Genomic DNA, 55,352 nt, shown 5'->3' on the forward strand with positions numbered 1-55,352 from the left:
GGGAGGCCGCCCGGACGCCTGTTCCCGTCCCGGACCTTCGCGCGCGCATCGCGCGGCGCAGGTCCGGGCGGGACACATGGCCCTGAAGTGACCCCGAGCCGGAGCGGACAGCCCTACACATGTTACTGATCGCACCCCGGGCCGAGGCCGCGACAGGCCGCCTCGTCGAGCGTTTCGCGCGCTACCTGGCCTTCGCGGGCGGCATCGTCCTCGTGCTCGTGGGGCTCATGGTCTGCGTCTCGATCGTCGGGCGGCAGTTCGACGGCATCGCCTTCTTCCGCCCGGTGCGCGGCGATTACGAACTGGTCGAGCTGGGCACGGTGGTCGCGGTCTTCGCCTTCCTGCCGTGGTGCCAGCTCAAGCGCGGGCATGTGGCCGTGGACGTCGTTGTGCAGGCGATGCCGGACCGCGCACGGGCCTTTTCGGGCTTCGTCGGCGACGCCCTGATCGCGGCTGTCGCCTTCGTCATGAGCTGGCGTCTATGGGCGGGGTTCGGCGAGAAGTTCCCCCATGGCAGCGACGCGGTCCGCGATGCGCTCGGCATGGGGCCGAGACCGTTCTTCCCAGAGCAGACCTACGAACTGGCGATCCCCACATGGATCCCCTACAGCCTCGCCTTCGCGGGCAGCGCGCTGTTCTTCGTGACCGCGCTCTATACCGCATGGCGGTCTCTGAACTGGACGCTCGAGGGCGCGGAGAGGATGCCGTGAGCGGGCTTGAGCTGGCGCTTTCCGCCTTCGGGCTGATGCTGGGCGCGATCTTCCTGCGCGTGCCGATCGGCGTGGCCATGGCGGTCACCGGCTTCGTGGGGACGTGGATCGTCCTCGGCCGTCCCAGCCCCGCGCTGAGCCAGCTGAAGTCCATGACCTACGACACGTTCAAGGACTACAGCCTCTCGATCGTGCCGCTCTTCCTGCTGATGGGACAATTCGCCACGAAATCGGGCATGTCGGGGGCGCTGTTCCAGGCGGCCTCGGACTGGCTCGGGCACCGCAAGGGCGGGGTGGCGATGGCCGCCGTCGGCGCCTGCGCGGGCTTCGGCGCGATCTGCGGCTCGTCGCTGGCCACGGCGTCCACGATGGGGCAGGTGGCCCTGCCCGAGATGCGCAAGCGCGGCTATTCCGACGCGCTGTCCACGGGCGTCCTCGCGGCCGGGGGCACGCTCGGCATCCTGATCCCGCCCTCGATCATCCTCGTGATCTACGCGATCCTCGCCGAGCAGAACATCGTGAAGATGTTCGTGGCCGCCATCCTGCCCGGCATCCTCGCCGCCCTGGGCTACATCCTCGCCGTCGCGATCTATGTCCGCGTGCGGCCGAACGCGGCCTCGGCGGCCGAGCGCGTGCCCTACCGCCAGAGGCTCAGGACGCTTGCGCGGATCTGGCCGGTCGTCGCGATCTTCGGCCTCGTCATGGGCGGGATCGCGGCCGACTGGGACTGGACGCAGGGCGGGGTGCAGGCGCTGTTCACGCCGACCGAGGGCGCTGCGGTGGGCGCCATCGCCACCGGGCTCTATGGGATGCTCACCGGGGGACTGAACTGGCGGGGGTTTCTCGACAGCGTTCTGGCCACCGCGCAGGCGACCGCGATGATCTTCTTCATCGTCTGGGGGGCGAAGCTGTTCAATTCGTTCCTCGCGCTGACGCGCGCGCCCGACCAGCTGGTGACGTGGATCGAGGCCTCGGGCTTCGCCCCGCTCGCAGTGCTCGCCATCATCCTTGCGACCTACCTCGTCTTCGGCTGCGTGATGGACTCGCTGTCCATGATCCTGCTAACGATCCCGATCTTCTTTCCGGTCATCATGTCGCTCGACTTCGTGATCTTCGGCTACGCGCTGGGCCCGGAAGAGGCGGCGATCTGGTTCGGCATCCTCGCGCTGATCGTGGTGGAGGTCGGGCTGATCACGCCGCCGGTCGGCATGAACCTGTTCATCATCAATTCCATGGCGCGCGACATCCCGATGGCGCGCACCTATGCCGGCGTCGCGCCCTTCGTCGCCTCGGACCTGATCCGGGTCGTGATCCTGGTTATGTTTCCGGGGATCACGCTGTGGCTCGTGGGGGTGCTGTTCGGCTAGCGCGCGGCACGGCGTGTTTCCGTTGACGGCGTGTGGCCGTGGGGCTAGGCAAAGCGCGTTGCCCGAGTGGCGGAATGGTAGACGCAGGGGATTCAAAATCCCCCGCCGCAAGGCTTGTCGGTTCGAGTCCGACCTCGGGTACCAACCGCATGACGAACCATTGCGTGACGAACCCAATGGTCTGGCGTCCATGGGACCCTTTCGCCATTTGGTCCGCCTCTTCACCCGCTCGCCGTTGCATGCCGCCTTGCGCAGGAGCCTTCCGATGGGGCGAGGCGGCCAATTCCATTGCCGACCGCCCGGCGATCTCTCGCGGCGTCCCGAATGAGCGATTGCGGCATGGACAAAGGTCGCCGTCGCCTTGCCCCGCCTGAGGTGGGTGCTTCCGTGTTGCGGGTCAGGCGCGTCCGTGCGGAGACCGCCGCCGCGCGACAAGACCCAGCCCGCACAGCACCGATCCAAGCAGGACGACGCTCGATGGCAGCGGCACGACCACGCCATCGGTCAGCCCGGACGTCACGGCCGTACTGCCGTCGTTCAGGACAAGGCTCGACCCGAAGAATGTCGGTCGGAAGGCGCCCGTGTCCTTCTCGCCGAAGATGAAGGCTGTCGTCGTGCTATCCGTGGCCTTGAGAAACTCCGCGATCGGCGGGTTTTCCGAAAAGTCGTAGACGCTATCCCTGAGGCTTATCCGCGTCGTGAAAGAGAGCAGGCGCGACGGGGTGCGGATATCCGCGACCGGAAGGGCGATATCGATATAGTAGCGGCCCGGATTGTTGAGATTGACCGTGCCGCCAATCAAGCTCGAACCCGAGCCCAAGAGAAATGTCTGGCTGCCATTCGCGTTTGTCAGCGTCAGCGTTCCGGCGGATGCGGACGCGTCGCTCCGTGAGAAGATCTCTCGAACCGGCTGACGACCGGTCGCCGACGTATCGACATCGAGCGAGAAGCTCCACGAGAGCACCATGCCGTCCTTGACGATTTCCTGCATCAGATCCGGGTTGTTCTGCGGCACGCCTGCGTCATAGGTCGCAGACCCGACGACAGATATCGTTGCTGCCACGGCGGCCTGTCCTGCGCCGAGACCGAGGGCCAGGCAGAACCCGAAGACACCAATTCCTTTCCTGGAGATCGAAACCATAAGCAATACCTCCTGATATGGCACAAAGCTTTTCGAACATGGGTGCAAATGTCAAACGCGGCGAAGAATGACGGGACGTTCTTCGTGCCGCATTGGCCTGCCATCTGAAAAGGCTCGGCTCCGACGCTTGAAATGCAGGCATGGTTCGGAGGCGATATCAGAGCCCTGATGCATGGTCACGCTGGCAAAAGACGTTCGGTTTTCCGTTTGCACGGAAATGCCGATGCCCTCTTGATACAAGGGCCTGGGGAAATTCGACGAGGCGGCGAATGGATCGCTCCGTGCCGGCCCCTGGCGCCACCCCTTCGGTGAACTGAAGCACCCTGCGTCCGGCTGCCGGCCTTGCGCGCCGCCCAGGATGGCCTCAGCGCACCCGACTTCGCTCAGGCGCCGCTGCGAAGTTCCTCCTGGGTCTTGCTGCAATGAGCTTCGGTCAGCCGGCAGGCCAAGTCCACGTCGCGCGCGAGCACCGCCTCGGCGATGGCGGCGTGCTCCGCCCCGAGATCCCGGCGGCTTCGTGTGATTCCGACCGAGGCCCGGCGGTATCGCTCGGCGACGGTCTGAAGTTTGTCGCGAACGTTCAGAAGCCAATGCGACCCGCAGGCCGAGACCATGGCGCGATGAAAGGCGGTGTTGGCCCGTTCCCAGTCGTCGCTGCCCGCCGCCATCTCGCGGTCGGCCTTCGCCATCAGGTAGCTGGCCGAGACGACCTCGGCCTCCCAGTCGTTGCCTCCGTTGAGGATGGACAGGCGCAGGGCCTCGCGCTCCACCGCGACGCGGGCGCGGGTCACGTCGGCGAACTCGTCCGGGTCCAGCGGCGCCACGGTGAAGCCGCGGTACCGCCGAGGCGCCCCTCGAGATCCGGCGCTTCCCCGTGTCCGTCTTCTGGCACCGCAGGAACGACAACGACCCCCGGACGCTCTGGCTGGCCCGGAACATCGGCGCGGCGATGTCCGACTGACGTCGGCGGCGCGGCTCGGCCCCCGCTTCAGCCTGCCGGGGTCTCCGCGATCAGGGCCGCGATCCGGGCGGCGTCGGGGAACGCCCCGGCCGCGCCGACGGCGCCGATCGTGTCGGCGGCCGCGCGGCTCGCGTGACGAAGCGCGGCCACGTCTATGCCGCTTCCCCGCAGGAGGGCCGAGCCCACGGCGACGCCCTCGAAGCAGTCGCCCGCGCCGGTCACGTCGACGACCTCGACCGTCTCGGCCGGAACGCGAACGACCCCGTCCTTCGAGCCCAGTAGCGACCCCTCGGCCCCGAGTGTCAGCACGACCTGCGACGCGCCGGCCCGCAGCAGCGCGTCGACAGCCTCCCGTGGGGGCAGCCCGGTGAGGCCGTGCGCCTCGGTCTGGTTGACGAAAAGCGCGTCGGCGAGCGGCACGAGTTCGCCGAGGGCCGCATCGAAGGGCGACGGGTTCAGCACGAGGAACAGACCGCGGCGCGCGCATTCGTGGCAGAGCGCCGCGGTCACGTCGACGGCGAGGTTGCCCTGCAGCAGCACCGCGTCCCCGGCGCGCGCCGTTTCCAGAACCGACAGGCATTCGGCCAGTGTCGCGCTTGCGGCGCAGGCGTTGGTCGTGACGATCACGTTGTCGCCGTTCGCCTGGGCGAAGACGATCGAGCGGTCGGTCGGCAGGTCCGCGCGCTCCAGCAGGGCCGTGCCGAGGGGTTCGCGCGATAGCGCCGCGCGGATCTCGCGTCCGTGCCAGTCGCAGCCCACCGCCGCGACCAGCGTCGTGGGCACGCCCGTGCGCGCCAGCGCGATCGCCTGGTTCGCGCCCTTGCCGCCGAGACCGGTGTGCCCGGCCGTTCCAAGCACCGAAGCGCCGGCCACGGGCAGGTCCCGCACGAGGAACACCTCGTCCATCGCCGCGTTGCCGAAGACGAAAGCCCGGCGCTGGCTTGCATTCCGTCCTGTCATTTCAGCGCCCCAGCCATTCGAAGTGCACACTTTCTGACCAAGGCGCGGATCGTGCCCGCTGCATTTGAGACCTGTCTTGACCCATGTGGTATCACGGTTTACTAAATGCGTTTAGTAAATGCGTTTACCGCAGTCCCTTTCGGTTGGGAAGAGGCGAATGCCGGCAAGTCTGAAGGATGTCGCGAAGGAAGCGGGGCTGTCGCCTGCGGCGGTGTCCCGGCATCTGAACGGCACCCTCGAGCTGCCCGAGGAGACGCGCGAGCGGATCGAGGATGCCGTGCGGCGGCTGGGATACCGCCCGAACCCCCATGCGCGGCGTCTGAGCCTCGGCCGTTCGGACACCATCACCCTGATCGTGCCCGACATCGCCAACCCCTTCTTCGCGACGCTCGCGGCCACGGTCGAGCGCGTGGCGTCGGAGCGGGGCATGATCGTCCAGCTTCACGCCACCTCGAACCTCGAGACGCGCGAGATCGCGGTCCTGGAACTTGCGGCGGACCACCGCTCGGACGGCGTCGTCTTCTGCACCAACCGCAGGCCCGGCCCCGACGTGGCCGAGGCGATCGCCGCCCTGCCGCGTGCGGTCATCGTGGACGAGGCTGTGCCGGGTGCTGCCGCGCCGCACATCTATGCCGACAACGCGCAGGGCGGATACCTGGCCGGGCGGCATCTCGCGCAGTGGGGTCATCGCCGGGTCGCCTACCTCGGCGGCGATCCCACGCTGATGTCCACCAAGCTGCGTTCCGAGGGGCTCGAGCGCGGCCTCCGCGAGGGCAGCGGCGAGGCCGAGGTCGGCGTGCGCATCCTCTCGGGCCGCCACGAGGTCCTTTCGGGCCGCGCCCTCGCGGCCGAGCTTCTGGATGCGGACGGCCCCGAGACGGCCATCTTCGTGGGCTCGGACGAACTGGCCATCGGCGTGATCGAGACGCTGCGCGCGCGCGGCGTCCGCATTCCCCACGACATGTCACTGGTAAGCTTCGACGGCGCGCGGGCGCTGCATCTCTACGACCCGCCGATCACGGCGGTGCGCCAGCCCGCCCGGAAGCTTGGAGAACGCGCGGTCGAGCTGCTGCTCGACGGCGACTGGGACGATCGGACCCTGCCGGACCTGGTCGAGTACCTACCGGTCGAGCTGATCGAGAGGGCGTCGGTCGCGGCGCCGAACGAAGCGAGAAAAGCAAGAAAAGCAAGAGCAGACCATACCACCCAACCCGACAGAGGAGATTGACGACATGACGACCATGACCAGGGGCGCGCTGCTTGCAGCCGCCGCAACCATCGGTCTCGCAGCTGGTTCCGCCGGCGCCGAGACCTTCGCGCTGGTGCAGATCAACCAGCAGGCGCTGTTCTTCAACCAGATGAACGAAGGCGCGACCGCCGCCGCCGAGGCGCAGGGCGACGAGCTGGTGATCTTCAACGCCAACAACGATCCCGCCGCCCAGAACAGCGCGATCGAGACCTACATCGCGCAGGGCGTGGACGGCATCGTCGTCGTCGCGATCGACGTGAACGGCATCATGCCGGCGGTGCAGCAGGCCGCCGACGCGGGCATTCCCGTCGTCGCGGTGGACGCCGTTCTGCCCGAAGGCCCGCAGGCCGCGCAGGTCGGCGTCGACAACATGGATGCCGGCGGCATGATCGGCGACTACTTCGTCGAGTACGTGCAGTCCGAGATGGACGGCACGGCGACGGTCGGCATCGTCGGCGCTCTGAACTCGGCGATCCAGAACATCCGCCAGGACGGCTTCGAGGCCAGCATCGAGGGCGTGGACGGCATCACCGTGGCGGGCGTGGTCGATGGCCAGAACGTGCAGGACATCGCGCTGTCGGCGGCCGAGAACCTGATCACGGCCAACCCTAACCTCGACGCGATCTACGCCACCGGCGAGCCCGCGCTTCTGGGCGCCATCGCCGCCGTCGAGAGCCAGGGCCGCCAGGGCGACATCCACGTCTTCGGCTGGGACCTGACCGCACAGGCGATCCGCGGCATCGACGAGGGTTACGTCGAGGCGGTGATCCAGCAGGACCCCGGCGAGATGGGCGCGACCGCGGTCCGCATCCTCGGCGACCTCGCCTCGGGCGGCAGCACCGAGGCGATCGTCTCGGTTCCGGTGACGATCGTCACCAGCGAGAACGTGGACGATTTCCGGAGCATCTTCGAATGACATCCGCGCAATCGCGAGACATGGCGATTGCCGGGCCGGAGGGCGTCATGCCCTCCGGTTCCGCCTCCGAGGCCAGGGGCGTCCCGCGCATCTCGCTGCGGGACATCCGCAAGACCTTCGGATCGATCGAGGCCCTGCGCGGCGTCGATCTCGACGTCTATCCGGGCGAATGCGTCGGGCTGATCGGCGACAACGCGGCGGGGAAATCCACGCTGACCAAGATCATATCGGGCACCTACGTCCCGGACGCGGGCACCATGCGCGTGGACGGCGAGGAGGTGCGGTTCTCCAACCCCTCCGACGCGCGCGCCCGCAACATCGAGATGGTGTTCCAGGATCTCAGCCTGTGCGACCACATCGACGTGATGGGCAATCTCTTTCTCGGGCGCGAGGTGTCGCGCTGGTCGTTCCTCGACCGCCGCACCATGCGCGAAAGGGCGCGGCAGATGCTCGACGATCTCGACATCCGCATCCCGCGCCTGAATGCGCGCGTCGAACAGCTTTCGGGCGGGCAGCGGCAGGCCATCGCCATCGCGCGCGCCGCCTCCTTCCAGCCCCGCGTCCTGATCATGGACGAGCCCACCTCGGCGCTGGCCGTGGCCGAGGTCGAGGCCGTCCTGCGGCTCATCAACGAGGTGAAGTCGCGCGGCGTCGCGGTGATCCTGATCACCCACCGCCTTCAGGACCTGTTCGAGGTCTGCGACCGCATCGCGGTGATGTACGAGGGCACCAAGGTGGCCGAACGCGGCATCGGCAACACGAGCCTCGAGGATCTCGTGAAGCTGATTGTCGGCAAGGGAGAGGCGATATGAGCGTCCAGTACACCGAGCGCGGGCAGGGTTCCGCGATCGCGGACTTCTTCACCGAGCACGCGCAGGTCCTGTCCATCGCGGGCTTCTTCCTCGTCTGCGTGGTGTTCTTCTCGGTCATGACGGAGGCGTTCCTGACGCCGGTGAATCTTCTGAACATCCTGCGGCAGGCCGCGCCGATCCTGGTGGTCGCCGTCGCCATGACCTTCGTCATCATCACCGCGGGCATCGACCTGTCGGTCGGCTCGCAGGTGGCGCTGATCAACGCGGTCGCGGCCATCGTGCTGTCGGCCGGATGGCTTCCCTGGCCGCTGGTGATCCTCGGCATGCTGGCGCTCGGCGCCTTCATCGGCCTGGTGCAGGGCTGGTTCGTGGCCTACCAGGGCATCCCCGCCTTCATCGTGACGCTGGCGGGCCTGTCGATCCTGCGCGGCCTCGCGCTTTACCTGACGCAGGGCTACTCGATCCCGATCCCCGACCTTCCGGGCTTCCTCGCGCTGGGGCGGGGGCAGGTCTCGGGCATACCGGTGCCCGTCTTCGTCGCCGTGGCGATCGCCGTTCTCGGCACCGTCGTCCTTGCGCGCACCGTCTACGGGCGCCGCGTGGTCGCGGTGGGATCGAACCCCGAGGCCGCGCGCCGCGCGGGGATGCCCGCGCGCGGGACGATCGCCTCGGTCTACGTCCTGACCGGAGTGGCGAGCGCGGTGGCGGGCCTTCTGATCGCCGCGCGCCTCGGCTCGGGGTCGTCGAACGCGGCGGTGGGTTTCGAGCTTCAGGTGATCGCGGCCGTGGTGCTGGGCGGCACGTCGCTGTTCGGCGGGCGCGGCTCGATCCTCGGCACGCTTCTGGGCGCGATGACCATCGCGGTGATCGGCAACGGCCTGATCCTGATGCACATCTCGCCGTTCTTCACCCAGATCGTCACCGGCACCATCATCCTTGTCGCGATCTGGCTCAACACGCGCATCTTCACCGCGAACTTCCGGTTCGGCGGCGGGCGCAGGAAAGGCTGATCATGGCGCAGATATCGGACAGGCCGCAGAACGCGATCGAGGAGATCTTCGGCCGGAAGAAGGCGCTGATCGGGATGATCCACTGCCCGGCGTTTCCGGGCGCGCCCCGCTACCGAGGCGCGCCGCGCGAAGAGATCCTGTCGTTCTGCCTGCGCGACGCCGAACGGCTGGTCGCAGGCGGGATGCACGGGCTGCTGGTCGAGAATCACGGCGACATTCCGTTCTCCAAGCCAGAGGACATCGGCCCCGAGACGGCGGCCTTCATGGCCGTCGTCGCCGACCGGATCGCGCGGGAGTTCGACCTGCCGATGGGGATCAACGTGCTGGCGAACGCGCCGATCCCTGCCTTCGCCGTCGCCGCCGCGTCGGGGGCGTCCTTCATCCGGGTGAACCAGTGGGCCAACGCCTACGTCGCCAACGAGGGGTTCATGGAGGGACGCGCGGCCGAGGCGCTGCGCTACCGCTCGAAGCTTCGGGCCGAGGGCATCCGCGTCTTCGCCGACAGCCACGTCAAGCACGGCAGCCACGCCATCGTGGCCGACCGCAGCGTGACCGAGTTGACCCGCGACCTCGCCTTCTTCGACGCCGACGCCGTGATCGCGACGGGCCAGCGCACGGGCGACAGCGCCGATCTCGGCGAGATCGAGACAGTGCGCGACGCGACGCATCTGCCCGTTCTGGTGGGCTCGGGCGTGACGCCCGGGAATGTGGTGCCGATCCTCGAGCGTGTGGACGCGGTCATCGTGGCCTCATCGCTGAAGGAAGGCGGCGTCTGGTGGAACTCCGTCGAGGCCGCGCGCGTGACAGCCTTCGTCGAGGCGGCGCGCCCGGTGCTGGACGGCCCATGACCGCGCTCTCCGACCTCATCCTTCGGGACAACGCCGAGGTCCTCGCGCGGATGCTCGCCCATCCCTTCGTCCGCGCCGTCGCCGAAGGTACCCTGCCCGCGAGCGCATATCACCGCTACCTCGTGCACGAGGGCGCCTTCGTCGAGACCGCCATCTCGATCTTCGCCTTCGCCACGGCCAAGGCGCCCGACCTCGAGGCGAAGCGGTGGCTGGTCGGGGTGCAGGACGCTCTGGTCAGAGACCAGATCCCCTATTTCGAACAGAGCTTCACCGAGCTCGGCGTCCAGACCGGCATCCCCGTCCCCGAGGCGGTGCGGGCCTTCGACAGTGGAATGCTCGACCTCGCGCGCGAGGGCGATTTCCTGCAGATCGTGACCGCCATGTTCGCCGCCGAATGGATGTACTGGACATGGTGCAGCGCGGCGGCGTCGCGCGAGATCGCCGATCCTCATGTCCGCCGGTGGGTGGACCTGCACGCGGACGATACCTTCGCCGCGCAGGCGCGCTGGCTCAAGGCCGCGATCGACCGCCATGGCGACCCTCGCGACCGCGAGCGCCTCGGCGCGGTCTTCGGGCGCGTGACCGAGCTGGAAATCGCGTTCCACGATGCGCCCCTCGCGGCGGACAAGGAGACATCCCATGCATAGGACCCCGTCGCCGACCGTTTCCGCCGTCGCCGGCCCCGTGGCGCGCGACAGCCTCGGCGTCACCCTGATGCACGAGCACATCCTGAACGATTGCACCTGCTGGTGGCGGGGCAGGGACCCCGATTTCGTCTCGCCGATCCGCGACCTGCCGGTCAGCGCCTCGATCCTGTCGCGGCTGAAGCACGACCCCTTCGCCTGCCGTGACAACTGCGCGCTCAACGACGAGAGCCTCGCGGTGGCAGAGCTGCTGCAATTCGCCGAGGAGGGCGGCCGGACCGTCGTGGACCCCACCTGCCGCGGCATCGGGCGCTCGCCCGAGGCGCTCAGGCGGATCTCCAAGGCCACCGGCCTCAATATCGTCATGGGATCGGGCTACTACCTGCAGTCCTCGCATCCCGCCGGGCTTGCCGCGATGACCGCCGAGGACGTCGCGCGGGAACTCGTGGCCGAGCATCGCGAAGGCGTCGGCCCCGAGGCCGTGCCCATCGGGCTGATCGGCGAGATCGGCGTCAGCGCGGATTTCACCCCGGAGGAGCGCAAGAGCCTTCGCGGCGCGTCGATGGCCGCGCTGGAGACCGGCCTGCCCCTGATGATCCACCTGCCGGGATGGGAGCGTCTGGCCCACGAGGTTCTCGACACCGTCGCGGGCGAGGGCCAGCCGCTCGACCGGGTGATCCTGTGCCACATGAACCCGTCATGGGACGATGGCGACTACCAGCGCGCGCTCGCCGACCGGGGCGCGTTCCTTGAATACGACATGATCGGCATGGACTACTGGTACGACGACCAGCAGGTTCAATGCCCCTCGGACGAGGATTGCGCGCGCGCCATCGCGGCGCTGGTCCGCGACGGATACCGCGACCGGCTGCTCCTGTCGCAGGACGTCTTCGTGAAGATGATGCTGACGCCCTTCGGCGGGAACGGCTATGCCCACGTGCAGCGCCATTTCCTTCCCCGCCTCCTGCGGCTCGGGCTCGGCGAGGGCGACCTCGAACGCCTGATGGTCGCCAACCCCGCCGCGGCGCTTTGCGCCTACACAACACCGGAGACCACGCCATGACCAAACTTCTTCTCGTCGGCGAAAGCTGGGTCAGCTCGGCCAGCCATTTCAAGGGCTTCGACCAGTTCGGCAGCGTCACCTTCCACACCGGCGCCGACCGCTTCGTGCAGGGAATGGAGCGCGCCGGGATCGACGTGACCTACATGAAGGCGCACGAGGCCGCCGAGGGCTTTCCCTACACCCGCGAGGCGCTCGAGGCCTACGACGTGGTGATGCTGTCGGACATCGGAGCCAACACGCTTCTGCTGCCGCCCGATGTCTGGCTGCGCGGCCAGCGCGTGCCGAACCGCCTGAAGCTGATCGAGGGCTGGGTGCAGGACGGGGGCGGCCTGATCATGATCGGCGGCTACATGACCTTCCAGGGCATCGACGGGCGCGGGCGCTGGCACCGCACGCCGGTGGAACGCGCGCTGCCGGTCGAATGCCTGCCCCATGACGACCGCGTGGAAATCCCCGAGGGCGCGACGCCCGAGGTCGTGCAGGCCGGACATCCGCTTCTCGCCGGGGTGCCGTCCGACTGGCCCTATCTCCTTGGGGTGAACGAGCTTTCGGCGCGGCCCGGCGCCGAGATCATCCTGCGCCTTCCCGGGGATCAGGGCGGCCTTCCGCTTCTGGTGTCGGGCACGCATGGCAAGGGCCGGACCCTCGCCTGGGCCTCCGACATGAGCGAGCACTGGCTGCCGAGGCCCTTCCTCGATTGGCCCGGATACGACGTGCTCTTCGAGAACATGGTGACATGGGCGGCAGGCCCGTCCTGAGGGCGGGGCGGGACTTCGTTGCGCGCCAAGCCGGAACGCGGAACGGGAGCAGGTTTCACGTCATAAGATTGACATAGGTCATAGTTTCTACTCGAAGCGCTGCCTAGCCTCCGATCGAGAGTGATCGCAGATTGGAGGAAACGATGAAGTCCTTGTTTGCAAGACCCGTCATCTCGGTGGCGGCGGTCTCTGCGATTGCCGTTGCGGCGTCGCTGGCGGCAGGCGTCGTCACCGCGCCCTATCCGTGGGGCGTTTCGGCAGCCTTCGCGCAGGAGGAGGGCGGGGGCGGCAGCGGCGGACGCGGAGCCGGAGGGCCAGGCGGAAGCGGGGGCGGCGGTCACGATGAGGGCGACGGCCATGATGAGGGCGGAAGCCACGAGGAGGGCGGCGGCGTCGGGTCCGGTGGCCGCGGCGGCGGCCATGACCCCGGCGGCGCGGGCGACGCGCCCGGACCGCAGGCGGGCGCCGCCGGTGGCGAGCAGGGCCACGGCGACGGCGAGCCGCGTGGCGGCAGCGGGCAGCCCTGGGCGCGGGACGCGCTTCTGCCGGCGTGGTCGGACATGGACCCCGAGACGTTCGAGTTGGGCCGCCTGAACGTCGCGAGATCGCCCGAGCAGGTTCTTGCGCGCGCCTATGGCGAGGCCGAGCTGGTGCTGGGCGGCATGTCGGGCTTCTACAACCTTTCGCTGGGCGAGATGCGGGACCTGCTCTCGGACCCGGTTCGGTTCGATCAGACCGCCTTCATCGACTCGCCGCTGCAGAACCTCGCGCTGTTCGAGGACGCCCTCGACGGGACGATCGACCTGCGCGATTTCGGGATCACCGCAAGCGCCGGGACCATCCTTGCGGTGACGCTAGGCATGGCGTCCGACAAGGAGATGGAGATCAGCCCGGAAACCGTCTACGCGCTGAGCGTGATCTTCGAGAAGCCCCTGACGCAGGCCTCGGCGGCATCGATCGCCGCAGCGGCGGACGCGATCCGCGCGGCCGTTTTGGCCGGACACGGTTGAACCTTGCGGGCGCCGGACGCCGGGTCCGCCCCGCCCGGCGGATCCGGCCCCGAGCCGCTCCCGCGCTCCGTCATGCCGCCCGCTGCCCGTCCGATGGACGAGTTTGCGGCAGAATTGGTCGCAAACCCCGCAAGATGGCGCGCCGCGCCGCGCTAGGATCCGCGCAGGCGACGCGGGGAGGCGGCCGCCATCAGCCCAAGCGGCGACAGGGGGGAAGGGTTCGCGGACATGAAAAGGTTTGGCCTCGACGCCACGGACCTTCGCATCCTCAGCGCCGTGCAGCAGCACGGCCAGCTGAGCAAGACGAGACTTGCGGAAATCGCCAACATTTCTCCGACGCCCTGCTGGGCGCGCCTCGACCGGCTGAAGGCCGCGGGCTTCATCCGGAGCTACCACGCCGAGATCGCCCTCGAGCGGATCTGCGACGCCACCCAGGTCGTGGTCACGGTCTCCCTGACGCATCACCGCAAGTCCGATTTCGCCCGCTTCGAAGCCTTCGTGCACGCCCATGACGAGTTCACCGAATGCGTCGCGACGGGTGGCGGAATGGACTACGTGCTGAAGGTGGTCAGCCCGAACCTTGCGTCCTTCCAGGCCCTCATGCAGGCAATGGTCGATGCCGAGCTCGGCGTCGACAGATACATGACCTACATCGCGACTCGGACGGTCAAGACGTCCCGCCCGAACCTCGCCCGGCTGGCCGCCTCGGCGGCGCGCTGAGGCCTCCCGACCGAACGGTCCGCGACCTGCCTGAAAAACAGTCCGTTCGGCCTGAGCCAGCCCATTTTTTGGTCCGACTTTTCGGGGCGCCCGGATCTACATCTCGGACGGATCCGTCATGCCGCCGCACATCCGGACGGACAGGGGATCAGGGAGGACACCATGCACGCAGACGACTTCGGCTTCGGCACTCAGATCCGGAAATCGCCCTATTTCGACGCCACCGTCCGCTGGGGCGCCAAGGCCTTTTCCGTCTACAACCACATGTATATCCCGCGCGACTTCGGCGATCCGGAACAGAACTTCTGGAACCTCGTGAACGACGCGATCCTGTGCGACGTCGGCGTCGAACGGCAGGTCGAGATCACCGGCCCGGACGCCGCGCGCTTCGTGCAGATGCTCACGCCCCGCGACCTCTCGAAGATGGCGGTCGGACAGTGCAAGTACGTCCTGATCACCAATGCCGCCGGCGGCATCCTGAACGATCCCATCCTGCTTCGGCTGGCCGAGAACCATTTCTGGATCTCGCTGGCCGACAGCGACATCCTGCTCTGGGCGCAGGGCGTGGCGGTGCATTCGGGCATGGACGTCATGATCACGGAACCCGACGTCTCGCCGCTTCAGCTGCAGGGGCCCAAGTCGGGCCAGATCATGCAGGCGCTCTTCGGCGACGAGATCATGGACCTTCGCTACTACTGGCTGCGCGAGGTCGATCTTGACGGCATCCCGCTGATCGTGTCGCGCACCGGCTGGTCGAGCGAACTTGGCTACGAGCTCTATCTTCGCGACGGCGCGCAGGGCGACGCCTTGTGGGAGCGCATCATGGCGACGGGCATGGCCTACGGCCTCAAGCCGGGCCACACCTCGTCGATCCGGCGCATCGAGGGCGGGATGCTGTCCTACCACGCCGACGCCGACATCGGCACGAACCCCTACGAGCTGGGGCTCGACCGGCTGGTGAACCTCGAGATGGAGGCCGATTTCATCGGCAAGGCCGCGCTCCGCCGCATCCGCGACGAGGGCGTGCACCGCAGGCAGGTCGGGCTGATCATCGACTGCGAGCCGCTCAAGGGTCCGAACACGAGCTTCTGGGCGATCAACCGGGACGGGACGAACGTGGGCAAGGTCACCTCCGCCGTCCATTCTCCCCGGCTCGGGCGGAACATCGCGCTTGCGATGGTGTCGGTCGAGGCCGCGCATCTGGGCGCGGAGCTCGAGGTCGTGACGCCATCGGGTCCGACCCGCGCGACCGTGGTGGAGCGCCCGTTCTACGACCCCAAGAAGCAGCTCGCCGTCGCCTGACGGCTCGTGCGCGCCCCGGACCGGAGACCCGACAAGATGTCCGACCTCGCCATCGAGCTGCACTGGCAGCGTGCCGAGCCCGCGTTGCAGTCGGGCAGGTATTCCAACGCCCATACCGTCCTGTTCAACCACCGCCACGACGTGACCGTGGACGCCGCCCCGGACTGGGGCGGCGATCCCGCCCACACCAACCCCGAGCAGGCCCTCGCGTCGGCCCTGTCGAGCTGCCACATGATGACCTTCCTCGCCCTTGCCGCGAAGGCGGGGTGGCCCGTCGCCGGCTACAGCGACCGCGCCGTCGCCCATCTCGGCAAGAACGGCCGCGGGCAGATGTCGGTGACGCGCATCGACCTGCACCCGGTGGTGCGCTTCGACGCGGGCTTCTCGCCCGATACCGGCGCGCTCGAAGCGATGCAGGACCGCGCGCACCGCTACTGCTTCATCGCCAACACGCTGGCCGAAAGCGTGGAGATCAACATCCTTTGATCCACGCGCCCCGCCGGGTGGGGCGGAGCCCCGGCGTCATGACGAGAGGAAATCCTCCAGGATCAGCCGGAAGATCTCGGGCTTCTCGACATGCGCGGCGTGCGAGGCGCCGGGGATGACGGCCAGCGACGCGTTGGGCAGGTTCGTCCACAGGTGCTGCACCTGCGCCCAGCGGTAGGAGCGGTCTTCATCCCCCCAGATGATCAGCGACGGCATGGTGAGCTGCGGCAGGGCGTCCCGCCCGTCCCATGCCGCCATCGCACTCAGCGCCGTCCGCGCCGCCGATGCGTCCGCCTGTGCGCCGATCGCGCAGAGCGCCTCGAACGCGGGATGCGCCTCGCCGTGGAGCAGCCATGTCGCGGCGATCCGGCGCGCGGTCAGGGCCACGCCGTCCTGCCGCAGCCGGTCGAGCGACACCTCGATCGGCTCGAACCGGTCCGGCATGGAGCCGAGCGCGCCCGTTCCGTAGAGCACGAGCCGCTCGAGGCGGTGCGGGACCCTGCGCGCCACCTCCTGCGAGATCATGCCCCCCATCGAGTGCCCGATCAGGATGCACCGCTCGATGCCTTGCGCGTCGAGTTCGGCGATCACGTGCTCGGCGAAACCCGCGATCGTGGCGGGCGCTGCGTGCGCGCTTGCGCGGCCGAAGCCGGGCAGGTCGACCGCGACGGTCCTGAACCGCTCCGAAAGTGCCGCCCGGAGATCGGACCATTGCGCCGATCCGCCGAGGTATCCGTGCACCATCACGACGGGAAGCGCAGCTTCCGCCGATGCCTCCGTCCCACGCGGAGGCGCGCCATCGGGTCCGGTCATCGCATCTGCTCGGGAAGCCAGAGCGCGATCTGCGGGAAGGCGACCAGCATGACGATCAGCAGGACCAGCGCGCCGATGAAGGGAAGGCATCCGCGGATGACCTGGCCGATGCTGACCTTGCCGCGGCTGATGCCCTGTATGACATAGAGGTTGAGCCCCACGGGCGGCGTCAGGACCGCGATCTCCATGGTCACGGTGTAGACGACCCCGAACCAGATCAGGTCGAACCCGGCCGCCGCCATCAGCGGGAAGATCGTGGGCAGGGTGATGAAGGTCATCGAGACTGGCTCGAGGAACATGCCGAGCACGATGTAGAACACCAGCACGATCGCAAGCACCGTATAGGGCGAGAGGTCGAAGCTGAGGAACAGTTCGGTGAATTCCTGAGGCACGCGGTAGTAGGTCAGCACGAAGCCGAACAGCGTGCCGGCCGACAGCAGGAGCCCGAGGTAGCCCATCGTTCGCATCGTGGAGAAAAGCGCGTCCTTGAAGCCGTCCCAGCGCAGGCCGCCGACGCCGAAGGCCAGCACGACCGTCAGGAGGGCGGCGACGGCCGCGGCCTCGGTCGGCGTGGCGATGCCGCCGTAGATCGCGACGGTGATGACGAGGCCGATCAGGGCGATCGGGCCGATCGTGGCCGCGATCTGGAACAGCGTCATGCGCGCCGCCTGCTCGCTGTCGGGGATGTCGTCGGGGTGCATGACGCCCCAGACCATTACCACGACCGAGAACAGCGTCGCCAGCATGAGGCCGGGCACCACGCCCGCGATGAAGAGGTCGCCGATGCTCTGGTCGGTGACGATGCCGTAGAACAGCAGGATCAGGCTGGGCGGAAGCAGGACCGACAGCGTGCCGCCCGCCGCAAGGACGCCCGCCGACAGCTCCTTGCCGTAGCCGAGGCGCAGCATCTCGGGCAGCGCGACGCCGCCGATGGTCAGCGAGCCCACCATGGACGAGCCCGATACGGCGCCGAAGCCCGCGCACGCGCCGATGGAGCCATAGGCGGCCGAGCCGCGCACGCGCACGCCCTGGTGCAGGAACTGGTAGAGCCGCGGGCCGATGTTCGATCGTCCGATCAGCTCTCCGAGGAACACGAAAAGCGGCACGGCCAGCAGGATGTAGTTGATCCACACCCCCCACAGCTTGAGCTGGGAGGACACGAGCGATGTCTGGAAGCTCTGGATCTGCCACAGGAAGGGCAGCGATGCCGCCGCCAGCGCGAAGGGGATCGGCAGTCCGATCGCGATCAGCAGGACCAGCAGTCCAAGGAGGCCGAGGCCGACTTCATACCATTCCATGGCTCACATCTCCCGCGCGGGGGTCATGATGACGCGCGCGAAGCGCAGTGCCGCGTAGATCGTGAAGACGATCAGCGACGTGGCGCCCGGCACCCAGAAGATCCACCGCGGCCAAAGAAGGATTTCCGACGAGGCGCCCGACGAGAAGGCGCGCAGCGTCGCGTTGCCGGCCGCGATCGCGAAGAACAGGCCGACGCCCAGCATCAGGGCGAGATTGAGGATCGCCACCGCCTTGCGGCCGGGGGCGGGAAGCCTGTCGGTCAGCATCGTGACCCGCGGGTAGGCGTCCTCGCGCAGGGCATAGGCGAGGCCCGCGAAGGCGACGGGGAACAGAAGCAGCGCCGTGGCTTCCGTGACCATCCTGTCGGGCGCGTTCAGGGCGTAGCGCGCGAAGACGCCGTAGCTGATCCACGTCATCTGCACGAGGATGATGCACGCGCCCGCCGCGGCGAGCCAGACCACGAGCCTTTCGGCAAGCTGGATGTATCGGTCGAGTTTCGTCACCGGGACCCCCGCAGGATTGCAGCCATCGGACATGGTGGAAGCGCCGCGGGCCGCGCGATGCGGGCCCGCGGTCTTTCAGGTCACTCGCCGGTCACGGGGCGTTCTGGGCGAAGAGATCGAGGATCTGCCCGGCAAGCTCGGGACCGCAGGCGGCCTCGACCTCGGCGTTCCAGGTCTGCTGCACGCTTTCCAGAAGGGCCGCGCGCTCCTCGACGGAGAGCGACACCGCCGCACCGCCGCCGGCCATCACGGCATTGCCCACACGCTGGTCGACCCAGGCCTCGTAGCGCGGCTTCAGCCATGCCTCGGTCTCGGCCGCGGCCTCCATCACGATGGCCTGCTCCTCGGGGGTCAGGCGGTCGTAGGCGCTCTGGCTCATCATGTAGTTGATGTTGCCGTAGAACAGGCTTCCGTTGACCATGTAGGGCATCACGTCCCAGAGCTGCCAGCTGGAGTAGGTGGCCACGCCCATGTTGATGCCGTCCACCACGCCGCGTTCGGCGGACTGGAAGACTTCGCTCGGCGCCACGAAGACCGGAGCGCCGCCCCAGGTCTCGATCATCATGCTGACCAGCGGACCGATCGAGCGCACCTGGCGGCCCTGCAGGTCGCCCAGATCCGCGATCGGCTCCTCGAACCACCATTCCTGGTCGTAGGAATAGTTGGAGTTGAATAGCGGCACGAGACCCACCTCGGCCGCCTCGGCGCGGATGAGATCGGCGTAGGCGGCGTCCATCTCAACCTGGTTCTCGAGGTCGATCATCGCCGGATAGAGCGAGGTGACCCGGTAGCAGGGCAGGCGCTCGTCGGCGGGGATCCAGCTGATGTCGGATACGCCGCCCTGCAGCGCGTCCACGCCCTCGGACCAGCCATGAAGCGTCGAGGACGGGAAGATCTGGATTTCCACGTTGCCGCCCGTGCGCTCGGCGACGAGGTCGGCGAAATACTGGAAGCCGTCGTGGCGGATGTCGATCTCGTTCACGTAGGTCGAGAGGCGGATCGTGGTCTCGGCGGCGGCCGGCAGGGCAAGGCCCGCCGCAAGCGCCGTGGTGGTAAGGGCCGTCGTGATCGTCTTCTTCATCTTGATCCCCGTTGAGTTGCTTGTGGGTCGACCGGTTCTGTCCGGGCGGGTTCTTGGCCTCGGGACATGGCGGAGGCTGATGGATCGACGGTAGGCAAGTTTCCGGCCTGCGCGCCAATGCTTATGTCTCAAGTAACTATTCCGATCTTGCATGACCCTTTCCCGGCGATAGACTGCCCCGAAAGGACGGGCGGGACGGCTATGGACATCAACTGGCTGATAGATTTCGTCTGTCTCGGCCGCACGCTGAACTTCTCGCGCGCCGCCGAGGAGCGGAACGTGACGCAATCGGCCTTCAGCCGCCGGATCAAGTCGCTCGAATCGTGGGTCGGCACGTCCTTGGTGGACCGCTCCAGCTACCCGGTGAAGCTCACGCCGGCCGGGCGGCAGTTCCTCGGAACGGCGCAGGTCACGCTCGCGCAGCTTACCGACGCACGCCAGTCGATCCGCGCCGCCGAGCACAGCAAGCTGCCCCAGCAGCGCATCGCCGCCCTTCACGCGATTTCGGTCAACTACCTGCAGCCGCGCCTATCCGAATTCGCGAAGGTCATGCCCGACATGCGTGTGCGCGTCGTCTCCGACACCATGGCGGCCTGCTGCCAGCTCCTGTCCGACGGCGGCTGCGAGTTCCTGCTCTACTATCGCCATCAGCACGTCGAGCCGATCCTCGACGAGACACGCTTCGCCCGGAAGGACATCTGCACCGAGGACCTCGTGCCGGTGGCGCAGCACGCCGCCGCGGTGCGCAACGGCTGGACCCTCGGCGGTCCGAGCGCGCGGCCCGTGCCCTATCTCAGCTACGACCCCGACACCTTTCTCGGCAGCGTCGTGGACCGCACGATCGGCGGCCGCGACACGGCGCTAGACATCCGCTACATGGACGCGCTCGCCGAGGCGCTCAAGCGGCAGGCGTTGGCGGGGGGCGGGGTTGCGTGGCTTCCCGCCTTCTCCATTGCCGAAGAACTGGCCGATGGCCGCCTCGTGCGGATGGGAGGGCCGACGTGGACCGCACGGCTTACGATCTCGCTGTTCTCCTCGCCCGAGCGGCTCGACCCGGTGGGGCGGGCGCTATGGGACGCCTTCTGACAGGGGGGTGCCCGCCGCGACGATGGCGTCCCAGCCGCGCCGGGCCCCCTCGCGGCCGCTCCCCGCGAGGCGGATCATCCTGATGTCGAGCGCAAGGTCGGGCCCGACGCCCTCGACCCGGACCAGCCGGCCGGCGCGCATGTCCTCCGCGGCCAGCGCACGCGGCAGCCACGCCACCGCAAGGCCCTCGACCGCGTAGCGGTAGGCCGCGAGGGTCAGGGAGGTCTCGGCGCGGCGGTGCAGGACCACGTCCTCGGGCAGCTCGCGCCAGAGGCCGGCCACCAGCGCCCCGAGGAACACGTCCGCGGGGTAGGCGACGACGGGAAGGCGGCCATCGGCGCGCCGCCCGAGCGCGGGATGGGCCAACGGTATCAGAATGTCGCTTCCGATGCTGCATTCCTCGAAGCCGCAGGCCTCGGGGCCCGCTCCGGGAACGGCGTGGCTGATGACGAGGTCGGCCTTCCCCGACAGCAGCATCACCAGGCATTCGTCCCGGTTGCCCGAGCGGATGCGGACGGGCTCCAGCCCCACGCCCGACAGTGTGCGCACAATGCCGGGCGAGACGGTCGCGCTGATCGCGTGCTGGCAGGCGAGCGTGATCGAACGGCTGCCCGTGGCGACCTCTGATGCCTCCTGAAGGAGGCTCGACTGCACCTGCAGGGCCGTGCGCAGGCTCCGCTCGAGGGCCTGCGCGCCGGGGCGGAGCGCCACGGGCTTGCGGCGCCGGTCGAAGAGCGAACCGCCCAGCTGCGCCTCGATGGCGTCGATGCGCCGGGTGAAGGCCGACTGGGTGATGTTGCGCGCTTCGGCCGCGCGCGCGAACGAGCCGCTGTCGATCACGGCGAGGATATCGGCGATCCAGTCATGCCGCATGGCACTCTCCCAACATGCAGAATCCGCAAGTCATGATGCAACATATCCATTCGCTGTCACAGATGCGCGGTGCTAACTGGAATATCATTCAAGAGAAGGACGCCGCCCCCATGAACCTCGCCCGCTTTCCGCGCCGCTTCCTCGCGCATCTTCCGACACCGCTGGAGCGGCTCGACCGCCTGAGCGCCGAGCTTGGCGGGCCGGACATCTGGATCAAGCGCGACGATTGCACGGGCCTTTCGACGGGCGGCAACAAGACGCGCAAGCTCGAGTTCCTGATGGCCGAGGCCGAGCTTCAGGGCGCGGACATGGTCATCACGCAGGGCGCGACGCAGTCGAACCACGCCCGCCAGACCGCCGCCTTCGCCGCGAAGCTCGGAATGGGCTGCCACCTCCTGCTGGAGGACAGGACCGGCTCGAACGACCCCAACTACATCGGCAACGGCAACGTCCTGCTCGACCATCTGCACGGCGCCACGACCGAGACGCGGCCGGGCGGCGCGGACATGAACGCCGAGATGGAGACGGTGGCCGAGCGGTTCCGCGCGGAAGGCCGAAAGGTCTACATCATCCCCGGCGGCGGATCGAACCCCACCGGCGCGCTCGGCTACGTCAACTGCGCCTTCGAGCTGGTGGGACAGCTCAACGACCGCGCCCTCGCCGTCGATCACATCGTCCATGCCACCGGCAGCGCTGGCACGCAGGCGGGCCTCGTGACCGGTCTGAAGGCGTGCAACGCGCAGATCCCGCTTCTGGGCATCGGCGTGCGAGCGCCGCGTCCGGTGCAGGAAGGCAACGTCTTCGCCCTTGCCGTCAGGACGGCGGAAAAGCTGGGTTGCCCTGACGTGGTCGCCCGCGAGGACGTGGTCGCCAACACCGACTACGTCGGCGCCGGCTACGGTATCCCGACGGAAAGCGGGCTGGAGGCGATCCGCATGTTCGCCCAGCTCGAGGGCATCCTGCTCGACCCGGTCTATTCGGCCAAGGGCGCGGCGGGCCTGATCGACCTCGTGCGCAAGGGGCATTTCGGAAAGGGCGAGCGCGTGGTGTTCCTGCACACCGGCGGATCGGTCGCGCTGTTCGGCTACGACCGGGCCCTCGCCGGGGCGTGACGGTGTCTCGCATCGCGGGCCTGCTGCCGGCCGGCCCCGGGTCGGACTGGCGGTCCCTGGGGCGCGGGCTCGTGCTGGCCGGAATGGTCGGCGCGGCGGCCAATTTCCTTGCCCAGAGCTACGGCGCGCCGGTCATGCTGTTCGCGCTGCTGATCGGCATGTCGCTTCATGCCGTGGCCGATCAGCCGACCTGCGCGCAGGGGGTGGGCTTCGCCTCGCAGACTCTCCTGCGGTGGGGCGTCGCGCTGATGGGCCTGAGGCTGAGCGTGCAGGACGTGTCGGTTCTGGGCTGGTTTCCGGTGCTCGCCGTCGCGGTCCTCGTGCTCGCGACGCTCGGCGCCGGGGTGTTCCTGTCCTACGTCTTCGGACGGAAGAAGGCGTTCGGGCTGCTCGCGGGCGGGTCCGTGGCGATCTGCGGCGCCTCGGCCGCGCTCGCCATCGCCAGCGTGCTGCCCCGGCGGGAGGGCCGCGAGGCGGACACGCTTCTGGTGATCACCGGGGTCACGGTCCTCTCGACGCTGGCCATGATCGCCTACCCGATCCTGTTCCGCGCCCTCGATTTCAACCCCGCCGAGACCGCGTTCCTGATCGGCGCGACGATCCACGACGTGGCCCAGGTCGCGGGCGCGGGCCATTCCATCAGCGACGAGGTGGGCGTTCTCGCGACCTTCGTGAAGATGCTGCGCGTGGCGCTGCTGCCGGCGGTCCTGCTGCTGGTCGCGCTGTCGTTCCGGGGGACGGGCGAGGGCCGGAAGGGCCTGCCGTGGTTCCTCGTGGTCTTCGTCGCGCTCGCGGTCCTCGGCAACGCGAACGTCCTGCCGGGCTGGCTCGTGGCGCAGCTCGTGACGCTGTCGCAGGCCTGCCTGATCGTCGCGATCGCGGCACTTGGCCTGCGCACGAACCTCGGGCGCATCCTCGATGTCGATCGGCGCTACGTCGCGATGCTGGTGCTGCTTACCCTGTTCCTGCTGGGTCTTGCGGTCTGCTTCGTCCTGCTCGTGCCCCTGGACGGGCAGGGGGCGCCGATGCCTGTGTCCTGACGAGGGCGGCGTCCGGCGCGCGCGCCCCTGCAACGCGGGCTTGACTGCGACCGCGCAACCATTCGATTGGGGGATGGCGCAAGTCGCGCCTTCCGGCGGCGCGCCGCACCGGCATGAAAGGAATTGGCGACGTGACCTTCGACCTCTTGATCCGTGGCGCGACGCTGCCCGATGGCAGGCTGGGGCAGGACATCGCGGTCCGGGATGGCCGGATCGTGGAGGTGGCCGCCGGCATCGCCGCGCAGGCCCGCGAGGTGATCGAGGCCGGGGGTAACCTTCTGACGCCGCCCTTCGTCGATCCGCATTTCCACATGGACGCCACGCTGTCGCTTGGCCTGCCGCGCATGAACGTGTCGGGCACGCTGCTCGAAGGCATCGCGCTCTGGGGGGAGTTGCGTCCGATGCTGACGCGCGAGGCCGTCGTCGAGCGCGCCATGCGCTACTGCGACCTCGCCGTGACCAAGGGGCTTCTGGCGGTCCGCAGCCATGTCGACGTCTCGGACCCGAAGCTCGTGACCGTCGAGGGCCTTCTGGAGGTCCGCGAGCGCGTCGCGCCCTATCTCGACCTGCAGCTCGTCGCCTTCCCGCAGGACGGCCTTTACCGCTCCCCCGAGGCCGAGGCGGCGCTGTCTCGCGCGCTCGACATGGGGGTGGATGTCGTGGGCGGCATCCCGCATTTCGAGCGCACGATGGAGGACGGCCGCGCCTCGGTCGAGGCGCTGTGCCGGATCGCGGCGGAGCGGGGGCTGCGCGTGGACATGCATTGCGACGAGACCGACGACCCGCTGTCCCGCCACGTCGAGACGCTGGCGGCGCAGACCGTGCGCTTCGGCCTTCAGGGCAGGGTGGCGGGCTCGCATCTCACCTCGATGCATTCGATGGACAACTACTACGTCTCGAAGCTTCTGCCAATGATGGCCGAAGCCGAGATGGCCGCGATCCCGAACCCGCTCATCAACATGATGCTGCAGGGGCGCCACGACACCTACCCGAAGCGGCGCGGCCTGACGCGTATCCCCGAGATGCTGGCCATGGGCATCCCGGTGGCGCTGGGACAGGATTGCGTGCTCGACCCGTGGTATTCGATGGGGTCGGGCGACCTTCTGGACGTCGCGCACATTGCCGTGCACGCCACCCAGATGGGCTCGGCCGCCGACAAGAGGACCCTGTTCGACGCGGTGACGACGGTGCCGGCGAAGGTCCTGGGGCTCGAGGGCTACGGGCTGGAGCCCGGATGCCATGCCGACATGGTGCTTCTTCAGGCCCGCGATCCGGCCGAGGCGATCCGCCTGAGGCCGAACCGGCTGAAGGTCATCCGGCGCGGCAAGGTCATCTCCGAGACCCCTCCCGAGCGGTCGCGCCTCGCACTCGATGGCCGGCCCGAGACCGTCGATCCCGCCGACTACGCGCCCAAGGCTGCGTCCTGAACCATGAACGCGCTCAACGAAGATGCATTTCACGCTTCCTTGCGTGGAAAATGTGCAGTTAGCATGGGCGCACGGCCGGGGCCGCTCGACTTCGCCGGCATTGCAGAGAAGGTGTGGCCGTCACGATCGGCCGGCAACGATTCGGCCGCCAACGAGGAGACACCGCCATGAGCCGCTTCCACATCAACCGCCGCCGCCTTCTGACGACCGGCGCCGCCATCGGGGCGACCACGCTCGCCGCTCCGTCGATCCTTCGCGCACAGTCCGGCCCGGTGAAGGTCGCAGGCATCCATGCGTCCCCGGTGGAGAACGCCTGGAACTCGATCCTTCATGCCGCGATGGTCGCCGCCGACGCCGAGGGCGCGATCGAATACACCTTCTCCGAGGGCGTTTCGGGCACCGACTACCCGCGCGCCATGCGCGAGTTCGCCGAGGCCGGCAACGTCCTGATCGTGGGCGAATCCTACGCCGTCGAACGCGAGGCCCGCACGGTCGCCGCCGACTACCCCGAGACGTCCTTCCTCATGGGCTCTTCCGGGGATGCGGCGGGCGACAACTTCGGCGTCTTCGGCACCTGGAACTGGGAAGCGGCCTACCTTGCGGGGATGCTCGCGGGCGCGATGACCGAGACGGGCATCGTCGGCTCGGTCGGCGCGATCCCGATCCCCGAGGTCAACATGCTGATCAATGGCTTCGCCGACGGCGTGAAGGCGGTCAATCCCGACGCCGAGCACATCGTCAGCTTCATCGGCACCTTCTTCGACCCGCCGCAGGCGCGCGAGGCGGGGCTTGCCCAGATCGACGCGGGCGCGGACATCCTCTTCGGCGAACGGATCGGCACCGCCGACGCGGCGCAGGAGCGGGGCATCCCCGCGATCGGCTCGCTCATCGACTATACGCCGCGCTACCCCTCCACGGTCTTCGCGAACGCGCTGTGGTTCTTCCGTCCGCTCATGGACGCCGCCCTCGCCGATGCGGTGGCCGGCAACCCCACCGGGCGGAACTACACGCCGCTCAGCCTCATGGCCGATGGCGGGAACGACATCTCCTACGTCGAGGGCGTGGCGCCGGCCGAGGCGGTCGCGCGGATGGAAGAGGTGCGCGCAGCCATTAAGGCGGGCGAATTCGAGGTTCCGCGCAACTTCGACGAGCCCGCCTGATGCCGCAAGGCCAGGCGATGGATCCCGCCCCCTGCGGGGGGCGGGCGTGACGCGCGTCCTCGAGCTGGACGGCATCACCAAGCGCTTCGGCTCCACGCTCGCCAACGACGACGTCTCGCTCCACCTGGAGCGGGGCGAGGTCGTGGCGCTTCTGGGAGAGAACGGCGCGGGGAAGACGACGCTCATGTCGATCCTGTTCGGCCACTACACGGCCGATGCGGGCGAGGTGCGCGTCGAGGGGCGGGCCCTGCCGCCCGGCAAGTCGCGCGCCGCCATCCACGCGGGCGTGGGCATGGTCCACCAGCACTTCGCGCTGGCCGCGAACCTCAGCGTTCTGGACAACGTGATGACCGGGACAGAGCCGCTGTGGAAGCCGCGGTCGGACCGCGCGGCGGCGCGGCGGCGGCTGGCGGGCCTGTCCGAGAGGTTCGGCCTGCCCGTCGATCCCGACGCCCGCGTCGCGGACCTGTCGGTGGGCGAACGCCAGCGGGTCGAGATCCTCAAGGCGCTCTACAACGAGGCGCGCATCCTCATCCTCGACGAGCCCACGGCCGTCCTGACGACGCAGCAGGCCGACCGCCTGTTCGCGACCCTGCGCGAGATGGCCGCCAAGGGGCTGTCGATCATCTTCATCTCCCACAAGCTGCACGAGGTGATGTCGGCCTCCGACCGGGTCGTCGTGCTGCGCGGCGGACGGGTCGTGGCCGAACGCGCGACGCGCGAGACCACGAAGGACGAGCTGGCCGAACTGATGGTCGGCCGCGCGGTGGAGCGTCCCGAACGGCCGCCGGCGCGTCCGGGCGCCGTGCTTCTGGAGGCCGAGGACCTGCACCTTTCGGGGCGCGGGGGCGCGCCGCTCAACGGCGTCGATTTCCGCCTTCGCGCGGGCGAGACGCTGGGCATCATCGGCGTCTCCGGCAACGGACAGACGACCCTCGCGGGCGTCGTGTCGGGCCTTTACCCGCCCGACCGCGGGACCCTGCGGATCAAGGGTGCGCCGCTTGGACGGCACGACGTGCCCCACGTCATCGCCGCCGGCATCGGGCGCATCCCCGAGGACCGGCACGCGGAGGGCGTGCTGGGCGACATGACGACCTGGGAGAACGTGGTGCTCGAACGGCTGTGGTCGCCCGAGTTCTCGCGGCGCGGGATCGTGCGGCGCGCGGCGGCGCGCGCGGCGGCGGCCCGCCTGCTGGAGGACTACGACGTGCGCGGCGCGCATGTGGACGGCCGCGTGCGCCTGTTGTCGGGGGGCAACATGCAGAAGCTCATCCTCGGCCGCGTCCTCGAGGCCGGGCCCTCCATCCTGATCGCCGCGCAGCCGAGCCGCGGACTGGACGAAGGGGCGATCGCGGGCGTCCATCGCCGCCTGATCGAGGCGCGCGCGCGGGGGGCGGGGGTCCTTCTCATCTCGGAAGACCTCGACGAGGTGATCGCGCTGTCCGACAGGATCCGCGCGATCGTCGGGGGCAGGCTGTCGCCCGCGATCCCGGCCGAGCGCGCCGACGCGCGGCTTCTGGGGCTCATGATGGCGGGCGACTGGGACACCGCGCGCGCCATCGAACGCAACGCGGAGGCAGCCGATGCGCCTTGAACGCCGGGAGAGTTCCTCTGCCGCCCTCACGATCCTCGCGCCGCTCGGGGCGATCCTCGCGGCCCTCGTCGTGGCGGGCGTGCTCATCGCCATCGCGGGCGCCAACGCCTTCGAGGCCTACGGCCTGATCCTCAGGGGCGCCTTCGGCTCGCGGCTGGGGATCACCGAGACGCTGACGCGCGCGACACCGCTCATCCTGACGGGCCTCGCCGCCGCCGTCGCGTTCCGCGCGCGGCTCTGGAACATCGGTGGCGAGGGACAGTTCTACGTCGGAGCGCTGGCCGTCACCGCCTTCGGGCTGCTTCCCGGCCTTGCGGGCGCGCCCGCGCCGGTGGCCATCCTCGCCTGCCTCGTCACCGGGGCGCTGGCGGGCGTGGCGCTGCTTCTGGTTCCCGTGGCGCTGAAGCTGCGCTTCGGCGTGGACGAGGTGGTGACGACGCTTCTGCTGAATTTCGTGGCCATTCTCTTCGTCTCGATGATGATCGAGGGACCGCTGAAAGATCCGCTCGCCTTCGGCTGGCCGCAGTCGGTTCCGGTGCCCGACGCCGCGCTCCTGCCGCAGCTGGTCGAGCGTTCGCGCCTCCACGCGGGGCTGCCGGTCGCGCTGGCGCTGGCCGTTGCCGTCTGGTGGATCCAGTCGCGCACCGTGTTCGGGATGCGCTCGCGGGCAACGGGCCTCAACGCGCGCGCGGCCGCCTTCGCGGGTGTGCCGCTGGGCCGGACCCTGGCGCTGGTGGCGTGCCTTTCGGGCGGGCTTGCGGGGCTTGCGGGCGCAGTCGAGGTGATGGGGGTGAAGGGCTACGTCACCACGGACCTGTCGCCGAACTACGGCTATTCGGGGATCGTCATCGCCATGCTCGCCAACCTCAATCCCGTCGGCGTGATCGGCGCGGCGCTGTTTTCGGCGGTGATGTTCGTCGGCGCCGATTCCATGAGCCGCGCGCTCGGCATTCCGTCCTACATCGCCGACGTCACCGTGGCGCTTTCGCTTCTGACGATGCTCGTGGCGATCTTCCTCACGCAATACCGGGTGCGGCGATGAACGTGGTCCTCGACATCCTGTCCTCGGTAGGCATGTGGGAGGCGGTGCTGCGCATCGCGACCCCCTTCATCCTCGGCACGCTGGGCGTTCTTCTGTGCGAGCGGGTGGGCGTCCTGAACCTCGGGATAGAGGGGATCATGACCTTCGGCGCGATGATCGGGTGGCTCACGGTCTATTCGGGCGCCGACCTGTGGACGGGGCTTGCGGCTGCGGCGGTCTGCGGGGCGATGTTCGGCCTGCTCCATGCCGCGATGACCGTGCCTCTCGGGCTCAGCCAGCATGTCACGGGCCTCGGCATCACGCTTTTCGCGTCGAGCTTCTCCTATTACGTCTTCCGCCTCGCGGTTCCCACGGCGACCTCGCCCCCGACGGTCGAGCCCTTCCGCCCGATCGCCGTGCCGGGGCTTTCGGAGATCCCGTTCCTCGGCCCGGTCCTGTTCAACCAGACGGCCCCAACCTACCTCGCGCTGGTCCTCGTGGCGGTTCTGGCATGGGTGCTCTACCGGACGCCGCTGGGCCTCGCCATCCGCATGACGGGCGAGAACCCCCATGCCGTGGACGCGCAGGGGATCGACCCTGTCTGGCTGCGCATCGGCACGATCATGGCCGGGTCGGCGCTGATGGGGCTGGCAGGCGCGTTCCTGACCCTCGCGGCCTTCAATTCCTTCTTTCCCACGATGGTGCAGGGCAGGGGGTGGATCTGCATAGCGCTGGTCGTCTTCGCGCTGTGGCGACCGGGGCGGGCGCTGCTCGGCGCTGTCCTGTTCGCGTTCTTCGACGCCTTCCAGCTGCGCCTGCAGACCGTCGTGGACGGCGTGCCCTACCAGCTGTTCCTGATGCTGCCCTACGTCCTGTCGATGCTGGCACTGGTCGTGATGGCGCGAAAGGCGCGGGTGCCGCAGGCACTGATGCAGCCCTATCGCCGCGGCGAACGCTGAGGCGTCCGCCCGCGGGGGCCTTCCTCCGTTGCCCGGACCGGGCGCGCGTTACGGTGCGGCGGACCGCTCGGGCGCGGGCCATCCCTCCGAGCGCACCGCGAACTGCACGTGGCGCATGAACGCGCGCGCCTGTTTCGACAGGGGCCGCACCGTCGAGACCGCGAAGGAGGCCCGGTAGGCGAACTCGGGCGCGAAGGGGCGGATCGCAAGGTCCGGGTCGTGCAGGCGCAGGAGCGGGAAGGGGCAGATCACCGCCACGCCGACGCCGTGCCGGGCCAGCGTGATGGCGCTGACGCCGGTCGCGACCTCCGCCACGGTGCGGGGCCTGACGCCCGCCCGCGCGAAGACCTGGTCGAGCCGGGTGCGCACCATGTGCCGCCGCATCAGCGCGATGTGGTCCTCGTCGTGCAGGATCTCGGGCGTGATCACCTCGTGGCGGGCAAGCGGATGGTCGCGCGCCATCACCGCGACGGCGAGCGTCCGGTGGAACGGGATCAGCTCCATCGCGGAATGGGTCAGCTCGGCCAGCGTGAAGCCGAGGTCGATCGTGTCGTCCACCAACAGGCTGACCAGCCCGTTCGAGGTGCACGTCTCGAGCGAGATCATCTGGCCCGGGTTCTGCTTCATGAAGCTCGCCATCGCCCGGGCGAGGAACCGGTGCCCCAGCGTCGGAGGCGCGGCAAGCCTGAGCGGCTGGCTGGCCGGGTCGGAGGGGTCGGTGCCGTCAAGGAAGGTCAGCGCGTCGAAAAGCCGGTCGAGCCGGTCGTTCAGGCGCACCGCCTCGGCGGTGGGGCGAAGCCGGCCGCCCCGACGCTCGAACAGGGTGACGCCCACGTTGCTCTCGAGTTGCGCGAGAAGCCGGCTGACCGCCGGTTGCGAAATGCCCAGCCGGTGCGCCGCCGCCGTCACCGTGCCCGAGGTGATGATGGCGCGCAGCACCTCGTATTCGCGGATGGATGCCCTTGGCCGCATCGCGTTCCTCCCATGCCGGACCGGCCCCATGCAGAATCCTTATAGGTCCATAACACCAGGACATGCTGTTTCCAATTTCCGCGTCGCGGGCATCGGCTACGGTACCCGGCGTCATGGGAGCAAGCGCTGCCGGGTGCCGCCGCGGGCGGCCAACCCGGCGCGCCAACAGAGGAGACCACCAGTCATGTCCAGCCCCGTTTTCCGCGGCCTGGCCGTCGTGGCGCTTGCCGCGATCCCGGCCCTTCCGCTTGCGGCACAGGACCTGCGGATCGGCCTTGCGTCCGAGCCGTCGTCCGCCGACCCGCATTTCCACAATCTCGGCCCGAACAACCAGCTGCGCCGCAACATCTTCGAATCGCTCGTCGGCACCGACGAGGCGCAGCAGCTGACCCCGCTTCTCGCGACAAGCTGGGAGCCGGTCGGCGAGACGACGTGGCAGTTCAACCTGCGCACGGACGTCACCTTCTCCGACGGCTCGCCCTTCGACGCCTACGACGTGGTCTACACCGTCTGCCGCATCCCCGGCGTGCCGGATTCGCCCTCGCTCTTCACCACCTACACGGGCGGCATCACCGACATGGAGGTGCCCGATCCTCATACGCTGATCGTCCACAGCGCCGAGCCTTACCCGCTGATGCCGACCGAGTTCTCGACCTTCGGCATCATCTCGGCGCGCGCCAACGGCGTGGACGGCGCGGCCATCGACTTCAGCCCCGAGGGCTGCGGCGACCTGCCCGTGCCGGCGACGCAAGCCTTCAACGACGGCTCCGCCGCCATCGGCACCGGCCCCTTCCTGCTGGAAAGCTTCCGCCGCGGCGAGGGCATCGAGCTGGTGCGCAACCCCGGCTACTGGGGCGAGGCCGCCCCGTGGGAGCGGGTGACGATGCTTCCGCTCACCTCCGAGGGGCCGCGGGTCGCGGCGCTGATCGCGGGCGACGTGGACTTCGTGGAGAACCCGCCGCTCCAGGACCTCGAGCGCCTGCGCGCCGATGACGACCTGCGCGTCGTGCAGGGCATCTCCAACCGCGTGATCTATATCCACCTCGACCACGCGCAGGTGCCCTCGCCGATGATCACCGGCACCGACGGCGCCAACCCGCTTCAGGACATCCGGGTGCGCGAGGCGCTGACCATCGCGGTCAACCGCGACGCCATCGTCGAGCGGATCATGGGCGGCGTGGCGGTGTCGGCGGGCGAGCTGCTGCCGCCGGGCATGTTCGGCGCCCACGAGGAGGGCGACCTGCCGCCGCGGGCCTACGACGCCGAGCGGGCGCAGGCGCTTCTGGCCGAGGCGGGCTATCCCGAGGGCTTCGGCATCACCATCGGCACGCCGAACGACCGCTACATCAACGACGCTCAGGTGGCCCAGGCCGTGGCGCAGATGTGGGCGCGGATCGGCTTGGACACAGGAATCGACGCCTCGACCGCCTCGACGTTCTTCTCGCGGCGCAACGCGTTCGAGTTCTCGGCCTACCTCGCGGGCTGGGGCGCCGGCACGGGCGAGATGTCCTCGCCGCTCCGGGCGCTTCTGGCGACCCGCAATGCCGATCTCGGCCTTGGCGGGACCAACCGCGGGCAGTACTCCAACCCCGACATGGACGCCGTCCTGCTCGAGGCGCTGCGCACGGTCGACGACGCCGAGCGCGAGGCCCTGCTGCGGCAGGCGTCGCGGATGGCGATGGACGACTACGCGATCATCCCGCTGCACTACGAGGTCACGCCCTGGGCGATGCGCGCCGCCATCGACTACACGCCGCGCGCCGACCAGTACACGCTGCCCTACCTGATCCGTCCGGCGGGCTGAGGCACCGTCACCAAAGGCCGCGCGGGGGTTCTTCCCGCGCGGCATCCCCCGCCACTGAACCTTCGGGACGCCTCCGCGATGCTCGTCTTCCTGCTCCGGCGCCTTGCGCAATCGGTCTTCGTGCTGATCGCCATGATGGTCGTCGTGTTCTTCGGCGTCTACATGATCGGCAACCCGGTCGACATCCTGATCTCGCCCGACGCGACGCCCGCCGAGATCGACGAGACGATGGCGCGCTTCGGCTTCGATCAGCCCGTCTTCATCCAGTTCCTCAAGTTCGTGGGAAATGCACTGCAAGGCGATCTGGGGCGCAGTTTCGTGCATGGCGAACCGGCCGTGCAGCTGATCCTGTCCTACATGCCCGCGACGCTTGAGCTTGCGGCGCTGGGGCTGGTCTTCTCGGTCCTGATCGGCGTGCCGCTGGGCGTCTATGCCGGCTACAAGGCCGACCGCTGGCAGGGCAGGGCGATCATGACCGGCTCGATCTTCGGCTTCTCGCTGCCCAATTTCTGGGTCGGGATGCTGCTGATCCTGATCTTCGCGGTCGAGCTGCAATGGCTGCCATCCACCGGGCGCGGCGAGACCGTCGAGGTGCTGGGACTGCGGCTGTCGATCTTCACCGCCGACGGGTTGCAGCACATGCTGCTGCCGGCGCTGACGCTGGCGCTCTACAAGGCGTCGCTCGTCACGCGGCTGGCGCGCGCCGGCACGCAGGAGGCGCTGATGCAGGACTACGTCAAGTTCGCCCGCGCCAAGGGCCTGTCGGAGACCCGCATCCTCGTGGTGCACGTCCTGAAAAACATCATGATCCCGATCATTACCGTGCTCGGCCTCGAGCTTGGCTCGATGATCGCCTTCGCCGTCGTCACCGAGACGGTCTTCGCATGGCCGGGCATGGGCAAGCTCCTGATCGACTCGATCCTGACGCTCGACCGGCCGGTAATCGTCTCGTACCTGATGCTCACTGTCATCATCTTCATCGTGATCAACCTCATGGTGGACGTGATCTACACGCTCCTCGATCCGCGGGTCCGGGTGAAGGGAGGTGCGGCATGAGCGCGCCCGAGACCACCTTGCCCGAGAGCAGCCTGGCCGCGCCGCCCGCCGTGCCCGCCGGCGACCGCTGGCGTCGGGTCAACCTCGGCGCGGGCGTCGGCGTCGCCGCGGCGCTTGCGGTCCTCCTGACGGCCGAGGGGGGCGTTCTGCTGCCGGCGCGCGTGGTGCTGCTTGCGGGCCTTGTCGTGCTGGCCGCCGGCCTCCTGCGGGGACGGGCGCGCAAGTTCTTCTCGGGTCCCTCCGCCTATGTCGCGACGGCGAGCCTGGTTCTGCTTGCGGTGCTCGCGATCTTCGCCACCGAGATCTCGCCGCAGAACCCATACGACCTGCGCCAGCTCGACATCCTCGACGGGCGCCAGCCGCCGGGATCGACCAATTTCGACGGGTCCATGACCTATCACCTCGGCACCGACGAGCAGGGCCGCGACATCCTGTCGGGCATCCTCTACGGGCTGCGCGTGTCGCTGTCGGTCTCGATCTTCGCCACGCTGGCCGCGATGGCCATCGGCGTGGTGGTGGGGATCTATGCCGCCTGGGCCGGGGGGCGCACCGACGCGGTCCTGATGCGGATCGTGGACTTCCAGCTGTCGTTCCCCTCGATCCTCGTCGCGCTGATGCTGATGGCGGCCTTCGGGCGCGGCCTCGACAAGATCGTGATCGCGCTCGTCATCGTGCAATGGGCCTACTACGCCCGGACGGTGCGCGGCACCGCGCTGTCGGAGGCGCGCAAGGAATACATCGACGCCGCCCGAGGTCTCGGGCTGCCCGCGCGGCGCATCGTCTTCGGGCATCTCCTGCCCAACTGCATCCCGCCGCTGATCGTCATCTCGACCGTGCAGGTCGCCAACACCATCGTCCTGGAAAGCTCGCTTTCCTTCCTCGGCGTGGGCGTGCCGATCACCCAGCCCTCGCTGGGGCTGCTGATCGCGAACGGCTACGGCTACATGCTGTCGGGCCAGTACTGGATGAGCATGTATCCCGGCATCGCGCTGCTGGCCATCGTCGCCTCCATCAACATGGTCGGCGACAGGCTGCGCGATACCCTCAACCCGAGGCTCACCCGATGACCGTTCTCGATGTGCGCGACCTGCAGACCCATTTCTTCACCGATGCGGGCGTCGTGAAGGCGGTGGACGGCGTAAGCTTCTCGCTGGGCGAGGGTGAGGTGCTCGGCCTCGTCGGCGAAAGCGGTTCGGGCAAGTCGGTCACGGGCTTCTCGGTCCTGCGCCTCGTCGATCCGCCCGGACGTGTGGTGGGCGGCCAGATCCTGTTCCGCGGGCAGGACCTCGCGCAGCTTTCGGGCCGCGAGATGCGCGGCCTGCGCGGCAACCGGATCGCGATGATCTTCCAGGACCCGATGATGACGCTGAACCCCGTCCTGCGCATCGAGACCCAGATGGTCGAGGCCGTGCGCGCGCATGAGCGCGTCAGCCACGCCGCCGCCCGCGATCGGGCGGTGCAGGCGCTGGCGAAGGTCGGCATCCCCTCGCCGGAAGAGCGGCTGGAGGCCTATCCCCACCAGTTCTCGGGCGGGATGCGCCAGCGCGTCGCCATCGCCATCGCGCTTCTGAACGGCCCGGACCTGATCGTGGCCGACGAGCCCACGACCGCGCTCGACGTCACGATCCAGAGCCAGATCCTCGCCGAGGTGCAGGAGCTCGCCCGCGAGACCGGCACGGCGCTGATCTGGATCACCCATGACCTTGCCGTGGTGGCGGGGCTCGCCGACCGGATCTCGGTCATGTATGCGGGCCGGATCGTCGAAAGCGGGCCGACCGACGCGGTGCTGGCCGCGCCCGGCCACCCCTACACCGAGGGGCTACTGGGCTCGATCCCCGGCCACGGGCGGCGGGGCGAGCGGCTGGCGCAGATCCCCGGCATGGCGCCCAACATGGCGCGCCTGCCCGAAGGCTGCGCCTTCGCGCCGCGCTGTCCGCGCGCGGCCGAAACCTGCCGCGCGGCCGCGCCCGCCATCACCGATGCCGGACCGGGCCGCACGCTGCGGTGCCACAACCCGATCCTCTCGACGGAGGGCGCGGCATGAACGCGATGCTGGACCTTCACGGCGTCACGCGCCGCTTCGAGAAGAAGCTCGACGGTGTCGAGCGCCTCGCCCGTCGCCTCGGCGCCGACCTGCGCGAGACCTGCGTGAACGCCGTCGACGGGGCGAGCTTCGCCGTCACCCGCGGCGAGGTCGTAGGCCTTGTGGGCGAAAGCGGCTGCGGCAAGTCCACGCTGGGGCGCATGGTGGCGGGGCTCCTGCCGGTGTCGGAGGGCGAGATCCGCTTCGAGGGCGTCGACGTCACCGATGCCGCGAGCCCGCAGGCGCGCGACAAGCGGCTGCGCATCCAGATGATCTTCCAGGACCCGATGTCGTCCCTGAACCCGCGCATGAAGGTGGTCGACATCGTGGGCGAGGCTGCGGTCCATCACGGCCTGACCACGCGGCGCGAGGTGGCGGGCTACGTCGACGCGCTGCTCGAGAAGGTGGGCCTCGACCGCGCCTTCGCGCAGCGCTACCCGCACCAGATGTCGGGCGGCCAGCGCCAGCGCATCGGCATCGCCCGCGCGCTCGCGGTGCAGCCCGAGTTCCTGATCTGCGACGAGAGCATCGCGGCCCTCGACGTGTCGATCCAGGCGCAGGTGATCAACCTCTTTCAGGACCTGCGCCGCGACCTCGACCTGACCTACCTGTTCATCAGCCACGACCTCGGCGTGGTCGAGCACATCGCCGACCGCGTGGTGGTGATGTATCTCGGCCGCATCGTCGAGATCGCGCCGACCGACGCGCTGTTCGACGGCCCCCGCCATCCCTACACGCAGGCGCTTCTCGACCAGGTGCCACGGCTGGGGGCAGGGCGGCAGGCCTTCCGCACCGTGAAGGGCGAGATCCCGTCGCCCCTGAACCCGCCTGCGGGCTGCCATTTCCACCCGCGCTGCCCGATGGCGGGACCCCGATGCAAGCGCGAGGTGCCCCGAACCATTGCCGACGGCGCGCGCAGCACCGCCTGCCATCTGCATGACGGGGGCGTCGCATGACCGAGACCGTTCCGGGCGTCCTCAGCGTCCGCGGCGCCGACACCCAGTCGCTGCCGCTGGTGTTCGACAGCCCCCATTCCGGCACCGACTACCCGGCCGATTTCGACCATTCCGCCGACCCCGCGCAACTGCGCCACGCCGAAGACACCCACGTCGCCGACCTCTGGTCGGGGGCGGTGGCGGCGGGCGCCGTCCTGCTCGAGGCCCATTTCCCGCGCTCCTACGTCGATGCCAACCGCGCGCCCGACGACATGGACCCCGCCCAGATCGACGGGCCCTATCCCGGCCCGCTGAACCCTTCGGTGAAAAGCGGCCTCGGCATCGGCCTGTGCTGGACCCGTGTGCCGCCGGGGGGAGAGCCGCTTTATGCCCGCCGCCTGACCGGGGACGAGATCGCGGCCCGCGTCGCGCGCTACCACCGGCCATACCAGGACAGGCTGAGGGCACTTCTCGACGCCAGCCACGCGCGCTGGGGCGCGGTCTGGCACGTCGACTGCCACTCGATGCAGGAGGTCGCCTCGGCGATGTCGACGCAGGAGCGCGGCACGCCGCGTCCCGATTTCGTCCTGGGCGACCGCGACGGCACGTCCTGCGAGCCCGGGCTGACCGAGACCGTCCGCGCCTTCCTCGTGGCGCGGGGCCACACCGTCGCGGTGAACGATCCCTACAAGGGGATGGAACTGATCCGCGCCAACGGCGATCCGGCCGCCGGGCGCCACTCGATGCAGATCGAGGTCAACCGCAAGCTTTACATGGACGAGGCGACGCGCGTTCCGAACGCAGGCTACGAGCCGCTCAAGGCCTGTTTCTCGGCGCTCGCGCTGCATCTGTCCGACCACGTCGCCAGCAGGCTCGAAAGGACCACGGCAGAATGACGAAGGACCGCAAGGGATCGGCCACAGGCCTGCCCAACCCCTTTCCCGTCGAGCTGACCCCGCCCGACATCACGCCCTACGCGGCCGGAAACGGCGGCATCCCCTATGTGTGGACCTTCGACAGCGGCAGACCCGGCCCCCATGTCGCCGTCACCGCCATCGTGCACGGCAACGAGCCTTGCGGCGCCTTGGCGCTCGACTGGCTGATGCGGCGCGAGGTTCGGCCCGTGCAGGGGCGGCTGTCGCTTGCGTTCATGAACATCGCAGCGCACGAGGCCTTCGACCCCGAGGTGCCGGACGCCTCGCGCTGGATCGACGAGGATTTCAACCGCCTCTGGGCGCCTGCGACGCTGGACGACCCCGACCGCAAGGTGACGGAGGAACTGCGCCGCGCGCGCGAAGTGCGCCCGTGGCTCGAAACCGTCGATGTCCTGCTCGACATCCACTCGATGCAGAGCAAGGCGCAGGCCCTGACCATCGCGGGGCTGCAGCCCAAGGGGCGCGCGCTCGCCCGCACCGTCGGCTATCCCCACCTCGTCATCAACGACCATGGTCACGCCGAGGGGATGCGGATGCGCGACCATGGCGGCTTCTCCGATCCGGCCTCGCCCCGCAACGCGATGCTGGTGGAGTGCGGCCAGCACTGGGAGGCCGCCGCCGAAGGCGTGGCGATGGAGACCGCGATCCGCTTCCTGCGCGCGACGGGCGCCACCGCGCCGGACTTCGCCGAGGACTGGATGGCCGACCGCCCCGCACCCCCGGCGATGCAGTTCTTCCAGGTCTCGCGCGCGGTCACGATCGAGACCGACGAGTTCCGCTTCGCGCAGGACTGGAGCGGCCTCGAGGCCCTGCCGGAGGGCACGCTGATCGGCCATGACGGCGAGACCGAGATCCGAGCGCCGCACCCCGTGACCGTCCTGATCATGCCCTCGCGCCGCCTCTGGCGCGGCAAGACGGCCGTGCGGCTGGCCGAGCCGGTCGCAGGTTGAAGGTCGCGGTCCGTCCCGGTTCCGGGTACGGGCCATGCCGTCGCCAGGCGGCGCGGCGCCCTGGCCGTGAGGCGTTGTGCCCGGCGCGACCGTGCGCCGGGTGACCTGAGCCCCGTTTCCGCCCCAGGATTTGGATAGGGTCCGTCCCGACGAAGGAGATGGACGGATCAAGAGATCGAGGTTCAGCGAGGAGCGGATCATTGCGATGCTGAAGGATCAGGCGGCGGGCGCTGCGTCCTCCTGCGTCTGCCGCAAGCACGGTGTCAGCTCGGCCACTCGAACGGCCCTTGTCAGGCCTTCATGTCCTGGGGAAGGCGCTCGGTCCACAGGCGCAACTCGTCGAGGAAGCCGAGCGCCGTGCGGCCGGTCTCGGTGATCTCGTAGACCACCGAGACCGGCGCGGTGTCGCGAACCTCGCGCCGGACGAGCCCATGGCCCTCCAGCTGACGCAGGCGCTCGGTGATCATCTTCTTCGAGGCGCCCCCGATCATGCGCGCGAGGTCGTTGAAGCGAACCGGCCCGTCCTTCAGGTGCCACAGGATCGATCCGGTCCACTTGCCCCCGATGATCCGCATGCCCCGTTCGATGGCGCAGGGCTCGACGCAGGCGTCGCGCGCGCTCCGGCGGCCCCGCGCATCCTCTTCGATCGTTGCGTCCATGATCATCGCCCTTCCGCGCCGTGAAACAGGTTACGAAAAGTATACTGGCTGTCATTCGATCCTTCAAGGCGCACCTCCCGGTCATCACCGCCCGTGACTGGGGCGCAGAGAAGGAAAAGACACGATGAGCAAGATCCACATCCTGAATGGCGCACAGCCCTATGCGTTCGCCCCCGGCGGGTTGAACGCGACCTTCGCCGCGCGCGCGAGGGAAAGGCTCGAGGCCCGGGGCCACGAGGTTCGCCTGACCACGATCGCGGAGGGCTACGATGTCGAGGCCGAGATCGAGAGCCACCGCTGGGCCGATACGGTGATCCTCCAGTTCCCGGTGAACTGGATGGGCGTGCCGTGGTCGTTCAAGAGATACATGGACGAGGTCTATACCGCCGGGATGGACGGCCGCCTCTGCGCCGGTGACGGCCGCACCACGGATGCGCCCAAGGCGAATTACGGCATGGGCGGCGCGCTCGTGGGCACGCGCTACATGATCTCGGCCACGTTCAACGCCCCGGCCGAGGCGTTCGACGATCCTTCCGAGCCGTTCTTCGAGGGGATGTCGATGGACGACCTCCTGCGGCCCGTGCATCTCAATGCGAAGTTCTTCGGGATGACGCCCTTGCCGAGCTTCGGCGCCTTCGACGTGATGAAGAACGCCGAGGTGGCGTCCGACCTCGCCCGCCTCGACGCCCGTCTGGCCATTGTCTTCGAGGAGAACGCACATGCCGCGGCCTGACATCGTCCTTTTCACCGCGAACACGATGAACGGGTGGAAGCCACTGATCTTCCTGCACGAGGCGGACATCGAATACGACCTCGTGCCGATCGACTTCGGCAAGAAGGAGCAGAAGGCACCCAACTACCTGAAGCTCAACCCGAATGGCCGCATCCCGACGATCGTCGACCGGGGCAACGACGATTTCGCCGTCTTCGAAAGCGGCGCGATCCTGTGGTATCTGGCCGAGAAATACGACCGCTTCCTCAGCCACGAACCGAAGGAGCGGTCGGAGACCCTCCAGTGGCTGATGTTCCAGATGGGCGGCATCGGCCCGATGATGGGACAGGCGATGTTCTTCCAGCGTATCGCGAAACCCAACGGCGACGAGGTGCCCTATGCCATCGACCGCTACGTGGCCGAGAGCCGCCGCCTGCTCGAGGTTCTGGACACCCGGCTCGCAGGACGCGACTGGCTCGTGGGCGACGCCATGTCGGTCGCCGACATCGCAACCTACCCGTGGGCCCGCAGCCATTTCTGGGCCACGGTCAGCGTCGAGGGCTTGCCGCACTTGCAGGCGTGGTTCGAGCGCCTCGACGCAATGCCGCGCGTGCAGGAGGCCCTGCAACTGCCGGAACCACGCCCCTCGGCCTTCGGCCAGGGCGACACCGACGCGGCCGCGGCTGAGAACGCCGCTCGTTTCCGGTAGCCTCGGCCTTTGGGCGTCTGCTCGGCGAAAAGACCCAGTGTAGTGACCACTCTCTCAAGAAGCGGTCCGCTTTCCTTGAGTGTAGATGTTTTCGTGGCGCTCAACAGGCCGCTTCTGTCGTACTAGATCAGATCGAGATATCCGCGCCTGGACGGTGCACACGCCAAGAAGAGTAGCGGTTGCCATGGAAACGACGAGAATGGAAAGCCCTCTCAACGACAGTGCAAAAGAGGTGCGCGCGATGGTCCACGTCTTCGATATGCAATTGGGAAAAGTGCAAATCCCCGTGGAGATGCCGGACTGGGATGAGCGCTACATGAACCCGGCCAGGGGCGAAGAGGGGGTCCAAGCCGTCCATGCCTGGCGCGATGGCGATCGGAAATCAGTGCCCGAGGAGTTGCCGAGGGTGCTCGTCGCGGACAAGCCGCGCAAGATCTGGCCGGACGCGTTCGAGGGCTGGCACGGCATTTTCGTTGTATCCGAGCGCGCCAAGGACGTGATCGAGCGGTTCGATCCCGGCCTGCATCAGTTCTTCGCGGTTCCTCTGCGCACGAAACGCGGTATCGAGATCGAAGGACCGTGGTTCATCATGAACGTAACCGTGCGGCAGGATTCCATCGTCGTCGAGAAGTCCCGGGTCCAGAGGAGTACGAGCAGGCCGGACAAGCTCAATTCGTTCTGGGTGAATTCAACGACAAAAGACGTCGTCGTCGATACCTCCCGCCTCTCCCCCAATATCCATTTTTGGCGAGAAGCGCGGTTTGAGGGCAGTCTCCTTGGCTCGTCGGACTTCGTCGCAGCGCTCAAGGACGCTGGGATCAAGTTTTTCCCATCCTACGCCGCGACCGACCTCAGCACCCTTGAGGAGGGCTAAGGCATGGCCGGCGACACCCGGGCCCGCAGCGTGCTGTCCAGTGCGGCATGCTGCTAACTCGGGTCATACATCGCGAAATGGTCGGTCTTCGGTAGACCGTCCCATCCGACGCGGCCGCTGGGCAGAACTTGCCCCGGATACTCCATCAGGAGTTTCGAAATGCAGTCAATCTTACTCACCCATGTGGCGCCACCGGGGGAACCCACCGACCTTCTCGACGCCGCGCTCGATCGCTTGGGATCTTACCTCGATTGCGAGCAAGAGACCCTGGGTCGCGTGCTCGCGATGTCAGGCCGCCACTATGCGCGGGAGGCTCTAAGAGACCTCGGCCAGCTGCATCTACCGCCGGACTCGACTGCGGAAGATCTGCGAGATCTTCTGGAGGTGGCGCAGGTCTGCCTGGAATATCTCCTTGAGACCGTGAGTGGGATCCCAAGCCGCTGCAGGCTTGCGACGGCATATGGGATTCCAGGGCCCGACGCTTTCGATCGGCATGTGGTCTGGTCGGGTGCTCGACTCGAAGACATCCTCTCGACCATCCGACACGCGCTGGCAGCATCATGAATCGCAGGGGCGCGCCGGCCAGAAGGTTGGTGCGCCTCCTGAAGGCGAATACAAACGAATGATCCGCCCAGATTCATTGCCGAGGGCATCGAGGAGGAGTTCCCGGTTTGATCGTGGCAGGTATCGGCCCAGAGCTGCCGTTCGCCTTGGCTTACGCCAATGTCTGTTACGCAGGGAGCGAGATCGCACGTTCCAAGGCCATACCTTCCAATGATGGGACTGCTTCTCGCGTCAAAATCACCTCTGCTCCAGCTTATCAGACAAGACGTGTTGGACCGTCGCGGATGGGCGCGCTTGACTTCGGGCTGGTCCATATTGAGAGGCGCATCCCGCGCAAAAGTCCCAAAAGAGACCGCAGCGAAGATACCATCTGAAAACCATACCGAAGTCTGCGCGTCGGCAGATTTCGCCGCCGGTCTTAGCCGTAGCGGCGATCACGCCCGGGCTGGTCCAGACGCTCCAAGATCACTCCTGTGACATGCTCGGCATCCTCGCCAACGCTCAGAAACCGCCCAGAGCCCCACGTATTCAGCCAGCCAAGCCCCAGGAAGTAGACGCCCGGGTCCTCGCAGACACCGCGACGATGTACCGGGCGCCCCGTGGGATCGAGGCAGTCGAGCTGCAGCCAGCTGTAGTCTGGCCGGAACCCGATACACCACAGGACAGAGGTAATGCCCTCCTGAGCAGCGTCGATCTCGGTGATCTCGGTCTCGGGTCGCCAGACCTTCTCAAAAGGCGGCTCCACTGGCGCGTCGATGCCTTCACGCGCGATGTAGGCGTCGATCATCTCGCGGATGCCGACATAGCTTTTGTCGGCATCATCCAGGTTTTTCTCCAGATCGGGCGCAAAGGAAATCCGCGCGCCGTCCATGCCAGTGACCGAGCCGTAGAGTGGCAATCCGTCTTTTGCAAAGCGGCGCAGGTCGATCTCATGCCCGCCATCGCGCCCCGACATGTAGTGATTGGTCTTGGCCTCAGTCGCCTTGGGATCGGGCGTCTGATCGATGGTGATGTCGTAATAGCCCATCGCGTGCAGCCAGTCGGTCGCGTCGCGCCCCCGGTACAGGCGCGGGCTGCGCGGCGCTGGGCCAACGGCGAGTGACACATCCCGGCCTGCAATGTGCAGGTCCTCCATCAGCTGCACACCGGATTGGCCCGTGCCAACGACGAGGCAGCGGCCCTCTGGAATATCATCAGGGCCAGTGTAGTCGCGGGTATGAAGCTGGGTGATCGACGGATCGAGACCGGCCGCAAAGGACGGCGTGATGGGGCGATCATAGCCGCCCGAGGCCACGATGACGTGATCGGCCGACCAAAGCCCGTCATCAGTATCCACTTCAATGCGCCCGGCTGCGTCGCGCGCCACGCGGGTTACAGTCACACCCTCGCGCAGAGGTGCATCGAAACTCTCCGCGAAGGCCTCCACATAGTCCACAATTTCGTCCTTGAGCATGAAGCCGTCCGGATCGTCGCCAGAATAATGGAAGCCGGGCAAGCGACATTGCCAGTTCGGCGTGACGAGGCAGAAACTGTCCCAGCGCTGGTGTTTCCAGGCGTGAAAGCGTGTGTTCCGCTCCAGCACCACGTGCTCGACGCCCGCTTGGCACAGATGCCACGAGGCCGACATCCCGGCCTGGCCTGCGCCGATGATGACGACTGGCAGATCGATGCGGGCCTCGGGCGCCGCTGTCATGTCATGGATAGGCATGTGATCGTCTCCTCGGGGGAAAAGGCGGCGGCGCGGGATTTGATCTGCGCAGCTTGTGCATCGGCGGAGCTGCAGCGGAAGCCGAATTTGGCCTCGACGCGTTGTGCGGCCCGATCGAGGCCATGAAGGGCGCGGTCCATGAAGTCCGCCAATTGATAAGACTCGCCAGGTTTCAGGTGTTCGCGGATCGCCGTCGAAGGCGAATAGCAGGTGTCCTCCGACCCGTCGGGCCAGCGCAGGCGGAAGGTCACTTCAGGCATCGATCGGATCCTTTGCGGTGGGGGCGAGGCCCAGATAGGGCTTTGCCGCATGGTCCCAGAGCGGGGCGCGCGCAGCTCCGTCGCACAAGGTGACCGCGCTGCCGAATGTGATGCGACCGATCTCGGCGGAGGCGATGTCACGTGCAGCGAATCGCGCGCAGATCGCGGGCGCATCTTCGGGTTTGGCGGCCAGCAGAAAGCCGAAGCTGGGAAAGGTGCGCATCCAGCGCGCGAGATCCGTGTGTTCGGGACGCGGGATCGCGGCGACATCGACCTCTATCCCGCAGCCCGAGCATTCGGCCAGCATCAGGGCCGTGCCCGCGATGCCGCCCTGGCTGATATCCTTGCCCGCGTGGACAAGCCCTACCTCGGCAAGCTCTGGCAACAGTTCGAGATCGCCGCGCAAGCGCTCAGCCGGCGCACCGAGGAACGTCGCGAAATTGTCGCTCTCGCCGGGATAGCGCCCGCGCAGATCGACCGCCGCGATCAGCACGTCGCCCGGCGTGGCGTCGAAGCTGGTGATCAGGGCCTTTGCGCGGCCCTGCATGGTCGCGGCGAGTTGCGCGCGGTCCGTGCGCAGATTGGAATGGCCCCCGACGATGGGCACGCCATAAGTCGCGCTGGCCTCGGCCATACCGCGCAGGATCTCGGCGGCCTGTTCCGGGCCCTGCGCCCAGAGTGCATTGGTCAGCGCCGAGGCGCGTCCGCCCATCGCCGCGATGTCCGACAGGTTCACCATGACGGCGCACCAGCCTGCGAACCAGGGCGCATCCGCTACGAACTCGTTCATAAAGCCCTCTGTCGCGACCAGCTGCCAGCCGTCGCTGTCCGGCAGCGCGGCGGCATCGTCGCCGGGGCGGCCTGGACTGTTCTGGCTCAGACCCAGCGCGCCGCAGACGACGTCGATGTCGCGCTTGCCGGTGACGTTGGGATGCGCGGCCAGATCTGCGGCAAGAGCAGCAACGTCGATCATGCGGCCCGCCGCCGCGTCAATGCCATCCAGCCGCGCGTCGGGTCCTCAATCGCGGGATAGGCCGACAGGTCGGCGCGCATCTTCATATGCGGGTGGCCATGCAGATCCTGCGCGCCAAGCCCCTCCCAATCGAGCTTTTCAAAGAGCGGCACGTTCTGCATCTGCACATAGGCGAGGAACAGCTTGGCTCCGCGCGCATGGGCGGTGCCGACAGCCAGTCGGATCAGCTCGGTGCCGAGCCGCCCGACGCGCCGGTAGCCCGGGGCCACCGCAAGGCGCGAGCCCCACCAGACATCCGGATCGACTTCGTGGATACGCACCGTGCCCACGACCTCGTCGGCCTCGGACGCGATGGTAGAGATAGCCACCAGCGGCAGCGCGATCTTGTCGATCTCGTCGCGGTCGTGATCGGCGAAGATACCCTGTTCGGACACGAAGGTGCGGTGCCTGAGCGACGCCGCGCCGCCGATTTCCCAAGGCTGCGTCGCCTGGCGGATCAGGAATTCAGGTGCGACGAAGGCCTGGGGCTTTTCGATGATCATGCGAGCGCTTTCTCTTTCGGCGCGAATTTCTCGAAGGCGGAGAGCGCGGAACATGCGCCGCAGCGTCCGCAACCGGCCTTGATATCCTCTGCGCTCATTCCGGCCTTGCGGATCATTGCGGCCAAGGGCGGCAGGACGTTGTGCATGAACGCCGGGGTCGGCGCAGCATGGCTTTCCAGCGGCGTGCCCGAGACCGGAACGAACGGCACCACGAACGGATAGACGCCCATCGCCGTCAGCCGCTCGGACATCTCCAGGATCGCGTCCGGCGTATCGCCCAGACCCGCGAGGATATAGGTCGAGACCTGGCCCCAGCCGAAGACGTCGACGGCGGCGGCGAAACTGTCGAAATATTTCTCCAGCGGGACCTGCGCTTTGCCGGGCATGATTTCGGCGCGCAGCTCGGGCGTGACGACCTCGAGATGCATGCCGAGGCTGTCGATCCCGGCATCCTTCATGCGCCGGTGCCAGGCATCGTCTTCGGGCGGCTCGCACTGTGCCTGCAGCGGCAGGTCGACGGCGGCGCGGATCGCCTCGGCGCTATCTGTGAGCACCTGCGCGCCGCGGTCCTTGCCCGCAGGGGTTCCGGTGGTCATGACCATGTGCTTCACGCCATCGAGTTTGACGGCAGCCGCCGCAACCTCGGCCAGCTGTGCGGGGGTCTTGTGCGCGATGGTCCGCCCAGCCGCGAGGCTTTGGCCGATGGCGCAGAATTTACAGGTCTTTTTGCGGCTCTCGTAACGGATGCAGGTCTGCAGCACGGTCGTGGCCAGAACGTCTTTCGCATGAAGCTGTGCGATATGGCCGTAGGGGATGCCATCCGCAGTGGCGAGGTCCAGGAAGCTCGGGCGTTTTGGGAAACTGATCTCGGCGAAAAACGCACCATCCCGCGTGACGCGCGCGCGGCCCTCGGCATCGGGCGCGTCGACGATATAGGGGCTGTCGAAGGCGGCATGGGTGTGGATAGGAATCATCACGGTCAGCCCGTCGATGGTGACCGCCTTGTGGTCGGTAGGGCCCGCACCGCCACGGCGGCTGTCTGCGCCTGCGCTCGGGTCGATCATCCGCATGCCGCGGGTTTGCAGGTCGGTGATGACAGAGCCGGTATCTGGCATTGGGTCAGTCCTCCAGCGGGATGGATGGGAAGGGCACCTCGGGGGCAGTCATGTGGCGTGTCGCCATGGGCGACGGGTCGTGGCGCAGCGCCAAAAGCTCGGGCCGAGCATAATGGCCGACGGAATCCATCATGCGCTTGCGCTTGGTCACCAGCGCCATGTCGAGGTCGGCATAAAGTATGCCTTCGCCCTCGGTCAGGGGCGGTACAGCATGGCGGCCTTCGGGTGTGATGATGCAGGTCATGCACCCGCCGCGCAGGCCCTTTTGCAGGGCGACATCGTCGGTGACGGAGGCAATCTGATCCTCGGTCAGCCATCCGGTGGCGTTTACGACAAAGCAGCCAGCCTCCAGCGCGTGATGGCGCATGGTGACCTCGATCTGTTCTGCGAAAATCGGGCCGACAAGACTTCCGGGGAATTGCGCGGCGTGGATTTCCTCGTGCTGTGTCATCAGCGCATAGCGGGCAAGCGGGTTGTAATGCTCCCAGCAGGCCAGCGCGCCGAGACGACCGACACGCGTGTCGACCACCTTCAGGCCGGAGCCGTCTCCCTGCCCCCAGACCATTCGTTCATGGTAGGTCGGCGTGATCTTGCGCCGTTTTAGCCTCAGCGTGCCATCGGCGTCGAAGATCAGTTGCGCATTGTAGAGCGAACCGTGATCCCGCTCATTGATGCCCAGAACGGCGACGACGCCGTGATGGGCGCAGCGTTGCGCCACGCGGCTCGTCTCGTCCGAGGGAACGGTTACCGCCTGCTCGTATAGCGCAAGGTGCGGTTTGCCTTGCTGGACGGGCGGCAGCACGAACGAGAAATATGGATAGTAGGGTACGAAGGTTTCAGGAAAGACGACAAGATCGGCGCCGTTGCCCGCGGCCTCGTCGATGGCGTCGAGAACCCGTGCGAGGGTCTTGTCACGACTGGTCAGATCGGGTGCGATCTGGACGGCGGCCGCCTTGACGATACGGGACATTAAACCTCCGGGGATTGGGGCCGGGGCCTGTGGCGGCCCCGGCGGGCAGCGATCAGAGCGTCCAGGTATCGACGATAACGGCATTGTCGCGCACATGGATCAGCTTGAGATCGAGCACGTCCTGCGGCGCTATCGGAATGATCCCCTCCAGCAGCGACGGCTCGCCATGGCCGTAGAGCGCCTGCAGCGCGAAGCGGCAGGCATAGACCTTGCCGCCTTCGGACATGAACTTCTTGAGGTTGTCGGCGAAGTTCTGGTGGCCCGGAAAGGCCGCATCGCCGAGTGTCGGGAAACCGCGCTGGATGCCGAGAGTGACACCGGGGCCATATAGCAGGATCGAGGTCTCATAGCCCTTCCGGTTGAGACGAATCGCGTTGAGGATATTCACCAGGCCGATCGAGCCCTCGAAGGCGACGGTGTGGAAGGTCACGAGCGCCTTTTGACCTTCCTCAGCCTGAACGTCCTCGAAGACCTTGTCTTCGTAATCGACGAAGAAATCTCCGTCCTTGTGTTTTTCCATGGTGACTGCAGGCATGCGCTTCCTCCGACTGCTGTTGGGCTGAGATTTGTTCGTTAAATCAGCTTGCGGAGCGCGCCAAATGCAATCAAATATAAGTCTAATTATGCATACATTTTTGCCTGTAAGTCAGATATCGACGCTCATAAACTGCCGCGAAAAAATGATTCAGGCGTGAAATTCGGCAATTTTTAAAGCTTCCACCATAGTTCGAGGGGAATCTTCCATACAAAGTGCTTCAATTTGCCGCGAATCAATCATAGCATGTGGTCATGCATGACTGGTCTCCCATCCTGCGCCGCGGCGGCGCCGCGCGTTACCTGCAACTGGCCGATGCGATCGCCGAAGGGATCGCCGACGGCACGCTGTCGCGCGGAGACAGGCTGCCGCCACAGCGGCGCCTGGCAGAGCGGCTGGGCATCGACTTCACCACCGTCTCACGCGGCTATGCCGAAGCGCAGCGGCGCGGCCTGATCGACAGTCATGTGGGGCGTGGGACTTTCGTGGCTCAATCACCCGCGGATACGCGGCATCGCGAACTGCGCAGGCGGGCCGATATCGACCTGACCATGAACTTACCGCCCGAGCCCGACGATCCGGTGCTGCTCGCGCGGATGCGGGATGGCCTGCAGACTGTCTCGGCCAACCTCATTGATCTTCTGCGCTACCAATCGGCAACCGGTGGGCAGATCGACAAGGAAGCCGCGTCCTCATGGTTGTCGCTCCGCGGTCTTGTGCCTTCGCTGGACCGCATCGCGGTCACGCCGGGCGCGCATCCGACCATTCTGGCGATCCTGACCGGGCTGGCACGTACGGGGGACACGTTACTCTGCGAGGACGTGACCTATCCAGGGTTTCGCGGGATTGCTGGCCGGCTCGGTCTGCGGCTTGTGGGGCTGCCGGGCGATGCCGAGGGCATCGATCCGGACGCGCTTGATGCCGCGATCGTCCAGAATGGTCCCAAGGCGCTTTATCTCAACCCGACGCTGCAGAACCCCACGACGCGCACGATCTCGCTGGCGCGGCGGGAGCAAATCGCGGAGGTCCTGATCGCGCACAAGCTGCCGTTGATCGAGGACGACGCCTATGGCTTCATTCCGCCGCATCCGCCTGCGCCGCTCGCGAGTTTCGCTCCGGATCTGGTTTGGCACATCGGGGGCCTCGCCAAATGCATCGGCGCTGGCCTGCGCCTGGCCTACACAGTCGCGCCCAACAGCTTGGCGGCGCGCGAGTTGGCACACCAGTTACGCCTGGTCTCGGTAATGCCGTCGCCGCTGATGATGGCGTTGGCCACGCGCTGGATCACCGACGGCACCGCCGACCAGATACGCCGCTTTATCCGGGAGGAGACGCTGGCGCGGCAGGCCATCGCATCGCAGGTGCTGGCCCAATCGGAATACGAATCCGAGCCCCACGCCTTCAATATCTGGCTTCGCCTGCGCGAGGGGATCAGCCGAGCGGATGTCATTGGCCGAATGGCGGGCACCGGTGTCGGGATCATGCCGTCCGATGCCTTCACCGTCAGCGGAGCGCCGTCGGAGAGTTTGCGTGTGTGCTTGGGTGGTCAGATTTCGCGCACCGAGCTTCGGGATGCTTTGGGACTGCTGGCTTACTTGACCACGAATAGGTTCTGAATCGCGATACCCACCCTGTTGGCACGATATCCTCTGAAAGATGGGCTCAAATGCCGATCAGGTGCATGCGAGCCCTTAAAAATCTGATGGAGTCGGGCTGTCCCGTCGAATATTAGGAACGTCAGTCAACAAGTGATAGACCACTTTTTGGCCGACGCTCATTGGCGAAAGCTATTCTCCAAAATGTCGAGTGTGGCTTCTCGCAGAGCGCCACCTGTTCCCTGGCCTTGGCGCGGATCTGAAACAAGCCTTAGTGGCAAATCTATCCGGCCCTAACTTTTGGGCAGATGAGGCAAGGGGGCGGTTCAACAGGCCCACGCGCGGAGATCAAGACATGGTATTTTTCCGCTTAACAGACCTTATTAAAAAATGCTGAGGAGGTCCGGTTCCCGCCCAAGTAACCAAGGACGCGTACGGCCCGAAGCAGTCATCTGTGGTTTCTGCCGCGAATGAAAGCTCCCCGCCCTTACTGGCCAATCGCGCAGTGTTGCCGCGTCTGTTTCGATACAGTCAGAGACCGGGCCGCTCGCCCGGTTTTGATTCCAGTAAGCGCCGACGAACGGATTCTGAGGGCGGAAGCCGACCATCAGGAAACCAGTCGCAGGCCGGCCTTTTCGGCCTTGGTGCTGGCGGTCGAGGCGCGGCCCGCGAAGGGTGACACGATCATCGATAGGTCGACGCGGACATCGTTCATGCGTTTGAGCATCGTCTCAAGAAGAAGCCCCTGGCCGTAGGATCGCGCGCCTTCATCTCCGAACTCGTGCCCCATGATGGCGCAGCGGATGGCGTCCGACTTGTCGCCGTTCATGAGATCGCTGTTGAAGGTCGTTCGGAAGGCATGGAAGTCGAGACCGGGCCAGTACACGCCGTGGGTCATGCGATAGTACCCGAACTTCTTGCTGAAGATCTCGGAGAACTTGCCCTTGGCGCAGCCGCGCTTGAGGTGGGGGAACAGGCGCGACTGGCCCTCCTGCCTGCGGAGATCGACCAGCTTGAGGAGTCCCAGGTCGATCAGGAGCGGATGTATCGGAACCTTGCGCTGCGAGGTGGTCGTCTTCACGAAATTGCCATCCCAGGCCTTGATGTCGAGGAAGGGGATGCCGCCGTCGCTCTGGAAATCTCCCGGGCCGGCCTGCAGGATCTCCTCTGCGCGCGGTCCCATCGTGCGTGCGATGAGCGGCGCCCAGAACAGGGGATCCCCGACCTCCTCCGTCTGCCCTTGGAACACCGGTGTCCGGAACAACTCGTAGATGCGATCGTCCCAGACGGTCCGGGCACGATCGGGTTCCGTCGTCTTCATGCGTTTCAGCTTCTTGTTCGACACCTTGCAGATGTCGAAGGTGTTCGTGTCGGCGAGCCTGAGCGCGACGAGCATGCTGCCCACGGCCTTGATCATCCGCCGGTCCTTCACGATCGTGTCGGCCCGAAACCGCGGCGCGCCCGGGCACGTGGCGGCGGCCTCCCGATCCGCCTCCGTCGCGGTCCGATCCTTGGCGATCTGACTGATCCGTTCGGCGCGGTCGAGTTCCTCCTCGAGTTCGCAGCGCTCAACGAGATCGACGAAGGTGACGGTCGGAGCCCAGGTCTCGGTGCCCTTGCTGTGCTTGTTGGGGACGCTGGGCAGGACGGCCAGCGCGTCGAGAACCGCGTTCTCGTCAACCTCCTCGAACGGGCCGTCGCCGACGAATTCCGGCCAGAACCTCCTGGCGAACTTCAGCTTGCTGCCCGAGTCCTTCATCCATTTCTTCCCGGCAGCCTCATCGATTTCCTGCTTGTTTCCGAAGTCGTCTCCGAGCCCGAGCGCCTTGAGTTCGGCCATCAGATCGATCGCCTCCGTGACCGAGATCCCGCGGGGTTTCGCGGACAGGATCGCCTGGATCCGCGGAGAGAGCTTGTCCATCGGGAGCGTGTTGAGAAGCGGGGGGCGGGCAAGGGCACGCCGCCGAGCCTGCTCCGACAGGGGATCATCGATCTCATCGCCCGGCGCTCCGGCGGTGGTGTCCGACAGACGCGCTGCCGATTCCGGGGGCTGATCTGGCGTGTGTGGCGCGCCCGCTGTTTCCGGGGTGATGGAGGATGTCGCGGCGCCGGGGACGCTTATCGAGGTTCGGGCCGGAGCATGGGCCGGGGGAGGGGCGTCGCAGATCTCCATGGCGAGGGCGGTGGTCACGGCCGGGGGTGTCGCGACCGCGACCACGCGTTCGGGAGCCGCCGTGAGCCCTGCTGTGACGGTCTTGGCGGTCTGTGCCCGCACCGACTGGAAGACGGGGCTCGGCCCATCGTAAACGCCGAGTTCGGCGCGCTCGCGGGCGACGCTGAGATCGAGGAGCAGACGGACGGCCTCGAAGGCAAGGCGGTTCCAGTCCTCGGTATCCTCCTCCAGATGCAGGCCCAGGAGCTGTGCGACTGCGCGCAGGGGCGCGCGGGCTTCCTCGCGATCGCCCGTGGCCAGGGCGCGACGCAGAACCGCCTGGGCCGCCTGTTCGCAGGCGGCCGTGGCGCGCGCGGCATCTTCGGACCGCGGCGGCGCAGAGGCCCGTATCCGCGCATGCGCAGCGATCTGGAATCGGGCAAGCGCTTCGAGGATCCAGATCTGCTCCGCGCTGAGATGGTCCATCTGCCACTCCGTCATTCCGGCGAAGGCGATGTCGCTGAGCGCCGACAGACGGCGGGCGAGGTCCTTCGCGTCGGCCGGGACGTGGGTGCGCAGGCTCAGGAGCAGAAATCTTTTCTGGGACGGGACGTCGGATCCGGTCCGCAGCGGCAGGCGCCGGCGGAAGAAGAAGCCTGCGCGGCGGCGTTCGAGATGGGGGATGCGGGCGACGGCGGTCATGGTTCGGGCTCCTCGACGGATGCGACGAGCGGACCGGTCTGCGACTCCAGAGCCCCCGGGTGTGCCCCAGGCTGTGCCCCATTTTGTGCCCCAACGAGCACGATCTGCGGCCAGCCTCAGACTCTGTCCGAGAACTTCCCAATGATATCAGGTCTTTGTCGGGATTTTGGCTCCGGCGGTAGGGATCGAACCTACGACCAATTGATTAACAGTCAACTGCTCTACCGCTGAGCTACGCCGGAACTGCGCGCCATGTAGCAAGAGGGTTTTTCGCTGTCCAGAGGGTGCGGGGCAAAAAACCGGGCGGGTTGCGTCAGCGCAGGGAAAAGCGCGCCCCTGAGTGGAGGGGGCCTTTGGTCGAGGTCGCGTTTTTCTCATTCAGATCAATCAGGTGTGCCAGAACGTTGCGGGCCGCGGCTGGCAGGAGGGCGGGGTCGACGTCGGTGTAGATCGCCCGGGCAAGCTCCTCTGCGGTGCAGGGGCCATTCGCGGCGAGGACGTCGAGGATCAGCGCCTCGCGCGCGCGGCGGTGGGCGAGAAGCTCGGCCACGCGCGCGGCGGGGTCGCGGACCGGGGCGCCGTGGCCGGGATAGTGGATGCGGTCGTCTCGGCGCGACAGCGCCTCCAGCGTGGCCATGAACGCCGTCATGTCGCCGTCGGGCGGAGAGACGAGCGAGGTGGACCAGCCCATCACCGTGTCGCCGGGAAAGAGCGCGCCGCGCCACGCGAAGGACAGGTGGTTGGCCATGTGTCCGGGCGTGGCCAGCACCTCGATCCGGCCCCAGCCGCCCTCCAGCCTCTCGCCCTCGGCGATGCGCCGGTCGGGCGTGAAGTCGCGGTCCACGCCCTCGCCGCCGCCGACGCCGCCCGACGCCGCGAGCGCGGCCATGACGGGGCTGCGCCCGAACTCCGAGGGGCCCGCCGCCAGAACCGGCGCGCCCGTCGCCTCGGCCAGCGGACGCGCGAGGGGGGAATGGTCGAGATGGGAATGGGTCACGAGAATCGCGCCCACCCTCTCGCCGGGCCCGAGCGATGCCAGGATCGCGCGCAGGTGCCCCGCATCGGGCGGCCCGGGGTCGATCACGGCGACCTCGCCCCGGCCGAGGATGTAGGTGTTCGTTCCGTGCAGGGTCATGGGCGAGGGATTGGGCGCAAGCACGCAGCGCAGGTCCGGCTCGGGCTGCGCCGTGGTCACACCCGCGCCGTCGCCTCTTTCCATCCCCCTGCGCCCCCGATTAGATGCGGCCATGATCGTGTTTTCCTGGCTCAAGCGTCTGGCACCCCGCGGCATCTACGCCCGCGCGGCGCTGATCCTGATCCTGCCGGTCCTCGTGGTGCAGCTTGTCGTGTCCTCGGTGTTCATTCAACGCCATTACGAGAACGTCACGGAGCAGATGGCGCTGGCGCTGAGCTACGACCTGAACCTCATCCTCGACCGTTTCGCGCGGGAAGGGGCGCAGGCGGGCCTGTCCACCGCCGATGCGCTGGAGGTCGAGGTGCAGATCCCCTCGCGCGCCGAGACGGGGCAGGCGTCCGACAGGCGGGCCTTCTACGACCTCTCGGGCACCGTGATGACCGAGATCTTCCGCGACCGCCTGCCGGACGTGCGCGCCGTCGATCTGCTCGAGAACCACCGCCTCGCCATCATATCGGTCGGGGCGGGCGCGGGGCGTCCGGCGATGGACCTGACGGTCAGCCGCCAGCGGGTCTCGGCCTCGAACCCGCACCAGCTTCTGGTGATCATGGTGTCGACGGGCATCCTGATGACGGGGCTCGCCTACCTTTTCTTGCGCAACCAGCTGCGCCCGATCCGCCGGCTTGCCGCCGCCGCCGAGGCCTTCGGCAAGGGCCGCATGGTGCCCTACCATCCCGGCGGCGCCAACGAGGTGAGGAGCGCGGGACGCGCGTTTCTCGACATGCGGGCCCGGATCGAAAGCCAGATCGAGCAGCGCACCATGATGCTGTCGGGCGTCAGCCACGACCTGCGCACGCCGCTGACGCGGATGCGGCTGGGCCTCTCGATGCTGGACGGCGGTCCCGACATCGCCGACATCGAGCGCGACGTGGACGAGATGGAGGGGCTTCTGGACACGTTCCTCGACTTCGCCCGCGGCGAGGCGCTGGACGACCCGTCCGAAAGCGATCCCGCGGCCCTCGCCCAGGAAGTCGTGGAGGCCGCGCGCCGCGGCGGCGGCGAGATCGAGTATGACGGGCCGGACGAAGCGGTGCCGGTGCAGATGCGTCCCAAGGCGGTGCAGCGGGCGCTGTCCAACCTCGTGTCGAACGCGCTGCGCTACGGTCGGAGGGCGGTCGTCTCGGTCACGCTTCTCGACAGCGCGCTGCGGTTCAGCGTCGAGGATGACGGGCCCGGCATACCGCCCGAAAGCCGAGGCGACGCCGTGCTGCCGTTCCTGCGCCTAGACACGGCGCGCAACCAGGACAGGGGAAGCGGCGTGGGGCTGGGCCTTGCCATCGCGAATGACATCGCGCGCCGGCATGGCGGCACGCTGCGCCTTGGCGAAAGCGCGCGGCTGGGCGGGCTTCGCGTCGATCTGGTGCTGCCGCGGTGAGGGACGGGCGCGGGCAGGGGAGGGCCGCAGGAACGGGCCGCAGGAACGCGCT

The 55,352-nt window shown here is 67.8% G+C and carries 53 protein-coding genes, 2 tRNA genes and 1 pseudogene; 36 read left to right on the plus strand and 20 right to left on the minus strand.

Going from position 1 to position 55,352, the window contains the following annotated elements:
* Window positions 1-119 precede the first annotated feature (119 nt).
* The 3 genes from P6F26_RS03425 (at window position 120) to P6F26_RS03435 (ending at window position 2,221) form a co-directional block, all read left to right on the plus strand.
* Window positions 120-710 (plus strand): TRAP transporter small permease, encoded by a 591-nt coding sequence (locus P6F26_RS03425; RefSeq protein ID WP_278027247.1) that lies wholly within the window; start codon window positions 120-122, stop codon window positions 708-710.
* Window positions 707-2,077, plus strand: coding sequence for a TRAP transporter large permease (locus P6F26_RS03430; RefSeq protein WP_278027248.1), 1,371 nt, complete (start codon window positions 707-709; stop codon window positions 2,075-2,077). The genes P6F26_RS03425 and P6F26_RS03430 overlap by 4 nt, the downstream gene beginning before the upstream one ends.
* 60 nt (window positions 2,078-2,137) lie before the next feature.
* A tRNA-Leu gene (locus P6F26_RS03435) sits at window positions 2,138-2,221 on the plus strand.
* 253 nt (window positions 2,222-2,474) lie between these two features.
* Here P6F26_RS03435 and P6F26_RS03440 read toward each other — a convergent pair.
* From P6F26_RS03440 to P6F26_RS03450, 3 genes are all read right to left on the minus strand, one after another.
* On the minus strand, window positions 2,475-3,218 hold the full coding sequence (locus tag P6F26_RS03440) for a hypothetical protein (RefSeq protein WP_278027249.1): 744 nt from the start codon (window positions 3,216-3,218) through the stop codon (window positions 2,475-2,477).
* Window positions 3,219-3,601: 383 nt separating this feature from the next.
* The gene (locus P6F26_RS03445; RefSeq protein ID WP_278027250.1) at window positions 3,602-4,042 is read right to left on the minus strand and encodes an FCD domain-containing protein; all 441 of its coding nucleotides are present in this window, start codon (window positions 4,040-4,042) and stop codon (window positions 3,602-3,604) included.
* A gap of 164 nt (window positions 4,043-4,206) precedes the next feature.
* Window positions 4,207-5,139, minus strand: a complete 933-nt coding sequence (locus tag P6F26_RS03450) for a ribokinase (protein WP_278027251.1) — start codon at window positions 5,137-5,139, stop codon at window positions 4,207-4,209.
* A 157-nt stretch (window positions 5,140-5,296) separates the two neighbouring features.
* Here P6F26_RS03450 and P6F26_RS03455 point away from each other — a divergent pair, with 157 nt between their 5' ends.
* The 12 genes from P6F26_RS03455 (at window position 5,297) to P6F26_RS03510 (ending at window position 15,957) form a co-directional block, all read left to right on the plus strand.
* A complete protein-coding gene (locus P6F26_RS03455) occupies window positions 5,297-6,367 on the plus strand; it encodes a LacI family DNA-binding transcriptional regulator (RefSeq protein ID WP_278027252.1) in 1,071 nt (356 codons plus the stop codon).
* 4 nt (window positions 6,368-6,371) lie between these two features.
* Window positions 6,372-7,304 carry an ABC transporter substrate-binding protein gene (locus tag P6F26_RS03460; RefSeq protein ID WP_278027253.1) on the plus strand — a complete coding sequence of 311 codons (933 nt, stop codon included), beginning with the start codon at window positions 6,372-6,374 and terminating at the stop codon, window positions 7,302-7,304.
* Window positions 7,305-7,351: 47 nt separating this feature from the next.
* A complete protein-coding gene (locus tag P6F26_RS03465) occupies window positions 7,352-8,116 on the plus strand; it encodes an ATP-binding cassette domain-containing protein (protein WP_278027254.1) in 765 nt (254 codons plus the stop codon).
* Window positions 8,113-9,126 carry an ABC transporter permease gene (locus P6F26_RS03470; protein ID WP_278027255.1) on the plus strand — a complete coding sequence of 338 codons (1,014 nt, stop codon included), beginning with the start codon at window positions 8,113-8,115 and terminating at the stop codon, window positions 9,124-9,126. The genes P6F26_RS03465 and P6F26_RS03470 overlap by 4 nt, the downstream gene beginning before the upstream one ends.
* Window positions 9,127-9,128: 2 nt before the next feature.
* Window positions 9,129-9,974: a BtpA/SgcQ family protein gene (locus P6F26_RS03475; protein ID WP_278027256.1), complete on the plus strand. Its 846-nt coding sequence runs from the start codon at window positions 9,129-9,131 to the stop codon at window positions 9,972-9,974.
* Window positions 9,971-10,621: a TenA family protein gene (locus P6F26_RS03480; RefSeq protein ID WP_278027257.1), complete on the plus strand. Its 651-nt coding sequence runs from the start codon at window positions 9,971-9,973 to the stop codon at window positions 10,619-10,621. Before P6F26_RS03475 ends, P6F26_RS03480 begins: the two co-directional genes overlap by 4 nt.
* On the plus strand, window positions 10,614-11,681 hold the full coding sequence (locus P6F26_RS03485; protein ID WP_278027258.1) for a phosphotriesterase family protein: 1,068 nt from the start codon (window positions 10,614-10,616) through the stop codon (window positions 11,679-11,681). The genes P6F26_RS03480 and P6F26_RS03485 overlap by 8 nt, the downstream gene beginning before the upstream one ends.
* Window positions 11,678-12,439 (plus strand): glutamine amidotransferase, encoded by a 762-nt coding sequence (locus P6F26_RS03490; protein WP_278027259.1) that lies wholly within the window; start codon window positions 11,678-11,680, stop codon window positions 12,437-12,439. The genes P6F26_RS03485 and P6F26_RS03490 overlap by 4 nt, the downstream gene beginning before the upstream one ends.
* A 143-nt stretch (window positions 12,440-12,582) precedes the next feature.
* On the plus strand, window positions 12,583-13,449 hold the full coding sequence (locus tag P6F26_RS03495; RefSeq protein ID WP_278027260.1) for a hypothetical protein: 867 nt from the start codon (window positions 12,583-12,585) through the stop codon (window positions 13,447-13,449).
* Window positions 13,450-13,677: 228 nt separating this feature from the next.
* The gene (locus tag P6F26_RS03500; RefSeq protein ID WP_278027261.1) at window positions 13,678-14,169 is read left to right on the plus strand and encodes an Lrp/AsnC family transcriptional regulator; all 492 of its coding nucleotides are present in this window, start codon (window positions 13,678-13,680) and stop codon (window positions 14,167-14,169) included.
* Window positions 14,170-14,331: 162 nt separating this feature from the next.
* Window positions 14,332-15,471, plus strand: a complete 1,140-nt coding sequence (locus P6F26_RS03505; RefSeq protein ID WP_278027262.1) for a glycine cleavage T C-terminal barrel domain-containing protein — start codon at window positions 14,332-14,334, stop codon at window positions 15,469-15,471.
* A gap of 36 nt (window positions 15,472-15,507) precedes the next feature.
* Window positions 15,508-15,957, plus strand: a complete 450-nt coding sequence (locus P6F26_RS03510) for an OsmC family protein (protein WP_278027263.1) — start codon at window positions 15,508-15,510, stop codon at window positions 15,955-15,957.
* Window positions 15,958-15,993: 36 nt separating this feature from the next.
* Here the strand turns inward: P6F26_RS03510 and P6F26_RS03515 are convergent, their stop codons facing one another.
* From P6F26_RS03515 to dctP, 4 genes are all read right to left on the minus strand, one after another.
* Complete coding sequence (locus P6F26_RS03515; protein ID WP_278027264.1) at window positions 15,994-16,770, minus strand: alpha/beta fold hydrolase; 777 nt, start codon at window positions 16,768-16,770, stop codon at window positions 15,994-15,996.
* Entirely contained in the window at window positions 16,767-18,068 is a 1,302-nt protein-coding gene (locus P6F26_RS03520; RefSeq protein ID WP_278027265.1) for a TRAP transporter large permease, read from the minus strand. Before P6F26_RS03520 ends, P6F26_RS03515 begins: the two co-directional genes overlap by 4 nt.
* 3 nt (window positions 18,069-18,071) lie before the next feature.
* Window positions 18,072-18,572, minus strand: coding sequence for a TRAP transporter small permease (locus P6F26_RS03525; RefSeq protein ID WP_278027266.1), 501 nt, complete (start codon window positions 18,570-18,572; stop codon window positions 18,072-18,074).
* Window positions 18,573-18,663: 91 nt separating this feature from the next.
* On the minus strand, window positions 18,664-19,653 hold the full coding sequence (gene dctP / locus P6F26_RS03530; RefSeq protein WP_278027267.1) for a TRAP transporter substrate-binding protein DctP: 990 nt from the start codon (window positions 19,651-19,653) through the stop codon (window positions 18,664-18,666).
* A 201-nt stretch (window positions 19,654-19,854) separates the two neighbouring features.
* Here dctP and P6F26_RS03535 point away from each other — a divergent pair, with 201 nt between their 5' ends.
* The gene (locus P6F26_RS03535; RefSeq protein ID WP_278027268.1) at window positions 19,855-20,739 is read left to right on the plus strand and encodes a LysR family transcriptional regulator; all 885 of its coding nucleotides are present in this window, start codon (window positions 19,855-19,857) and stop codon (window positions 20,737-20,739) included.
* Here P6F26_RS03535 and P6F26_RS03540 read toward each other — a convergent pair.
* On the minus strand, window positions 20,722-21,612 hold the full coding sequence (locus P6F26_RS03540; RefSeq protein WP_278027269.1) for a LysR family transcriptional regulator: 891 nt from the start codon (window positions 21,610-21,612) through the stop codon (window positions 20,722-20,724). The two genes, P6F26_RS03535 and P6F26_RS03540, sit on opposite strands and share 18 nt — an antisense overlap.
* Before the next feature lie 110 nt (window positions 21,613-21,722).
* On the opposite strand from P6F26_RS03540, the gene cuyA reads away from it, so the two are divergent.
* The 7 genes from cuyA (at window position 21,723) to P6F26_RS03575 (ending at window position 29,925) form a co-directional block, all read left to right on the plus strand.
* On the plus strand, window positions 21,723-22,724 hold the full coding sequence (gene cuyA, locus P6F26_RS03545; protein ID WP_278027270.1) for a D-cysteate sulfo-lyase: 1,002 nt from the start codon (window positions 21,723-21,725) through the stop codon (window positions 22,722-22,724).
* A 2-nt stretch (window positions 22,725-22,726) separates the two neighbouring features.
* Entirely contained in the window at window positions 22,727-23,764 is a 1,038-nt protein-coding gene (locus P6F26_RS03550) for a YeiH family protein (RefSeq protein ID WP_278027271.1), read from the plus strand.
* A 131-nt stretch (window positions 23,765-23,895) separates the two neighbouring features.
* A complete protein-coding gene (locus tag P6F26_RS03555; RefSeq protein ID WP_278027272.1) occupies window positions 23,896-25,191 on the plus strand; it encodes an amidohydrolase family protein in 1,296 nt (431 codons plus the stop codon).
* A 167-nt stretch (window positions 25,192-25,358) separates the two neighbouring features.
* Window positions 25,359-26,351, plus strand: coding sequence for a BMP family protein (locus P6F26_RS03560; protein ID WP_278027273.1), 993 nt, complete (start codon window positions 25,359-25,361; stop codon window positions 26,349-26,351).
* A 46-nt stretch (window positions 26,352-26,397) separates the two neighbouring features.
* Window positions 26,398-27,945: an ABC transporter ATP-binding protein gene (locus tag P6F26_RS03565; RefSeq protein ID WP_278027274.1), complete on the plus strand. Its 1,548-nt coding sequence runs from the start codon at window positions 26,398-26,400 to the stop codon at window positions 27,943-27,945.
* A complete protein-coding gene (locus P6F26_RS03570; RefSeq protein ID WP_278027275.1) occupies window positions 27,935-28,987 on the plus strand; it encodes an ABC transporter permease in 1,053 nt (350 codons plus the stop codon). Before P6F26_RS03565 ends, P6F26_RS03570 begins: the two co-directional genes overlap by 11 nt.
* Entirely contained in the window at window positions 28,984-29,925 is a 942-nt protein-coding gene (locus P6F26_RS03575; protein WP_278027276.1) for an ABC transporter permease, read from the plus strand. The genes P6F26_RS03570 and P6F26_RS03575 overlap by 4 nt, the downstream gene beginning before the upstream one ends.
* Window positions 29,926-29,973: 48 nt before the next feature.
* Here P6F26_RS03575 and P6F26_RS03580 read toward each other — a convergent pair whose 3' ends face one another.
* Window positions 29,974-30,897 carry a LysR family transcriptional regulator gene (locus tag P6F26_RS03580; RefSeq protein WP_278027277.1) on the minus strand — a complete coding sequence of 308 codons (924 nt, stop codon included), beginning with the start codon at window positions 30,895-30,897 and terminating at the stop codon, window positions 29,974-29,976.
* Between the two features lie 184 nt (window positions 30,898-31,081).
* Between P6F26_RS03580 and P6F26_RS03585 the strand changes: the two genes are divergently transcribed.
* From P6F26_RS03585 to P6F26_RS03620, 8 genes and pseudogenes are all read left to right on the plus strand, one after another.
* Window positions 31,082-32,701, plus strand: a complete 1,620-nt coding sequence (locus P6F26_RS03585; protein ID WP_278027278.1) for an ABC transporter substrate-binding protein — start codon at window positions 31,082-31,084, stop codon at window positions 32,699-32,701.
* Between the two features lie 78 nt (window positions 32,702-32,779).
* Window positions 32,780-33,757: an ABC transporter permease gene (locus P6F26_RS03590; RefSeq protein ID WP_278027279.1), complete on the plus strand. Its 978-nt coding sequence runs from the start codon at window positions 32,780-32,782 to the stop codon at window positions 33,755-33,757.
* Window positions 33,754-34,824 carry an ABC transporter permease gene (locus tag P6F26_RS03595; protein WP_278027280.1) on the plus strand — a complete coding sequence of 357 codons (1,071 nt, stop codon included), beginning with the start codon at window positions 33,754-33,756 and terminating at the stop codon, window positions 34,822-34,824. The genes P6F26_RS03590 and P6F26_RS03595 overlap by 4 nt, the downstream gene beginning before the upstream one ends.
* Entirely contained in the window at window positions 34,821-35,801 is a 981-nt protein-coding gene (locus tag P6F26_RS03600) for an ABC transporter ATP-binding protein (RefSeq protein WP_278027281.1), read from the plus strand. The genes P6F26_RS03595 and P6F26_RS03600 overlap by 4 nt, the downstream gene beginning before the upstream one ends.
* Entirely contained in the window at window positions 35,798-36,796 is a 999-nt protein-coding gene (locus tag P6F26_RS03605) for an ABC transporter ATP-binding protein (protein WP_347403030.1), read from the plus strand. The genes P6F26_RS03600 and P6F26_RS03605 overlap by 4 nt, the downstream gene beginning before the upstream one ends.
* The gene (locus P6F26_RS03610) at window positions 36,793-37,671 is read left to right on the plus strand and encodes an N-formylglutamate amidohydrolase (protein ID WP_278027282.1); all 879 of its coding nucleotides are present in this window, start codon (window positions 36,793-36,795) and stop codon (window positions 37,669-37,671) included. Before P6F26_RS03605 ends, P6F26_RS03610 begins: the two co-directional genes overlap by 4 nt.
* Entirely contained in the window at window positions 37,668-38,660 is a 993-nt protein-coding gene (locus tag P6F26_RS03615) for a M14 family metallopeptidase (RefSeq protein WP_278027283.1), read from the plus strand. Before P6F26_RS03610 ends, P6F26_RS03615 begins: the two co-directional genes overlap by 4 nt.
* Window positions 38,661-38,826: 166 nt before the next feature.
* A pseudogene (locus P6F26_RS03620) lies at window positions 38,827-38,937 on the plus strand (transposase); the annotation flags it as partial.
* Between the two features lie 13 nt (window positions 38,938-38,950).
* On the opposite strand, the gene P6F26_RS03625 reads toward P6F26_RS03620, so the two are convergent.
* Complete coding sequence (locus P6F26_RS03625; protein WP_278027284.1) at window positions 38,951-39,319, minus strand: winged helix-turn-helix transcriptional regulator; 369 nt, start codon at window positions 39,317-39,319, stop codon at window positions 38,951-38,953.
* 124 nt (window positions 39,320-39,443) lie between these two features.
* Here P6F26_RS03625 and P6F26_RS03630 point away from each other — a divergent pair, with 124 nt between their 5' ends.
* The 3 genes from P6F26_RS03630 to P6F26_RS03640 all read left to right on the plus strand — a co-directional run bounded on the left by P6F26_RS03630 (window position 39,444) and on the right by P6F26_RS03640 (window position 41,614).
* Window positions 39,444-40,052 (plus strand): NAD(P)H-dependent oxidoreductase, encoded by a 609-nt coding sequence (locus tag P6F26_RS03630; protein WP_278027285.1) that lies wholly within the window; start codon window positions 39,444-39,446, stop codon window positions 40,050-40,052.
* On the plus strand, window positions 40,039-40,740 hold the full coding sequence (locus P6F26_RS03635; protein WP_278027286.1) for a glutathione S-transferase family protein: 702 nt from the start codon (window positions 40,039-40,041) through the stop codon (window positions 40,738-40,740). The genes P6F26_RS03630 and P6F26_RS03635 overlap by 14 nt, the downstream gene beginning before the upstream one ends.
* 199 nt (window positions 40,741-40,939) lie before the next feature.
* Window positions 40,940-41,614, plus strand: coding sequence for an imm11 family protein (locus tag P6F26_RS03640; protein WP_278027287.1), 675 nt, complete (start codon window positions 40,940-40,942; stop codon window positions 41,612-41,614).
* 982 nt (window positions 41,615-42,596) lie between these two features.
* Here the strand turns inward: P6F26_RS03640 and P6F26_RS03645 are convergent.
* Genes P6F26_RS03645 through P6F26_RS03675 form a run of 7 tightly spaced genes read right to left on the minus strand, consistent with a single transcriptional unit; the run spans window position 42,597 to window position 48,281 of the window.
* Window positions 42,597-43,886, minus strand: a complete 1,290-nt coding sequence (locus P6F26_RS03645; RefSeq protein ID WP_278027288.1) for an MSMEG_0569 family flavin-dependent oxidoreductase — start codon at window positions 43,884-43,886, stop codon at window positions 42,597-42,599.
* Window positions 43,868-44,146, minus strand: a complete 279-nt coding sequence (locus tag P6F26_RS03650) for an MSMEG_0570 family nitrogen starvation response protein (RefSeq protein WP_278027289.1) — start codon at window positions 44,144-44,146, stop codon at window positions 43,868-43,870. Before P6F26_RS03650 ends, P6F26_RS03645 begins: the two co-directional genes overlap by 19 nt.
* Complete coding sequence (locus P6F26_RS03655; protein WP_278027290.1) at window positions 44,139-45,119, minus strand: sll0787 family AIR synthase-like protein; 981 nt, start codon at window positions 45,117-45,119, stop codon at window positions 44,139-44,141. Before P6F26_RS03655 ends, P6F26_RS03650 begins: the two co-directional genes overlap by 8 nt.
* Window positions 45,116-45,661 (minus strand): MSMEG_0567/Sll0786 family nitrogen starvation N-acetyltransferase, encoded by a 546-nt coding sequence (locus tag P6F26_RS03660; RefSeq protein WP_278027291.1) that lies wholly within the window; start codon window positions 45,659-45,661, stop codon window positions 45,116-45,118. The genes P6F26_RS03655 and P6F26_RS03660 overlap by 4 nt, the downstream gene beginning before the upstream one ends.
* Entirely contained in the window at window positions 45,658-46,776 is a 1,119-nt protein-coding gene (locus P6F26_RS03665; protein WP_278027292.1) for an MSMEG_0568 family radical SAM protein, read from the minus strand. The genes P6F26_RS03660 and P6F26_RS03665 overlap by 4 nt, the downstream gene beginning before the upstream one ends.
* A gap of 4 nt (window positions 46,777-46,780) precedes the next feature.
* On the minus strand, window positions 46,781-47,746 hold the full coding sequence (locus P6F26_RS03670; protein ID WP_278027293.1) for a Nit6803 family nitrilase: 966 nt from the start codon (window positions 47,744-47,746) through the stop codon (window positions 46,781-46,783).
* A gap of 52 nt (window positions 47,747-47,798) precedes the next feature.
* Window positions 47,799-48,281, minus strand: coding sequence for an MSMEG_0572/Sll0783 family nitrogen starvation response protein (locus tag P6F26_RS03675; RefSeq protein WP_278027294.1), 483 nt, complete (start codon window positions 48,279-48,281; stop codon window positions 47,799-47,801).
* 254 nt (window positions 48,282-48,535) lie between these two features.
* Between P6F26_RS03675 and P6F26_RS03680 the strand changes: the two genes are divergently transcribed.
* Window positions 48,536-49,897, plus strand: coding sequence for an aminotransferase-like domain-containing protein (locus P6F26_RS03680; RefSeq protein WP_278027295.1), 1,362 nt, complete (start codon window positions 48,536-48,538; stop codon window positions 49,895-49,897).
* A 586-nt stretch (window positions 49,898-50,483) separates the two neighbouring features.
* Here P6F26_RS03680 and P6F26_RS03685 read toward each other — a convergent pair.
* The 3 genes from P6F26_RS03685 to P6F26_RS03695 form a co-directional block, all read right to left on the minus strand.
* The gene (locus tag P6F26_RS03685) at window positions 50,484-52,730 is read right to left on the minus strand and encodes a DUF6538 domain-containing protein (protein ID WP_278027296.1); all 2,247 of its coding nucleotides are present in this window, start codon (window positions 52,728-52,730) and stop codon (window positions 50,484-50,486) included.
* A gap of 167 nt (window positions 52,731-52,897) precedes the next feature.
* Window positions 52,898-52,972, minus strand: a tRNA-Asn gene (locus P6F26_RS03690).
* Between the two features lie 71 nt (window positions 52,973-53,043).
* Entirely contained in the window at window positions 53,044-53,949 is a 906-nt protein-coding gene (locus P6F26_RS03695) for an MBL fold metallo-hydrolase (RefSeq protein ID WP_278027297.1), read from the minus strand.
* Between the two features lie 34 nt (window positions 53,950-53,983).
* Between P6F26_RS03695 and P6F26_RS03700 the strand changes: the two genes are divergently transcribed.
* A complete protein-coding gene (locus P6F26_RS03700; protein WP_278027410.1) occupies window positions 53,984-55,300 on the plus strand; it encodes an ATP-binding protein in 1,317 nt (438 codons plus the stop codon).
* The last annotated feature ends 52 nt before the right edge of the window (window positions 55,301-55,352 follow it).

The sequence above is a fragment of the Roseicyclus salinarum genome (assembly GCF_029624655.1).
GTDB classification, from domain to species: domain Bacteria; phylum Pseudomonadota; class Alphaproteobacteria; order Rhodobacterales; family Rhodobacteraceae; genus Roseibacterium; species Roseibacterium salinarum.

Bases quoted from the DNA above. Each gene is read 5' to 3' on its own strand.
- P6F26_RS03640 (WP_278027287.1), top strand. From the start codon at position 40,940: ATGGAAAGCCCTCTCAACGACAGTGCAAAAGAGGTGCGCGCGATGGTC.
- P6F26_RS03625 (WP_278027284.1), bottom strand. From the start codon at position 39,319: ATGGACGCAACGATCGAAGAGGATGCGCGGGGCCGCCGGAGCGCGCGC.
- P6F26_RS03450 (WP_278027251.1), bottom strand. From the start codon at position 5,139: ATGACAGGACGGAATGCAAGCCAGCGCCGGGCTTTCGTCTTCGGCAAC.
- P6F26_RS03520 (WP_278027265.1), bottom strand. From the start codon at position 18,068: ATGGAATGGTATGAAGTCGGCCTCGGCCTCCTTGGACTGCTGGTCCTG.
- P6F26_RS03500 (WP_278027261.1), top strand. From the start codon at position 13,678: ATGAAAAGGTTTGGCCTCGACGCCACGGACCTTCGCATCCTCAGCGCC.
- P6F26_RS03595 (WP_278027280.1), top strand. From the start codon at position 33,754: ATGAGCGCGCCCGAGACCACCTTGCCCGAGAGCAGCCTGGCCGCGCCG.
- P6F26_RS03655 (WP_278027290.1), bottom strand. From the start codon at position 45,119: ATGATCGACGTTGCTGCTCTTGCCGCAGATCTGGCCGCGCATCCCAAC.
- P6F26_RS03470 (WP_278027255.1), top strand. From the start codon at position 8,113: ATGAGCGTCCAGTACACCGAGCGCGGGCAGGGTTCCGCGATCGCGGAC.
- P6F26_RS03600 (WP_278027281.1), top strand. From the start codon at position 34,821: ATGACCGTTCTCGATGTGCGCGACCTGCAGACCCATTTCTTCACCGAT.
- P6F26_RS03585 (WP_278027278.1), top strand. From the start codon at position 31,082: ATGTCCAGCCCCGTTTTCCGCGGCCTGGCCGTCGTGGCGCTTGCCGCG.
- P6F26_RS03650 (WP_278027289.1), bottom strand. From the start codon at position 44,146: ATGCCTGAAGTGACCTTCCGCCTGCGCTGGCCCGACGGGTCGGAGGAC.
- P6F26_RS03440 (WP_278027249.1), bottom strand. From the start codon at position 3,218: ATGGTTTCGATCTCCAGGAAAGGAATTGGTGTCTTCGGGTTCTGCCTG.
- P6F26_RS03590 (WP_278027279.1), top strand. From the start codon at position 32,780: ATGCTCGTCTTCCTGCTCCGGCGCCTTGCGCAATCGGTCTTCGTGCTG.
- P6F26_RS03480 (WP_278027257.1), top strand. From the start codon at position 9,971: ATGACCGCGCTCTCCGACCTCATCCTTCGGGACAACGCCGAGGTCCTC.
- P6F26_RS03645 (WP_278027288.1), bottom strand. From the start codon at position 43,886: ATGCCTATCCATGACATGACAGCGGCGCCCGAGGCCCGCATCGATCTG.
- P6F26_RS03615 (WP_278027283.1), top strand. From the start codon at position 37,668: ATGACGAAGGACCGCAAGGGATCGGCCACAGGCCTGCCCAACCCCTTT.
- P6F26_RS03630 (WP_278027285.1), top strand. From the start codon at position 39,444: ATGAGCAAGATCCACATCCTGAATGGCGCACAGCCCTATGCGTTCGCC.
- P6F26_RS03495 (WP_278027260.1), top strand. From the start codon at position 12,583: ATGAAGTCCTTGTTTGCAAGACCCGTCATCTCGGTGGCGGCGGTCTCT.
- P6F26_RS03570 (WP_278027275.1), top strand. From the start codon at position 27,935: ATGCGCCTTGAACGCCGGGAGAGTTCCTCTGCCGCCCTCACGATCCTC.
- P6F26_RS03610 (WP_278027282.1), top strand. From the start codon at position 36,793: ATGACCGAGACCGTTCCGGGCGTCCTCAGCGTCCGCGGCGCCGACACC.
- P6F26_RS03675 (WP_278027294.1), bottom strand. From the start codon at position 48,281: ATGCCTGCAGTCACCATGGAAAAACACAAGGACGGAGATTTCTTCGTC.
- P6F26_RS03680 (WP_278027295.1), top strand. From the start codon at position 48,536: ATGCATGACTGGTCTCCCATCCTGCGCCGCGGCGGCGCCGCGCGTTAC.
- P6F26_RS03665 (WP_278027292.1), bottom strand. From the start codon at position 46,776: ATGCCAGATACCGGCTCTGTCATCACCGACCTGCAAACCCGCGGCATG.
- P6F26_RS03635 (WP_278027286.1), top strand. From the start codon at position 40,039: ATGCCGCGGCCTGACATCGTCCTTTTCACCGCGAACACGATGAACGGG.
- P6F26_RS03685 (WP_278027296.1), bottom strand. From the start codon at position 52,730: ATGACCGCCGTCGCCCGCATCCCCCATCTCGAACGCCGCCGCGCAGGC.
- P6F26_RS03560 (WP_278027273.1), top strand. From the start codon at position 25,359: ATGAGCCGCTTCCACATCAACCGCCGCCGCCTTCTGACGACCGGCGCC.
- P6F26_RS03485 (WP_278027258.1), top strand. From the start codon at position 10,614: ATGCATAGGACCCCGTCGCCGACCGTTTCCGCCGTCGCCGGCCCCGTG.
- P6F26_RS03515 (WP_278027264.1), bottom strand. From the start codon at position 16,770: ATGACCGGACCCGATGGCGCGCCTCCGCGTGGGACGGAGGCATCGGCG.
- P6F26_RS03505 (WP_278027262.1), top strand. From the start codon at position 14,332: ATGCACGCAGACGACTTCGGCTTCGGCACTCAGATCCGGAAATCGCCC.
- P6F26_RS03465 (WP_278027254.1), top strand. From the start codon at position 7,352: ATGCCCTCCGGTTCCGCCTCCGAGGCCAGGGGCGTCCCGCGCATCTCG.
- P6F26_RS03540 (WP_278027269.1), bottom strand. From the start codon at position 21,612: ATGCGGCATGACTGGATCGCCGATATCCTCGCCGTGATCGACAGCGGC.
- P6F26_RS03510 (WP_278027263.1), top strand. From the start codon at position 15,508: ATGTCCGACCTCGCCATCGAGCTGCACTGGCAGCGTGCCGAGCCCGCG.
- P6F26_RS03490 (WP_278027259.1), top strand. From the start codon at position 11,678: ATGACCAAACTTCTTCTCGTCGGCGAAAGCTGGGTCAGCTCGGCCAGC.
- P6F26_RS03695 (WP_278027297.1), bottom strand. From the start codon at position 53,949: ATGGAAAGAGGCGACGGCGCGGGTGTGACCACGGCGCAGCCCGAGCCG.
- P6F26_RS03425 (WP_278027247.1), top strand. From the start codon at position 120: ATGTTACTGATCGCACCCCGGGCCGAGGCCGCGACAGGCCGCCTCGTC.
- P6F26_RS03660 (WP_278027291.1), bottom strand. From the start codon at position 45,661: ATGATCATCGAAAAGCCCCAGGCCTTCGTCGCACCTGAATTCCTGATC.
- P6F26_RS03535 (WP_278027268.1), top strand. From the start codon at position 19,855: ATGGACATCAACTGGCTGATAGATTTCGTCTGTCTCGGCCGCACGCTG.
- dctP (WP_278027267.1), bottom strand. From the start codon at position 19,653: ATGAAGAAGACGATCACGACGGCCCTTACCACCACGGCGCTTGCGGCG.
- P6F26_RS03460 (WP_278027253.1), top strand. From the start codon at position 6,372: ATGACGACCATGACCAGGGGCGCGCTGCTTGCAGCCGCCGCAACCATC.
- P6F26_RS03580 (WP_278027277.1), bottom strand. From the start codon at position 30,897: ATGCGGCCAAGGGCATCCATCCGCGAATACGAGGTGCTGCGCGCCATC.
- P6F26_RS03605 (WP_347403030.1), top strand. From the start codon at position 35,798: ATGAACGCGATGCTGGACCTTCACGGCGTCACGCGCCGCTTCGAGAAG.
- P6F26_RS03575 (WP_278027276.1), top strand. From the start codon at position 28,984: ATGAACGTGGTCCTCGACATCCTGTCCTCGGTAGGCATGTGGGAGGCG.
- P6F26_RS03670 (WP_278027293.1), bottom strand. From the start codon at position 47,746: ATGTCCCGTATCGTCAAGGCGGCCGCCGTCCAGATCGCACCCGATCTG.
- P6F26_RS03475 (WP_278027256.1), top strand. From the start codon at position 9,129: ATGGCGCAGATATCGGACAGGCCGCAGAACGCGATCGAGGAGATCTTC.
- P6F26_RS03455 (WP_278027252.1), top strand. From the start codon at position 5,297: ATGCCGGCAAGTCTGAAGGATGTCGCGAAGGAAGCGGGGCTGTCGCCT.
- cuyA (WP_278027270.1), top strand. From the start codon at position 21,723: ATGAACCTCGCCCGCTTTCCGCGCCGCTTCCTCGCGCATCTTCCGACA.